This is a genomic window from Bartonella sp. AA78NXGY (assembly GCF_042197005.1).
Classification (GTDB): domain Bacteria; phylum Pseudomonadota; class Alphaproteobacteria; order Rhizobiales; family Rhizobiaceae; genus Bartonella.
Genome location: NZ_JBHIRI010000012.1, coordinates 1 through 57671, shown reverse-complemented (window position 1 = coordinate 57671; position 57671 = coordinate 1). Strand labels below are relative to the sequence as shown.

The following is a 57671-nucleotide window of genomic DNA, read 5'->3' as shown; positions in this document are numbered from 1 at the left end:
CGCGAAGTTCTTCTTCACTTAAAGCTTTGGTAACATCTTTGTCGTTGAGGAGTTCTTCTAAAAAATCTTTTCCTTGTTCCCAAACTTTCATCGCATTTCGTTGTACAATCCGATAAGAATCTTCACGACTAATCCCTGCTTGTGTGAGTGCTAAAAGAACCCGTTGTGAGTGAACAAGACCGCGGAATTTATTGAGATTTTTTTGCATATTTTCTGGATAGACAATGAGATTTTCAATGACAGATGTGAGGCGAGAAAGAGCAAAATCAAGTGTAATAGTCGCATCTGGAGCAATATAACGCTCAACAGATGAATGGGAAATATCACGTTCATGCCAAAGAGCTACATTTTCCATGGCTGGGAGTGCAAATGCACGTACCATACGGGCTAATCCAGTTAAATTTTCTGTTAAAACTGGATTACGTTTGTGAGGCATTGCCGATGAACCTTTTTGCCCAGGTGAGAAATGTTCCTCTGCTTCAAGAACTTCTGTTCGTTGTAAGTGGCGTATTTCTATTGCTAGCCTTTCAATAGAGGAAGCAATAACACCAAGTGTTGCAAAAAACATAGCATGACGATCTCTTGGTATTACTTGGGTGGAAACCGGTTCAGTACGCATCTTCAAGGCTTTTGCTACATGTTCTTCAACGCGTGGATCGATATTAGCAAAAGTTCCTACAGCTCCTGAAATCGCGCAAGTAGAAACTTCTTCTCGTGCAGCAAGAAGACGTTTGCGACAACGGGAAAATTCAGCGTATGCAAGAGCAAACTTGATTCCAAATGTTGTCGGTTCAGCATGAATGCCATGACTCCGCCCAATGGTGATTGTCTCTTTATGCTCAAAAGCACGTCTTTTTAATGCTTCAAGAAGTTGATCTATATCCTCTAGCAAAATATCACTCGCACGCATCAATTGAATGTTCAGCGTTGTATCGAGAACATCAGATGATGTCATGCCTTGGTGGATAAAACGTGCCTCTGGTCCAATGAATTCAGCTAGGTGGGTTAGAAATGCGATAACATCATGTTTGGTAATTGCTTCAATTTCATCAATGCGATTGACATCAAATTTAGCTGCTGCCCCTTTTTCCCAAATGACTTTGGTGGCTTCTTTCGGAATAATCCCTAAGTGAGCAAGGGCATCACAGGCATGGGCTTCAATTTCAAACCAAATACGATATTTTGTTTCGGGAGACCAAATTGTTACCATTGCAGGGCGGGAATAACGTGCGATCATCATTTTTTTCCTTGTTGTGAGAGGATTGCGGCTTGGCGCAATGCACTAATACGTGTTTTGTAAAGCTCTTTATTGCCATCTTTATAAATTGCAGAGCCTGCGACAAATACATTTGCACCAGCTTTTGCAGCTATCCCAATTGTATCAACGGTGATACCACCATCAACTTCAAGATCAATAGGGCGGTTTGCAATCATGCTTTTAACGCGCTTAATTTTATTTTTTATTTCTGGAATAAAACTTTGTCCACCAAAACCGGGATTGACCGTCATGATGAGAATGAGATCTAATTGATCAAGCAAATATTCCAGTACATGTTCAGGGGTGCTTGGATTGAGTGCGATTCCTGCTTTTTTCCCCATTTTTTTGATTGTTTGTAATGAACGATGAAGATGTGGACCTGCTTCAGCATGAATAGTTATAATATCTGAACCTGCTTTTGCAAAAGCTTCTAAATAAGGGTCTACTGGTGCGATCATCAGGTGGACATCAAATATTGCTTTTGTTAATGGGCGCAGAGCTTTGACGATTTCAGGACCAAAGGTGATGTTAGGAACAAAGTGCCCATCCATAATATCAAGATGAAGCCAATCTGCACCAGCATCAACAACATCTAACATTTCTTGTCCAAGTTTAGAAAAATCAGAAGCCAAGAGAGAAGGCGAAATGAGATGAGAATGGGGCATTAAAATCTCCTTAGATTGGCAGTTTTTATCATATCGCTGTGTATACACAAATATTTTTTGTGTTATGACGGAAAAGAAAAAATATGTATTATAGGTCTTTTTATGGAAAGATTGCTTGAAATTTTAAAGCTTTATAAGTGAAAGATATGTCGAATCATAAAACATATTTGATGCCTGAACTTCAACATAAACATACTATTGCGGTTTCTTCTCAAGAATATCGAGATGCCATGAGTCTTTTTGCAGGAGCTGTGCATATTGTGACAACAAATGGTATTAAGGGAAGACGTGGGGTGACTGTTTCGGCGTGTTGTTCTTTATCTGATGATCCTCCAACCCTTCTTGTTTGTCTCATGCGCCATAATTTAAAGAATCAGGTGTTTATGGAGAATGGAAATTTTTGTGTTAATAGCTTGGCAGGAAAACATCGCTCATTAGCGGATGTTTTTTCGAGGCGTTGCAATTCTACACAAAATGAGCGTTTTGATGTTGCTCAATGGGGAGCTTTGCAAACGGGGGCGCCTAGTCTTTCAGACGCTCTAGCGTCGTTTGATTGTCGTTTGATTTGTTGGCACGAACACGCAACCCATTGTGTTTTGATTGGTGAGGTTGTTGCAATCAACTGTAATAAAGAAAAAGATGCTTTGATGTATTTGAAACGTGAATATCACACTTTGCCTTTATAAAGATTTTATTTTTTTGCATTGATGAAATGATTTATTGTTGCTTCATTTAGATTTTAAACAATGTAGAGAGTAGGGGAGGGATGGCTCTGATATCTGATATTAGATTTCCTTCTTTTTAAAGTTTTTCAATAAGCGAAAAAAATGATTCTGGATGAGATTTGATCAAGAATTCAATCTACATAAAAAAGCGATCAAACCTAAACAGTGCATTTAGATATATTCGTCGATTGTTATGAAAAAACATTTTACTCTTGTGTTGATGGGTATTGCACAATATATAGACCGCACATAGCATATGTGGAGGTTTTTTATTGCATGAGCGAAGAGATTGATGGTCAATATCGCCCTAGTGAAGATGAGCCTTTTATGAATGAGCGGCAAAAGGCGTATTTTCGTGCTAAATTGGTTTCTTGGAAGAATGATATATTAAAAGAAGCTCGTGAGACTTTGGAAAATTTGCAGGAAGAGAATGTTGGTCAGCCCGATTTGACTGATCGGGCTTCTTGTGAAACTGATCGTACAATCGAATTACGTGCTCGTGATCGTCAGAGGAAACTTATTTCAAAAATAGATGCTGCTTTAGAGCGCATTGATAATGGGACATACGGTTTTTGTGAAGAAACCGGCGAACCCATTAGTATCAAGCGTCTTGAGGCTCGGCCGATAGCCGTTTTGTCATTGGAAGCGCAAGAACGTCACGAACGACGTGAAAGAGTTTATCGCGATGATTAAGGTTATTGAGATGATAAACAAACGAAATTCGTGGTGATGAAATTGTATATTTTTATTTTTGAGGGGTAGGAATGAATAAAGATGGTTCTTGCCGCCCCTCAATTTCGGCGGTGATGGCTGAATCTTTTACCGCTTGATTCGTAAAAGGAGAGGGACTTTTATCCGATACATCGTTTCTTTCTGGAGGGGCGGAATTTAGATGTGTGTGTGTTTCTCTTTTTTGTATTTTTGATGTACCAGTAATATCGGATTCTACAACCACATCTGTTAATCCGCCAATAAGGAGCAAATGTTCTTTATTATCGCAACGGACTAAAACAAGGCGGCGTGCTCGATCTATAGAAATTACTTCACATAATGCTAATCGTGATAGACTTTTTTTTCTATTAATGCTGTATCTTCCTGTACTTAAGCGACGTAAAAACACGATAATTACGGTAATAGCTGCGATTGTTATTATAAAAAGCAAAAAGCTTATCGTTATGTTTGCAGCAGATACACCTATCTGCTCTGATAACCAGATATACATAGATTTTCTCCCATTTTGGATGGAAATATTATTTTTTATTGAGATAAATTTATAAACATACCCTCAAAAGGTTCACTTATAATGTAAGAAATAAACTTTTGAATATTAAGCGAGCTTATCTTAGATAATATCATAGTATATACTTTATAACAACATAACAACGAATATAAAGGAAGTTTTGTGACATAAGAAATAGCTATAAGCTAAGGCAAAGAGAGATGGATAAAGATTTTGAGAATAATGAAAGATCAGCGTCTTCGTTTCATCGGAGAGTTGTGATTTTTGGTGTTGTTTTTGTATTAGGTTTTCTTTTCATTGTGGGTATTTTAGGTTTTTTTTATCCACAAAACTATTTGCAACAGGCGATATCAATATCTTTTTTGATTCTAGCAATGATCGGTGTTGCAACACTCGTTTTGTGTGGAATGGGAATTTTAAGATATCATGTGTGGTCGCATGAAGATTTTGATTTTAGCATCTTTAATAGGAGCGATGATGCAATTGTAATCTCTGATCTTTCTGGTTTTGTTTATTATTCTAATCAAAACTATCGAAAAATTCTGACCTATAAGCCTGAAGTGTCTTGTTATAGGGTTATTGCAGATCTGCCAGGAGCTGGTGCACTCTCGTACCGCTTAAAGGTTGCAGCCTGTAATAATCTTGCAGCGCAAGAGGAATTGAGAGTAGAACAACCAATTTTTACCGATTCTACACCAAAAAAATCTGTTTGGTATAATATTTCCGTTCAACCTATCACAAAACAGAAAAAAAAGCTTTTATTTTGGCGTATTACTGATATTTCGCACTTACAACAAACGCGAGAAGTTTTTTTCTCGAACCTTCAAGAGGCTATCAATCACTTGGATCAAGCTTCTATTGGTTTTGTATCCGTTAATAGACAAGGAACTATTCTTTATGCCAATGCGACTTTTGCCGAATGGTTTTCAATTGATTTAGCGAATTTCTCAATTGGTCAATATAATTTTGATTCGTTATTTGATAGCGTTGGCGCTAAGAGCTCATGGAGTGATATCTGTTTACAAACCAACAGATATCAAAGTTCAGGTTACTTTTTACCTTATAGGTTTTCGTTATGTTTAAATTCACACACGACTTGTGAGAAAATATTCCATTGTCTTATATCTGTTTCTTCTCTCTTAGAAGAGGAAGCCATTTATCGTGTTGTGATCATTCCACAACAAATACAAAAAGAAGAGGATGATCAATTAAAATTACCCAGCATATTAGGAGAATATTTTGATGCAAGTCCTTTTGCAATAGCCGTGGTGGATCATGCAGGGCAATTGGTTCATATGAATAATGCTTTTTCATCACTCACGGGATGCATGGATAAAACGATCAATTTTTATGATGTTATTTCTCGTCGTGATTGTGTGCAGTTAGAGCATGCCTTTCAGAAAATTGCGACAAATAAAAATTATTTTGTTTCTCTAGAAACTGTTTTAGAAAAAAATGAAGAACGCCATTTACGTCTCCATGTTATGTCTGTACCACCATATCATGGTGATGCATTGCAAGATTTGGTCATTCTCTCTGTCATTGAAACAACAGAACAAAAAACGCTTGAAGATAAAATGATGCAAAGTCAGAAGATGCAAGCTGTAGGACAATTGGCTGGCGGCATTGCTCATGATTTTAATAATGTTTTAACAGCAATTTTAATGTCATGTGATCTTCTTTTAAATACGCATCGTAGTTCTGATCCTGCTCATGCTGATCTGATCAATATTAAAAATAATGCTAATCGTGCAGCTGCTCTTGTCCAGCAATTATTAGCTTTTTCTAGAAAGCAAACACTTCGACCTGAAGAAGTTGATTTTACTGAATTTTTATCAGATATCCGCAATCTTATTTTACCACTTTTGGGGAATAATATTCAGTTAAAAATTATCCATGGAAGAGATTTGTGGAGCGTTGAAGTTGATCAAGCATCTTTTCAGCGTGTTATTATGAATTTGGTTATTAATGCGCGTGATGCCATGTTAGATGGAGGTATTGTTACGATTGCGACAAATAATATTACAAAGCAACAAAGTGCTGAATTTAATCATCTTGGATTAGCAATTGGCGAGTATGTGCAATTGACTATTTCAGATACAGGGGCTGGTATATCTGCTGCTATACAAGAAAAAATGTTTGAGCCATTTTTTACAACAAAAGAAGTTGGAAAAGGAACAGGACTTGGTTTATCAATGGTTTATGGAATTATCAAGCAGAGCGGTGGGTATATTTATTGTGAAAGTAAAGAAGGTGAAGGAGCAACATTTCATATTTTTCTTCCCCGTTATATCCCCAATATAAAAGGAGAAATTTCTCAAAAGATTGAAAAAGATGAAGAGAAAGATAAAAATATAGACTTAACAGGATCTGCGACTGTTTTATTAGTTGAAGATGAAGATGCGGTCAGAATGGGGGGGGTAAGAGCTCTTCAAATGAGAGGATATACGGTTTTAGAGGCAGCAAGTGGGGTGGAAGCACTCTCTATTCTTGAGGAACAAAAAGGAGAAGTTGATATTATTGTTTCCGATGTGGTGATGCCAGAAATGGATGGGCCAACTTTATTGAAGGAAGTCCGTAAAAACTATCCTGATATCAAATTTCTTTTCGTTTCTGGATATGCAAAAGATGCCTTTGCTAAAAATCTTCCAAAAGATGCTGTTTTTGGTTTTTTATCTAAGCCTTTTACACTCAAACAGTTAGCTGTAACAGTTAAAGAAACACTTTCGTCATAAACAAAAATTTATGCAATAGAAAATTGCGTATTTTAAGATTTTTTAGGCGAAATACGAGAGTATTTTGATAAATAGAGCTTATGATAATGTCATAGAATTGAATAAAGAAGAAAAATTTTAAAAATGAACTAAAATTCAAAAAATTACATATTTTGTGCAAAAATTTATGAAGAGATGGACTCTATTATGTCAATATTTCATAGAGATTTTCAATTGTAGATACTGAGCAAAAACTATGTGTAAAGCATTGAAATATGCTGATTAATAGATTGTTGATACACTCAAAAAGATAAAAGCTGTTGTTGCGTATCGACCATTTTGCTCTTCCCTTCAATAAATGCTTTTAAGGCTTCGGGATAGAGTTTATGCTCTGCTTTAAGAACTCTTTGTGCTAAGCACTCAGCAGTATCATGGGGATAGACTGGAACGGCTGCTTGGGCAAGGATTTTTCCTGCATCCATGTCTTCTGTAACAAGGTGAACAGTGCAACCCGTGATTTTTACACCTGCTTGTAAAGCTTTTTCATGTGTGTTTAAGCCTTTAAATGAAGGCAAAAGAGAAGGATGAATATTTAGAATTCGTCCTTCATAAAGTTTTACAAAACGTGGTGAGATAAGGCGCATATACCCTGCAAAGCAGAGAAAATCCGGTTTATATTGATTTAAAATTGTAAAAATATTTTCTTCATGCTCTTCTTTTGTTTTGTAAATTTTACGATCAACAATATGAATAGGTAAGTTATGGTTTTGCGCTTTTTCAATACCGTTGGCACGCGGATTATCGCAAATAACCGCGACGATTTCAGCAGGATATGCCGTTTGTTGGCTAGCTTGAGCAAGGGCGACCATATTGGATCCATTACCAGAAATGAAAACGACGATTTGTTTTTTCATAAATGCAGTACCCCTTTATAAAGTATTCCTTTATTTTGATCTTGGCATTTTGTTAAAATGCCAAGGGGAGTTACAGTCTCTCCTTTTCTTTCAAGAGCTTGTGTAATTGTTTCAGCTGCATGCTGTGCTACGATAATGATCATGCCAATACCACAATTAAATGTTCTTAACATTTCTGTTTCTTCTATTTTACCTTGTTTGGCAATCCATGAAAATACTGCTGGAACATTGATGGTAGAAAGATTAATTTCAGCGCAGAGAGAGGATGGAAGGACACGTGGAATATTTTCAGGAAAACCTCCACCCGTAATATGAGCAAGAGCTTTAATCCCTTCATATTTTCGCATGATGGGAAGAAGCGATTTTACATAAATGCGTGTTGGTGTAAGAAGTGCTATACCAAGGCTGCTTTCGGGGGAAAAAGGGGCAGGGTCATTCCATTTGAGATAATTTTGCTGGATGATTCGTCGAACAAGCGAAAAGCCATTGGAATGAATTCCAGAGGCGCTTAGACCTAATATAATATCACCTTCTGTCAAATCTTTTGAAGGGAGTAGCTTGCTACGTTCGCATGCTCCAACAGCAAAACCAGCTAGATCATAATCTCCCTCTGCATACATTCCTGGCATTTCTGCAGTTTCTCCTCCAATAAGGGCAGCACCGGCTTGTTTACATCCTTCTGCAATACCGGAAACAATCGCAGTTCCTTGTTCAGGGTCAAGCTTTCCAGTTGCAAAATAATCCAGAAAAAAGAGAGGTTCAGCCCCTTGTACGAGTAAATCATTGACACACATAGCTACAAGATCAATACCTACAGTGTTATGGTGACCTACTTCAATGGCAATTTTTAATTTTGTTCCCACACCATCATTGGCTGCTACTAGGATAGGATCCGTAAAGCCTGCTGCTTTTAAATCAAAAAGTCCACCAAAACCACCAATTTCTGCATCTGTTCCGGCTCGTTTTGTTGCGCGTATAAAGGGTTTAATTTTTTCTACCATGGCATTACCCATATCGATGTTTACACCGGCTTTTGCGTAGGTAAGACCAGCTTTGGATTTATCCCCAGCCTTGGATTTATTATTTGTAAGATCTTGATTGCTCATTGGAGCCTTCCTTTAATGGAAAATCAGGTTTTGATATTATGCAATGCCATGATAGAGTTCTCTCTGCAAGAGATATTGATAAGAAAATAAGCAACTTTTCTTGTACCTTATTTTGAAGTTGTTTATAATTTTTTGTGAAGAATTTTTTAGGATATTTTATGAGCAAGATATCAGATAATCACGGACAGTCCTCTTGGCAGCTTATGAGAAAGAAAGTGAGTGAGAATACATCTCGTGATCGTTATAAGACTTATGTGCCAGCGTATACTCAATTACCTTTGCCGAATAATATGAAAAGACAAATCTTTTTTTGGCTTGGTACGCTGATTTTTTTCATTCTTTTTATGTTTGTTTTTGGATCAATTTTGCTTCCTTTTGTGGCAGGGATTGTGTTGGCTTATTTTCTCAATCCCATTGTTCAATTACTTGAAAAATTTGGTATTCGTCGTGTGTTTGGGACTGTCCTTATCACCCTATTTATTGTTATTACCTTTGTTGCTGCTTTAATTATTTTGATTCCTGTTATTAGTTGGCAAATACAGCAATTTATGAGTGATGGTTTACCTGTTTACATTAATCGTATTCAAACCTTTTTTGTTGAGCATGATTTTGATTGGTTAAGGCGCTATTTTGGAAGTGATCCAAATGAATTACGGAATAATATTAAAGGATTTTTGGGAGAAGGTTCGGATTTTATTACGTCTCTTTTGAATTCACTTTTAAAGTCAGGAAAATCAATCGTTAATATCGTTAGCCTATTTGTTGTGGCACCTGTGGTGGCATTTTATATGTTATTAGATTGGCCACGTATGGTAACAGCAATCGATTCGTTAATACCGCGTGATCATCTTGAAACTGTTCGTAGTATTTTTCATGAAATGGATAGAGCTATTGCAGGCTTTGTTCGTGGACAAGGAACAGTTTGTCTCATATTGGGAGGCTATTATGCTATTGGTTTAACGATTGCAGGACTCAATTTTAGTCTTTTGATTGGTATGTTTATTGGTCTTATTAGCTTTGTTCCTTATATCGGCACAATGAGTGGCTTGGTCCTTTCTGTTGGTATTGCATGGGTCCAGTTTTATCCCAATAATTGGGGGGGAATCATCGTTGTGATGGCACTTTTTTTAATTGGTCAGTTTATTGAAGGTTATATCCTTCAACCCAAGCTTGTAGGTTCATCAGTGGGATTACATCCCGTATGGTTGATGTTTTCACTTTTTGCTTTTTCTTCACTCTTTGGTTTTACTGGTATGCTTGTTGCTATTCCTGCGGCAGCGGCTGTTGGCGTTTTAGTTCGTTTTGCTCTTCATACTTATCTGAGTTCTCAGATGTATTCGAGAAGCGGAAATTCGGAGCCGCTAAAATGAATGGGCGTGAAACGCAATTATCTTTAAATTTTCCTTATGATCCGATTTTTCAATTTGAGGATTTAGTGGTAACGGAAAGCAATCGTATGGCTTTTCAGCTTATTGATCACTGGCCCAATTGGAGCTTACCTATTGCAGTTTTGGTTGGTAAAGAAGGCTCTGGAAAAACGCACTTTTCTAATATATGGCTCCAAAAAGCAGATGCTTTCAGGATTCAGCACAATGAAATTGATCAGGCTATTACTATGGCTTCTTTAGGCAGATCATTTTTAATAGAGGATATTGATGCAGGTGAAATCAATGAGACAGAACTTTTTCATTTAATTAACAGTATTAAGCAAGCAAATCTTGATGCACGACAAGCTACTTTATTGATGACGGCACGAACACTTCCTTCCGCTTGGAATTTAATGTTAAATGATCTAAAAAGTCGTCTTAATTCGGTAATGTTCGTTGAAATTAATCAGCCTGATGATGCATTGTTAACAGCTGTTGCATTTAAGCTTTTTTCAGATAGGCAACTTATTGTACATCCAGATACGGTTTATTATCTTGTAAGTCGTTGTGAACGTTCTTTATTTTCATTGAAGCGTGTTATTGATTCTGTTGATCAGTTGGCATTACAAAGAAAAAGAAAAATAACACGTTCTGTTATTGCTGAAGTTTTGAATAGAAGAAATTCGTAAATACTCCTTATCATGGCTTACTTATTCTGTCCTTCTACTATCGTTTCAATACGTGGAAAGACAAGTCATTTAAATTTTCTCCTTTTTGGATATCTATATAAGAGTAAAAAATAATATTTTTTACTTTTGTCATGTGTTTATTTTAAATAGCTTTGAGATTTTATTGTATGATGTTGAATTCTTTCCATCTTCGCATTTGAAAATTTTTCTAAAAAGAGCGCTTTATTTTATTTATAATGAAATCTTTGTGCTTTGAAAAAATGTTTGTTGTTTATGGATTTGGATTGTAGAAGATTCTAGAATTTTTAATAAAAGAGTCCTTGGGAAGATAGAAAAAGAGAGGAAAAAGCTTAATACAGCTGAATTTTTTGGCTTATGTGCTCTTTGGAAAAGTTTTTCTATGATATTTAAGTCGTTTTTTTCTAAAATTGTATCTGTGGAATGCATTTTGATACAGTGAGAGCTTGCTTAAAAAAGGACAAAAATTATGAAGTCCTTATAGAGAAATTCATTCTTTTTTAATATAGATTGGATTTTCTACGGAGGTTATTTTCTACTACTTGTTAATAAATCTGTTATTGAGTAGGGAAAAAAATTTAAAAATGTGCTTTTTTGTAAAGAAATGCAACAAAATTAAAAAAAAGTGTGTTTTTCTCTTGCACTTCTGTTGTGAAAATTTTAGGAAATGTGCATCAAGTAAATGTAAATGGCGGAGCGTAGCGCAGCCTGGTAGCGCACCTGATTTGGGATCAGGGGGTCGTAGGTTCGAATCCTATCGCTCCGACCATATTTGATTGAGTATGTGAGAATGACCCAATTGGGTACGTGTGGTGAGAAACTATCATTCAAGCGTTGTGTAATCTGAAGGAAAAAGGCATGATCGCACGTATTTATAGTCCTGCTAAGACAGCTATGCAGTCAGGTAAGGCGAATACAGGTTTTTGGATTCTAGAGTATGAGCCGGTGAAAGCGAAAATGCTTGAACCTCTTATGGGGTACACGGCAACGTCTGATATGAATAATCAGGTAAGAATCCGATTTAATAGGAAGGAAGAAGCGATTGCTTTTGCGCGTAAGAATGCTATCTCTTACCGTGTAGAAAAGAAACATACGTCGATTCGACGTGCTATTTCTTATTCTGATAATTTTCGCAGTGATCGGCAGCATTCTTGGACACATTGAATTAAAGATGCTATTTTGAATTGAGAAAATAATCAGTTGGGTCCCGTAGCTCAGCTGGATAGAGCAACGGCCTTCTAAGCCGTGGGTCACAGGTTCGAATCCTGTCGGGATCACCATGTTTAAATGATATTTATAGGCTATAAAAAGTTAGAGGGTTTTCCTTTTATTCTATTAGCTTATTTTTCTGTATAATCCTGAATCTTTTTGATGTTTTTTGGTTTATTTTGTTGCTACACGTTTTCTGTTGACTGTTTTAGTATAAAATAATGCTGTTTTATCTTTTTTCAGTAATAATTGTTTTTGATTATTGAAACTTATAGCACATTGCATTTTCGTGCCGCGTGTTGCTACTACATTACATGCTTTAGGAAACAGATTGTAAAAATTATTTTTTAAGAGCTTCTTTTCATCTTTCTGAAAATGAATATTTTATTTCTTAGATTAGATTTAAGCATTGCTGCTAATGCTGGTGAAATTGCCAAAAAACATCTATTGTGATTTTTTTTATTTTTTATGAATAATATTATTACGTTTTTTAGCATGATCTTTGGTAAGATTGATTTTGATTAGATACAAGGCATGATGGATTCGATTTAGAACAGTTTATGAAACATTGAAGAATAAAAACGATATCTGTTTATGATGAGAATTTATAGATGGCACAAGAGGTGGAAAATATCTTCTTGTCTTGGAAGCTGTGATTCATAACAAATTACTTCTTTATAGTTTTTTCGTATAAAAAGATGTTATATCTGCCGTCCAGATAAGATATTGTTTTTTTTCAGTGAGAGACACTTGCGGACAATTTGATTTAACATGATTGTCACTGTTTCTCAGGTAGGGTTGTAGGTTTCATCAATGTTTAGGTTTTCTTAGTCTTATAGGTTTAAGAATATACACTGTATATTTATATGAATGAAGATAGGTTGTATCTTAGAGTTAAATTTTTAGATTTCATATTTACATTTTCAAATGTTTTTTCTTATTTCTTTATAGCTTGTACATCATGTGAGAAGTATTTTAATATTTTGGATAACAATCACATTAAAATGTTATGCAGATGAGCTCTGAAGATCTAAACTCACACGGTTCAAGGTGATCATTATATCAATAGGAATACAGTGTGAAGAGAATGCCATTTTACAGGCTTTGTTTTAAGAGATATCTCTTAAAGCTCACTTCGCGCTGGCGCTCGTGAATGGTACAATGATAAATCCATTGAGCTCCATCATCTTTACACTTATGAAGAAATAAGCTGACATTATCATACACTTTGCCTATTTGTCAGCCTCCGATGTTGCAATAGATCTCAGCACTTGAGGCATTTATCGGCATTTTTGTGCTTTTTTATACAATTTTTACTTAATATTAATTCCTCTTATGACGTGTAAGAGAGACGGTTTTGTTTAATTCAATATAAATAGGTTTGAAATGAGAAAACATTACGATATTCGGATTTCTCATTCAACATGGCAAACAATAAAACATGATTATAAATCAAATGTATTTTTAGAATGAAAAAAATTGCTTTTATCGTGTTTTTTACTCTTTTTAATATTTTATTATAATCTGTAATTGGTAAACTCAAAATACAGCTCTAAGGTTAAGTGTTTTATATCTATCGAAGTGACTGTGGTTATATCTAACTGTTTGGACAACAAGTTGTATACCAATAGACATGAAAGAATTAAGAAAAACAGGGGATAGATCAGGAAACAAACAATATTTTTTAGAACGGAAGCCTATGCTTGTGGAAAGAATTTTAAAATCAAACTTCTAATCTGTTGCAAAATGAGGCTGTTATTACGTTTGTGATACTTTTAGATGGCTTCCCCTAAGAGGCACTATCAGAACGTAAAAAATATTAGAAACACTCCGTAAAGTATGCCCTTTGTAGAGGCATATTGCAAAATCTTATTTCCGAATCTTTATTTACGCATCCCGTACCTTGGAAGAATACGATAATTCGATAATTTATTTATACTATAAAGTTGAATGGTGGGCGTGACAGGGATTGAACCTGTGACCCCTACGATGTCAACGTAGTGCTCTCCCGCTGAGCTACACGCCCATTCATTGATGTTGCATACACCATATAGAATGCCAAACGTCAATGCCTAATTTAATTTTCTCTTTCAACAGATGCAAATAACTTTAAAAAATACTTTTTAAGCAGCGATAAGGATCTTTTCAACTTCATTGACGAGTTCACGTAAGTGAAATGGTTTAGAGAGAACCTTTGCATCAGGAGGGGCATCACTATTTGAATTGAGTGCTACCGCTGCAAAACCTGTAATGAACATTACTCGTAAATCAGGGTCAATCTCAGTAGCACGTCGTGCGAGTTCGATTCCGTCCATCTCTGGCATCACAATATCAGTCAGGAGAAGGGAAAATGGTTCTTCTTGTAAACGTTCATATGCGCTAATACCATTATCGAAGTCGGCGACTTCGTAGCCTGCACGTTCTAGGGCTTTTACGAGAAAGCGACGCATATCGTTATCATCTTCTGCGAGCAGGATTCGTTTCATGATTATATTCCAATGGCTCCATTTGTCAGAGTTTTGCCGCATCAATTATACAATATAGAGTATTTATAAAAAAGATGGTAAAATGCTCATAATTGAAATGAATGGCAAAATGGTTAATTCTTATATTCTGATTCAAAATACAGCATATTCGTTGTGAGTTGGTTAAATTCGAAATATATGTGATTTTGAAAAAAGAAGGGGTTCTCTAAAACTACTAAGATGATTCTTTACTATCTTTTCTTTTAAAGTTACTGATTATTATCAGAATTCCATTAAAAAACTTATGAAAACCGTTATTGTAGGGTTTTCATATATCGAGAAATTAGAAGAATATTATGTTAATTTATTGTTTTTAAAAAGTTCTCCTAAGAAATAGAAATTTTATAGTTATTTGTTTTTATAGAGATTTGTAATAAATATTATAAATGCGCTTTATTTCCAGTTTTTTCCTTAAATAGATGAAAACTATTATTTTCCTAGAATAATATTAAATTATCACTTAATAACAGATCAAAAATAGTATTTTGATGCTTTATTTGTAAATATGTATCATGTTATATTAAGATAGATTTATTATTTTTATTTATATAAATAGTTTTTTTATTAATTTATTTTTTATGATGTAAAATAATATTGTTTAATGTAATGATATACTTTGTATATTAGTTTTTTAGTAGAATGCGTGGTGAATATTTAGGTTATGGCTTGCCTGTAAAGGCTAGAAAACAAATCATATGAGTGGTTGGAAAGAAAAATCTATTATATTTAAAAGTGTTTGTAGATCCAATGCTCGTAGAAACTTTCTTTTTTGATGGGGCGGAGCGAAAATTAAGGTTTAATGTTATTTTACAGATACATTATCGGGAATAAAGGCATCAAATGCAGCCCAAAATTGTTTTTTATAATCTTCGTTAATCATAATTGTATCCAGTTCAGCGCCTGTAATAGTAATACTTTCTGTTAGACGTGTGTGTTGGCATAATTGCCGCACTTCAATGTTGTTTGCAATATTGTTTTGATTGGCAAGAATAAAGAGTGTTGGGATTCGTAAATCTCCATGAAGTACATTTCTCTTCATAGAATCAATCGCATTAAATACTGAAGCCATCCATTGGGATGTTGGGGGCTTAATGGAAGGGAGCGGCACTTTATGTATGTGTCCCAATTGTATATTTTTTTGTTTTGTCTTGTTTAATTTTTTACTATCTTTCGCTGGTATAAAGCCAAGACCCATATCAGAAAGAAATTGTGTTAATTTATGTTGAAAACTATTCGTTTTATTGCCGAATGGAGCAAAAAGGGGAGAAACACAGAGCAATCTATTAAACTGATGATTAATGAGATCTAATCCGCTAAGTGCTATCAATCCACCTATGCCATAGGCGAGCATAGAGTAAGGTGGCGGACAATTAGGATAAACAATATTTTTAAGAAATTTATATAAGTCATTAATATCATTATTTATATCAAAACAATGATGTCGGCTTTGTTTTCTTATCTTGAAAGATGTTTTTTCTTGATCAAAGCAGTCAAATATTGCTGTATGAAAACCGCGTTTAGAAATTTCATTTATTAATAAAAAATATTTTTCTAAAGTATTTGCGTAGCTTTTGAGAATAACAATTGTTCCCTTAGATTTTTCCACCTCAGGATATGTTATAGCAAAACGAATTTCGTGATCTATTGCTATTTTAAGAGTATCATGATGGATATTAAGAGAAGTGGAACCCCAATCTATGGGATAAAGAGGTGTTTTCAATTGAAATCCTTTACAGTGTATTTGCCACTTAGTACTTTGACATTTATGTAATGAAGAAAGAGGATTAAAAAAGGGGTATATTGCTTTTTAGATAGTTTTTATCAATTTAGGTCCCAAAGAGTTGAAATAAAGAAAAACGATTACTAGATAATATAGTGCGGTTGCCATAATGGGGCCGCAGGTTCACAAGTAAGTTTGCCATATGGGAACTTTGTGAATTAGTTATAAATTATAGTCGCTCTAGAGGAGGGCAATATTATGCGTCAAGTAGATTTTTCACCATTTTATCGTTCCACAGTAGGTTTTGATCATCTTTTTAACTGGTTTGATTCTAGAACACAACCAGAGGAAGTTTCTTCTTATCCCCCTTATAATATCGAGCGTTTAACTGAAGATTCTTATAGAATTTCTATGGCTGTTGCTGGTTTTGCTCAAGATGAAATTGATATTGAAACGCATTGTAACCAGCTGATCGTTAAGGGAGACAGAAAGTCTAAAAATGATGATGAAGAGCGAGAATTCCTTTATCGAGGTATTGCTTCGCGTGCTTTTGAACGGCGGTTTCATTTGGCTGATCATGTTAAGGTTATTGGGGCAGAACTTGGAGATGGGCTTCTTCATATTCAGCTTAAAAGGGAAATGCCAGCTGAATTAAAACCCAAAAAGATAACCGTACAGATGTCACCATCCATTACAAAAAATGATAACAGCGACGTTATCGTGTAAAGAAAATTTAGAAAATATGAGATCGGATAATTATAAATTTTTCTGAAAAATAAAAAACGCGAGGCAAAAGGTCTCGCGTTTCGTATGTGTTTTCCTAAGAACGAAGCGCATTTTAATAAAAAAGCTTATCTCGAATTTATGATAAAATATCATTGCACATTATTCTACGTTGAAGAAAAAGTTCATGTGTGTGCAATTGAAATGCATAATGATTCACTTTTTAAGTAAGCTTATTTATAGCATTTTAAAAATGGTCGGAGCGGCGGGATTTGAACCCACGACCCCTTGACCCCCAGTCAAGTGCGCTACCAAGCTGCGCTACGCTCCGAGTTCGTGTAAAACGATTAAATGACTGTTTCTTTAAAGGCAAGAGAAAAAATAAACAGAATAAAATCTAAAATGCTCTTGCACTTAGAGCTTTTGAAAGTAAAAATTTTGGACATCAATATTTTGTTGTTAATTCAAGATAAATAACGAATTTGTAAAATTCTTTGTGATCATTAAATTTTTAGCTCTATAGTTAATAGATGTATGCATTTAATTACTTTTGAGATTGTGAGGAGGGGGGTAAGATTGGTGTAGAAGGTATGAATTGGAGCAAATGAGTGCTGAAGGTATATTTTTTTCTTACCTAATCGTTACTTTTCTAAAAAGATAAAGATTTTCAAAAGAAGAGGAGTGAATATATGGTTTTGAAAAGTTTTCGTTTTTTAGAGTTTTATAGACGAGGTATTTTCATTTTATATGGATAAAAAATTGTAAGTTCTGGATTGTATAATCACAAATCTCATTTTACGGGTATGTATTTTTATCCAAATAAACAAGATCAGAATGCTTTAATTTATGTTTTGTTGTTTTTTTTCTAAAATATCAGATAAAATATTATAGAGGAAAAACTTTCAAAGTGTCTATTGAACTAAGAAAAGAGTAAACTATGAGCCGTTTTTCGGTAATAAATTTGACGCAAGCAGCAGTGGATCGTGTTAAAGCGATTATGGATGCAAAAGATGCACAGGGTATTCTTGTTGGTATCAAAAAAGGTGGTTGTGCAGGGATGGAGTATACAATTACTCTTGTCAAAGAAAAGGGGATAGATGCGGATGTTGTTGAAGTGAATGGTGCCCGTGTTTTTGTAGCACATGATGCGGTATTATTTTTATTAGGGACGCAGATGGATTATGAAGTGACAACGCTGCGGTCTGGTTTTATCTTTAAAAATCCTAATCAAGTTTCAGCATGCGGGTGTGGAGAATCGGTGGAACTTCGTCCTGCTACGCAGGATCAATATAAAACAAATTGAGCTAAGCTAAATTATAATTTAGTAATTTTAGAGGGGCTTATTCTTTTAGGTAGAAGAAATCTACTATTTTTTATTGTTCATTTTTAGCTTGCTTCCAAAGTGCTTCCATTTCATTCAAGGATGCGTCAGTGAGTGTTTTAGATTGAGTGGATAGCTTTTCTTCAATATAGGCGAAACGATTTCGAAATTTTATATTCGTTTTTTTTAATGCTTTTTGTGAATCAATCGCTAAGTGGCGCGCGAGGTTAAGGAGTATAAAGTAGAGATCTCCAAACTCTGCTTCTATCTCTGAGTTTTGTTTATTTTTGATGGCTTCTTTGAGCTCTTCGAGTTCTTCTTCTATTTTTTCAAAAACTTTATCACTTTTTTGCCAATCAAAACCTACTTTAGCTGCTGCTTCTTGTAAAGCAAGTGCCTCTTGGTTTGCTGGCTGGATTTGTTTTACTTTTGCGAGTATGCTTGTGGAGGAATTGTTGTTTTTTTCTTCGCACATTCTTTTTTGTTCAACCTGTTCTCTTTTTTTTATATATTCCCACTCCTCTTTTATAAATCCTCGTTTTTTTTGCTCGGTATTTCCAAAAACATGAGGATGGCGTCGAATCATTTTTTCTGTGATTGCATAAACAACATCTTCAAAAGTAAAGCTGCCTTCTTCTTGTGCTATGGTAGCATGATAGACAACTTGTAAAAGAAGATCCCCAAGTTCTTCACAGAGATCCTTTCGATTCTTTCGTTCAATGGCATCGATGACTTCGTAAACTTCTTCGAGCATATAGGGTATGAGGGATTCAAAAGTTTGTTTTTTATGCCAGATACAACCATTATCAGAGTTTCGTAATGCAGTGATAATTGCAGTGAGATCTTTGATATCTTTTGAGGCTAACATTTTGCACTTCCTTTGTAAGCAATAGAGCTTATGTTAGATGTCCCAACGTCTATGTAACCACATCCATTGTCCAGGATATTCACGGACCCAAGATTCAACAATATCATTTAATTTTTGCGTAGAAGCAGCTATATCGATATCATTTTTTTCATCACGTGGAAGTTCTACATGTTCATATAACTCTAAACGATGACGTCCACTAGGCAAACGAATACAACGTGCTGGATAAATATCACAGTCATATTGTCGAGCAAGTTTTATAATTAAGGGGTTTGTTTTAAGAGGTCTGTTAAAAAATGTTCCCATGATACCGCGGCGAAATTTTTGATCAACGAGCATACCAACATTTTCACCTTCTTCTAATTTGGCTGCTAATGCCCATGCTGCTCCGGCCTTGGAGGGAACAAGGTGTCCCATAGAAGTTTGTCGTGCTTTAAGGATTCGTTTGGCAACATAGGGATTATTGGGTGGTCTAAATAATACCGTAACATTAAGATCAAAACTTTGTGCACAAATAGGCAGAAGTTCAAAATTTCCAGTATGTGCGGTGAAAAAAATATGTGGTTTTTTTTCATTTTTTAATCGCTCAAATATTTCAGTGCCTTTAACCTCAATGAAACCTGGCTCGTCTGCATGAGGATCAAAATCAAAAATTTTATCAAGAAAAATATATTCGGCTAGGAAACGTCCTATATTTTCCCACATTTCTATTGCAATCGCACGGAGTTCTTGCTCTGTTTTTTCTGGATATGCACTCCTAAGGTTTGCGAGTGTGATTTGATGACGATGTACAAGGGGACCAATTTTTTTTGCTAACCAAGCAAAAAAAGAAATTCCCATTTTGGCTGGAAAACATTTTAGAATAAATAAAGAACCAAAGAGTAGATATGCCCATAACAAGTAGGATATTTTTTTAGCTATAATTTTAATACGATATATGAGATTTTTAAGAGAAAGCTTCATCATGATTTAATCGATTTTAAGGATAATTTTACCAAAAACATCTCGGCTCTCCATTCGTTTTAGAGCTGTATCAATTTCATCCAGCCCAACAATTGTATCAATGACAGGGTGTACGGCTTTTTGTGCCATTTTTTGCATGGCATTTTTCATATTTTCCATACGGCAGCCAAATGAACCGAATATCTTAAGCTGTTGCTGGAATAATTGCATGAGATTTATTGGTGCTGAAACACCAGAGGTAGAACCGCAAATCACTAAGCGTGCTCCTTTTTTCATACATAACAGAGAACCGTTCCATGTATCGACACCAACATGCTCAAAAACAACGTCAACACCTTTTTTTTGGGTTAATTTACGCACTACACCTTCAAAACGATCTTTACGATAATTAATCACATGATCTGCCCCAAGAGAGTGCGCTTTTGCAATTTTTTCATCTGAACCTACAGTTGTGATAACTGTACAGCCCATGTGTTTTGCAAGTTGAATGGCTGCAGAACCAATACCTGAGCCACCAGCCTGTACTAGGATTGTTTCTCCTGCTTGTAGTTTTGCGTTATCGAAAAGCATATGTTCTACGGTACCAAAAGTAATTGGAGCAACTGCTGCTTGCAATTCATCACATTGGGGAGGTGATGGAACTAATAAACGTGCTGGCAAATTGACAAGCTCACACGCAAATCCATCAAGGTGAAAACCATAGACTCCCTTTACATTACTGCAAAGATTATCCCGTCCTTCATGACAAGCTTGGCATACTCCGCAGGTTTGTGCACCATAAATTGAGACAATCTGTCCAAGTTGGAGATGTTCAACGCCATCTCCTATTTGTATAACCTCACCAGAGGCTTCTGCACCAATGATGAGTGGCATTTTTCTTTTCGCAAAAGCCATGCCGCGCCATCCCCATACATCAATATGATTAAGAGCAACGGCTTTTATCCGCACAGTTACTTCACCTATACTAGGTGAAGATGGCGGGGAAATATTGGTGATTTCAAGCCGACGATCATCGAAGAGTTGCAGTGCACGCATTATCATCCCCCTTAAATATATTATTGGTTAGCGTTATAAAATTTTATTATTACAGGATTATCCTTTATATGCAGTGATAACAAGACTCATATTTTGACCACCAAATCCAAATGAGTTTGACAAAACCGCATTGACACAGGACTTACGGCTATGATGAGGAACAACATCTAAGGGGATAGTAGGGTCAGGATTATCATAATTTATTGTTGGTGGGAGTATTCCCGATTGAATGGTTAAAAGCGAAAAAACCGCTTCTATTGCACCAGCAGCAGTTAATGTATGCCCAATCATTGATTTATTAGAAGAGACAGGAATATGCTCTAAAAGATCACCGAATACTGTTGATAATGCAAGATATTCCATTTTCTCATTTTCAGGTGTTGAAGTTCCGTGGGCATTAATATAGTCAATTTCATTGATGGTTATTTTTGCATCGTTTAAAGCTTTGCGAACGGATTCAATTGCTGGTGATGCATCGGGTTTTGAACGTGTACGGTGAAAGTCATCGGCGGTTTCTCCACAGCCAGCTAAAATTCCTAAAACTGTAGCATTACGGTTTAATGCGCTTTGAAGAGATTCAAGAACAAGAGCGCCTGAGCCTTCTGCCATAACAAAACCATCTCGATCACGGCTAAAGGGTTTTGCTGCTTTTTCTGGAGGCTCATTCTGAGTTGAAAGAGCAGATAGTAACGAAAAACGGATGAGAGATTCTGCTGAAACTGATCCATCTGTCGCAATTATGAGAGCTCGATTTGTTTCTCCCCGTCTAATAGACTCAACACCTAATTGAATTGCTGTTGCACCAGATGCACAGGCAGTGGAAAGTGTAACAGGAAGTCCTTTTGTGCCAAATGTTTTTTGAAGTTTTTCTGCAATTGCACCAAATTGTGTGGCTTCAAAAAGCGTCTCATGGAGTTTATCCTTACAGACTTTAAGAAGATGTGCATAAGAAGGCTCATTATTGAATTCCTCCTCTTGATCAAGACTAAAACGTGCTTTCCATTCAAGTTCAACAGGAGGAGCAGCTAGAAAGAGTGGTCCATTAAATTTTTTTTTATCAATAGCAGCTTGTTCTAAAGCTTCTTCAGCAGAAAGATATGCAAGCTTCTCAGAGAGAGCTGAAGCACCAAGTGTACTTTCTTTAAGAAAATCAATTGTTCCAGCAATATATGTATTTAATCCCTCAACGGGAAAACGTGTTATTTTGTGGATACCACTTACACCACTTGTTAATTTTTGCCAATTTTCATGTTTCCCTTGTCCCAGTGATGTGACAATGCCTGCACCAGTTATTGCTACAAGTGGACGCCCAAAATGATCATGATATTTCACTATAGAAATTCCCCTTCAAACAGCTGTAAGACGCACAATACCTTCAGCTCTTTTTATACCAATAGTTGTAACAAATATTTCACGTACTTCTTTAGAAAAAGGTTTTTCATGAGGACTTAACGCTGGAAAACAATGTTTTTTTTCAATTGAAAGTGCTGCAAGAGCTAGAGCTAGAGGAAATTGTGCTTCCCGCATATAACCAAATAATGTTGTAATGCCACGGTAAGATAGATCAGCATTATCAAGAGCATTTTGTTCTGCTTTTGTTGCTTCGTGAGCTCCTGAGGCTGCTGAAATGGCTAAGGCAGATTTAGCGCCCGCAGTTTTTAACATTGTTGCAATTGAATCTCTAAGTGGAATTTTGGTTCTATCTGTTTGGTCTGTAATAATTTGGCTAATTTCAGCATAAGCACGTGCATTGCGTTTTTTGGCATGTTCTCCACTTTCAATAACTAGGAAGATCCCACCAGAACCTGCTATGACACCGCCGCCTGGATAGATTCCACGATCCCACACTGGGCTCCATCCATTATGGGTTAAAAGACCACCAAGCTCATGCGCCAACAACATATCATAACTTTGTGCATTATAGGAACTTCCTACAAGAGCATGGGTGCTTTGACCTGATTTAATACGAGCTACAGCAATTTGAAGTGCAGAAAGACCACTGCCTTCTTCTCCCATAAATGTACGAGATGATCCAGTGACTTTATGAACAATTGAAATGTTTCCTGCCAAAAGGTTTGAAAGTTGTGCCAAAAATAATGTTGGACGAAGTTCAGTTGAAAGAGCAACATTTAACATAGAAGTATGATCGGCAACTGCGCGAGCTTTAGAAAGAATCTGTGTATCAACAGTAATATCACGTTCTCCCCCACTTGCCGCTACGATCATATCCATTGTTGAAGTGAGTTGTTCATTATTTTTCATGCCGGCATCATCAAGAGCAAGACCAGCCGCATAGGTACCAAGACGCTGCCATGTTCCCATTTGCCGTTGATCACTTTTTTTAGGAATTTGTAAACTCCAATCAATTTCGGGCAATTTATGAACCGTGTAAGGTGAAAAAGTTGTATAATCTAGGTTTGGTGTACGGATTGGATCATTTAAGAGATTCCAATGTTGATCAGTTCCTGCCCCCAGAGAGCTTATGAGACCTATACCAGTGATGAATACAGATTGATCATGCATGGCGAAAAAACTACTCTGCTTGTTTTAAGGCAACGAGATCATCAATTTTTGCACAAAGGTTTTTAAGAACAAAGTATTCTTCTGTTGCAACGGTACCTTCGTTGACTTCTTGTGTCCATTGTTCTAGAGGGACTTTTATTCCGAAAGCTTTATCAATAGCGAAAACAATATCAAGAAAATCAAGACTGTCGATTCCTAAATCGTCAATTGTATGACTCTCAGGTGTAATTGTATTGCGATCAATTTCACTGATTTCTGCAATGATATCAGCAACTTTATCAAACGTGGAAGGCAATGTACGGATTCCTTATTATAGAGTTAGTAAATTCAAAATACATTTAATATTGTTCTTCTAGCCTTTTTTCTCTTTAAAAAAAAGACTTAATCCAGAATATAGCTGTCTTTATCTATAGAGAAAAGAGGTTTACAGTACATGAAATACTATATCTCAATATTTAAAAAACTTTGAAATTTTATTGCGCATTTATTTTACAAGACTATTTTTTCTATTGGCAGCAAGGACAGCAAGGGCTGTTATATTAACAACTCCCCGAGAAGTTACTGAAGGCGTTAAGATATGGGCGGGACGTGCTGCCCCGATTAGAATAGGACCAACATGGAGTGCATTTGTGAGGCTTTTAACAGTGTTGAGCGTGATATTGGCTGAATCAAGTGTTGGAAAGACAAGCAAATTAGCTTCACTTTTAAGACGAGAATTAGGAAAAACACGATCACGAAAAACTTTGGAAAGGGCAGCATCAGCATGCATTTCACCATCTGCTTCTAAATCAGGGTGTAATTTGGCAAGAATTTCTGTTGCACGTCGCATTTTACGCGCACTTTCTGTGTTTTTAGAACCAAAGTTTGAGTGTGATAATAAGGCTGCTTTTGGTGTTATTCCAAATGCTTCAACTTCTTGAGCTGCCAACACAGTCATTTCAGCGATTTCTTCTGCAGAAGGATTTTCATTGACGTAAGTATCTGTGAGGAAAAGAGTACGTTGTTGAGAGATAAGCAAACTCATAGCAGAAAAACGGTGAACATGAGGATCAAGACCGATAATTTGTTCAATCAATTCAAGTTGACGTTCAAAGCGTCCTTCTAAGCCGCAAATCATTGCATCTGCTTCTTCACGCATAACGGCAAGGGCAGCAATAGCCGTTGTTGATGTTCTCACTACTGTTTTTGCCATTTCAGGCGTAACACCACGCCTTCCTGTATAATGAAAAAATAAATTAACATAATCACGAAAACGTGGATCATCTTCAGGGTTTGTTAATTCAAAATCTATACCAGGACGAATTCTTAAACCAAAGCGTTTCAATCTTGCTTCTACGACATGTGGACGGCCGATAAGGAGGGGCGTTGCTGTTTGTTCTTCAATGACAACTTGTGCCGCACGAAGGACGCGTTCATCTTCACCATTGGCATAGATGACGCGTTTACGTTTTGCTGTTTTTGCTGCAGCAAAAACAGGTTTCATTGTTAAACCAGAAAGAAAGACAAATCGATTGAGGATATCATAGTAGGCCTCCATATCTTCAATGGGACGAATGGCGACACCAGTTGTCATTGCTGCTTTAGCAACAGCGGGGGCAATACGCAGTATTAAACGCGGATCAAAAGGAGAGGGGATTAGATAGTCTGGTCCAAAATTGGGTGGTTCTTTTGAGTATGCACGTGCTACAACATCTGAAGTTTCTTCACGTGCAAGGGCAGCAATCGCATGAACAGCGGCCATTTTCATTTCTTCATTAATTGCACTAGCACCTACGTCTAATGCACCACGGAAGATATAGGGAAAACAAAGGACATTATTAACTTGATTGGGATAATCAGAGCGTCCTGTGCAGATCATTGCATCTGGTCGTATAGAGCGTGCTTCTTCAGGCATAATTTCTGGTACTGGATTAGCCAGTGCTAAAATGAGTGGATTTTGAGCCATTCTTTTAAGATATTCAGGCTTTAAAACACCACCTGCAGATAGGCCTAGAAAAATATCCGCATCATCAATAATATCAGATAAAGTTCGTGCGTCCGTTTTTTGTGCGTAATTGATTTTCCAACGATCCATAAGGGTCTTGCGACCTTCATAAACAACTCCCTCTAAGTCACTAAGCCAAATATTTTCAACTTTTGCCCCAAGACGAACCAAAAGATTAAGGCAAGCGAGGGCAGCAGCACCTGCACCTGAGGTAACTATTTTTGCATTTTCAATTTTTTTTCCTGAAAGATTTAAGGCATTTAATACAGCCGCAGAAACAATAATGGCAGTTCCATGTTGGTCATCATGAAAAACTGGAATTTTCATTTTAGCACGAAGCTTTTCTTCGATGTCAAAACATTCAGGAGCCTTAATGTCTTCAAGATTAATACCACCAAATGTAGGTTCTAAAGTCGATACCGTTTGTACCATTTGTTCTATATCGGATGCATCAATTTCAATATCAAAGACATCAATATTCGCAAATTTTTTGAATAAAACGGCTTTACCTTCCATAACTGGCTTTGAAGCAAGAGGACCAATATTTCCTAAACCAAGAACAGCAGTTCCATTGGATATAACAGCGACTAAATTAGAACGGGAGGTATATTGAGCAGCAAGATTAGGATCTTCATGAATTGCAAGACATGGTGCAGCAACACCTGGAGAATAAGCAAGAGCTAAATCACGTTGATTATCAAGAGGTTTTGTTGCTTGTATTTCCAATTTTCCAGGTTTAGGGTACTGGTGATAAAAAAGTGCGGCACTGTCAAGTTCAGCTTTTGGTGAACTGAAATCACTATTTCGTTCTCTAGACATTTTTATGATATCCAAGTTAGCGTATGTGTATATGAGATGTTCCATCTACGATAAGGTTTTGTCCACTAATAAATCCTCATTTCTCTGAATATCAAAATGCATGAGTATGAGAAAATTCTTCTGGATCGTAAAACCAGTTTGATGATTCTTTTTGTTTGTGTGCATGAATAATTTCATTGATAGCAGCACGATTAGTTTTTTCTTTCCTTAATAAAACGCGTAAAAATTGATTAGTCTACAAACGAATAAAATATTACTAATAATTACATTACCAAGCCATTATTTTTTTTGCAATGCTTACAACTTAAGGAAAGAAAAGAAGAGTGTTTTCTATTAACTTCATCTTCTTTATTTAAATTTCTATAGGGAGGTAGAAGAAATTTTAAATAACAATTTGCAATTTATAAATTATTTTTGCAGCTATTTAAAAGGAAATTGGAACTTTAAAAATAGGAGTTGTTTTGTTTATTATTCAATTGAACTCTTAATAATGCAAACTTTATAATTTATAATGAATCATCTCGTATGTTGAATGAGAAATTTGAATACAATAAGATTCTTTTAGCTCAAACTCATCTAATATAATAAAAAATATTTACTTACATAATTCAAACGAGAGTAATATGTGGATAAAAAACATTAAAAAAAATAAATAGAAGTGTTTCTATGAGCTATTTTAATACAAAAGCATGAATTTTTTTCACAATTAATAAAAATAATTATTACCGATTTTGTACCTTTATGAAACTATGAAAAATAAAGGAGTTAAGAAAAAGATAAGGAAATAGAAAACATGCTTTATCATTCTTAGAATGATACGTTGTTTGATAAGCCATTACGCTTCTTTAGGGTTATTGCTTAGGATATCAAAGAAAACCGCATGCCAATTATCCCAACCTTTGAAGTACAAAGCTACAGTTGAAAAAAAAGCATTCTATGATGAGCCATTAAAACAACTGGAGAGAGAAAGTGGAAAAAATATCTTTTTCCACTTTCTTATTTGTTATTGGATTCGACCACTTGCATGAGCAAGCATAGTATAAACTTTTCCGGTATCTGATATCAAGTACTTGCGAACTGAGTTGGAAGAGCCAGAACTGCGCGATATATCACGTAAGAGCTTTTCGAAATCTGTAACATATTGATTCACTGAACGTTTAAACCCAAAATCGCTCATATATTTTTTCTTAATCATTTCAAATATTTTTTGTCCATTTAAGGTATAAAGGCGTTCTGTTACGATGTTTTTTTGTCCACGTTGATAATGATCCCATAGCTCAACAATGGCATTGTGATTAATAGCTTGCACTATACCAGAAGCTAATGAATTAAGAGAGCAGTTTGCAGGAGATGGTTTTGTTTGCACTGATGTTAAAACATCATCACTAGGGGGAGCATCATAAAATGTTTCTTCACGTGAAGCTCTTTCTAAGAGATTTGATACCCATTTATTTGGTCTTTTTTTGCTTTGATCTTGTTGCAAAATAGGCTTAGGTGGCACAATCTTTTTAACAGACTCAGTGGAACTGTCACTTTTTTGATTAAACATTGATGATGTAGGAAATGCTGACATTAGCTGTTTTTGTGCGCTCTTTTGATCATTTTGTATAACACTGACTAAATCTTGTAACGCTGTAATCTGTTCATTCAAAGCTGTGCGAATTGTTTGCGTTGTTTCTTTTGTTTTTTCTGGAAGTTTTTTTACATTTTCATTGATATCATTATTAATCTTTGAAAGCTCTAAACGAACTTCATCAGCGGAGCGACGTATATCTTCTGCTGCTTCTGAAAAACGCGTTGATGCTTCACTAACAAGCTTATTAAGTGATTGTTGGAATGAATTTGTGGAGTTACGCGCATTCTTATCAGAGCGTTCAAGTGCTAAGTTGAAGATTTTTTCATAATGCCCAATCATTTGATTAATTTCATGAGACTTTGAAACAAGAGCATCGCTTAATACAGAAAGCGTATTATGTTTTTCTTCAAGTGTTGCACTAAGTGAATTTTCAGACTGTTCAAGAACATGAATAGTTTGGGAAAGTGTCTTTGCATGTTCACCAAAACTGCTCGTTATATGATTAATTTGTTCAAAGGTACTCTTTGAAAGTCCTTGCAGAATTTCAACATTAGTATTGAGCGCTTGATTTGAAGCTGACAAACGCTCTGCTACTTGGTCCGTGTTGCGGAAAAAATTATTCGTACTCTCATTAAACTGCCCATCAATATTTTGAACAACCGATAATAAAACATTACTATTTTCGTGAAAATTGTAAATTGATTGATTCAACTGTGTTAAGATGGATGAGACATTATTAACAAGCTCTTCCTTCATAATCGTTATTGTTTGAAGTGTTTCAGAGTTAGCTTTGGTTAAGCTATTCACTAAAGATTCATTATGTGCATAAATTCTTTGTTCAGCATCTTGTGTGGAAAGAGAGAGTTGTTCACCGATATGCTGTGTTAAAGAATCAATTGATTCTGTCGTATTTTGCGCTGCTTGATTTAAGTGATTTGTAAGCTCTGTTATTTTTCCAACATGTTGTGAAATTTGTGTTGTTGTTTGATTTCCAGCATCTTCCAGACGGCTCGTTACATCAGAGAGCTGATATCCTAAATTATTTTTAAGATTTTGCATAGAGTGATGAAGAACATCACAGCGTTCATTAAGAACTTGTTCTATTGCTGTTGTTGATGTGTGAATAGTTTCATTCAATAATGCTTGTGCATTATGGCTGGCTGTTGCGAAAGCTTCGACAGTATGCGCTGTTTGTTCAGACAGAACTGACAGAACTTTTTCACTGGTATCATAAACAGTTTTTTTGACATTTGATACAATGCGATTGCCTGATTCTGAGAGAATATTTTCTGCTTGTGCAGTAACATTTGTAACAGATGAAAGAATTTGTTCACTCGTAGAAGAAAGAATATCAGAAGCTTTTATAATCTTATTATGCAGGTTATCTGTCACTGTATTAACAGAGTCTTCTAAGGTTACACGCATATTGTCAACACTGCTTTCCAGCGCTTGTTGAATTATCTGACTTTGCTCATTATTAATCATGAGAGACGTTTTTAATGTGTCAGAACGTTCCTCAATAACAGATGTTTGCATATCAATGGCTTCACAGATTTGGCTAAATTTTTCAGATAATGTTTCCTCTAGCGTTGTTGTCCGTTCAAAAATTTTGTGTGCACGATCTTCTAGATCTGTATCGAATGATTCCATACGTGTTTCAAGGGTTTCAAAGAAAACACCACTCGATTGAGAGAGAGTATTCTTTAAAATTTCGGCATGGCTTTCAAGGTTTTTGATATGATCTTGAACCGTTTCAGTAATGTTTTTATTATTGGCGACAATTGCACTCTCAACTAAATCTATTTGTTGTTTCAATGCAACATCGACACGTATATCACTTTTTGCAATGAGATTATGGATTGTTTCCATGCGTTGTTCAAGTGTGCGTGCTTGATCGGCAAGAACTTCATTGAGAGAAAAACTATTAATCGCTAAAGAATCGCGCAGAGCATCGGCACGGATATCAATATTTCTCGCTTGTGCTTCTAAAGCATCTTGGGTTGTATTACAACTTTGTACAATGACATCTTGTAACTTTTCAGTGCATTGAATGATGTTTGTAATATGATTTTCAGCTTGTTTATCAACGACTTGAACATTATCAGCCAAAACTTTTTCAATATGAGAAGTATTTTGGGACAAAACATCAATTTGATTTCTTAATGTATCCGCAATTTTATTTTTCTCGTTATCGAGCATGTCTGCCATAAGAGCTCGTTGATCAGAAAGTTGTACTTTAAAATCTTGTGAACGTTCTTGTATGATATCAACAATGGCATTGTCGACATATTGAATTTCTTCTCTCAGACTTTCTTTACTTTTATCAATTGCAGAAAGAATAGCTTCACGTCCATTTGTAAATGCATGGGTAATGTCTGCTGTTTTTTCTTGGAGGTTCTCATTTATTTTCAAGACATGAGCTTCCAAGAAGTTACCAAGTTTTTCAGCATTATCCTCTAAAGCCTGACTGCGTTCTATAAAGGAATCAATGATGGAATCACTATGTTCTTTAAGAGAAAGATCAACAGTTGCTAAACGTTGTTCAAAGGCTCCAATTGCTTGCGAGGTTACGTTATCAAATTTAGAAGAGAGTTTATGTGCTTGGTCGTCGAGCTTTAAGATCTTCTCATCAAAATTCTGTAGAGATTGATTATTACGATCAATAAGAGCTTTATCTAAGGCTTTAAACTTTTCATCAACAGCGTGCAAAGTTTGATCTGTTACTGCTTGTATATGTGTTGCAATTTTAGCAACATGTACTTCTGCTTTTTCAGCTGTTTCATTAAAAGTTTTTTCTATTTGTTTTTCATTATGATCAAATCGTTTTGCAAAGCCATCGAAGTTTTTTCCTAATTCATGAAAAAATTCCGTGTTTTTCTGCTGAATTTGTGTTGTTGTTTTGTTAAATTTTTCAACAAGCTGATTTGTTACGCCATCACCAGCATAGGAAAGTTTTTCAACGAGGTCTTCGCCTTGTTTTTGTAAAGTTTGAGAAAGGGTTTGTGCAAGCTTTTCAACATTGGTTACAATGTTAGAGGTAACCAAACCAAATTCATCACTCAGTTGTTCTTGGGTTCCTTTAATTGTTGATTGTACGCGATCTGCATGATTCAAAATGGCTATACGTTCGTTACTTAATTCTTTGATTAATGTGTGAATGCGTGATTCATTCTCAGCATAGGCTTGTTCTAGATTGTGAACTTCACCTTGTATGATTGCTTCAAGTTCAACAGCACGTCCGAGAGTACGTTCAATACCTTCGTTCATTGCCGCTACTTCTTCACGAATGGTTTGCCCTATAGCAATAGCTTGTTTTTCAGATAGATGTTGTGGTTCACTAAGGCGCTGTGCAGCATTGGTCATAAGAAGCGCAATATTATGCAAGTCGTTTGAACGTTTTGTTAATTGAGCAACGCCCCAAGATATAAGGATAGGAATTGCTGTTCCGGCTGCTACAGCAAGTCCTGTTGGGGAGGTAACAAAAGTGCTGATATTGGATAAGGAGCTGAGTCCGGTAGGTGCGAGCTTATGCGCAATAAAAGCTCCTCCCGTTGCCCATAAAGCACTAAGCGCTGTTGTGTACCAGTAGACTCGAGAGGAAGAACGCTGCTTGAATGGTCCAAAATTTACAGGGGTTGTTATATCATCATTTGCGGGAAGAAGTTTTGTAGGCAATAATGTATTATGAACAGTTCCACCTGAAATATCAGGTGAAGGTTTTGGAGCAAAAAGCTGTTCAACAACGGATTTATCAATAACAGCTTCATCATGAATATTAGAAACAAAAGTTGACGTACCGTTTTCAGCAAAAAATTCTTCTTCTGCCATTGCAATTTTTTGAATCAGATCATCGACATTAACAACATTTTCAGAATTATTGGATGATATCGTTTCAAATCCTGTGTCATCGAAATCAAAGTTCATAGCTTTTGTGAGGGCTTCTTCAACTTCGACTTCAAATGTTTGCAATTTTGTTCTGCGTGCCATACTCGCCTCGTACTCTTACAGCCGGAAAAGGGATACGTCCTCTTCCACATAATTTCTACATACTAGCTGTTAATTATTTAGAAAGGAATATGCTTAGGGAAAAATTTTAAAAACTTATCAAGATAAAGTTAACGCGGTTTCTTGTACCCTGTTTAAAAATGTTATAAAATATAGTAAAAACAATTTATTATTTAAATCTAACTAAAACAAAAATACTGTTTACAACTTGTGTTTATAGAAAGCTTTATAAGCCGGCAGTCTTTGAAATAAGGACAATTTAATAGCGGTTATATATACAGTAAGGTGCGAATGCCTTTCTTTAATATCGATAATCGTTAATAAATGTTGTTGTCCGCTTACTTTTATTGATTCTAAACGAAGCAGATTCATCATCACATATAGTCCGTAATACTTAGGATGTATAAAAGTATGCCTTTGAATTGTAAGCTCATAAAAAAGTAAACGTGGAAAAATTTTTAATTTAATATAGCTTTTCGTAAGTTGTACTTTATTATTGTCTTAAAGAGCCGTTTTTTCTCTAATTTCAGTTGTTTGTTGCTGAATTTTTAAGCTTCTACGTTGACAATTGGATATTTTTCAGTCGATATGCATGCACGAATATTTTTATGCAATCTAGATAAAGGTGTAAGAATAATGGCAGAGCGATCACAACACCTGCAAGATGTGTTTTTAAATACGGTGCGTAAGCAAAAAATTTCCCTTACAATTTTTCTTGTCAATGGCGTTAAACTCACGGGTATTGTAACTTCATTTGATAATTTTTGTGTTCTTTTGCGCCGAGATGGACACGCGCAATTGGTTTATAAGCATGCTATTTCTACGATTATGCCTGGACAGCCTGTACAGATGTTTGAGGGTGAAAGTCCTGAGTAAACATATCATTTTAAGATAGACCTCTTATCCCATTTAAAAGTACTTAGATTGCTATGATAAATGAAAATGAGAGATTAGGAGGGGTATTTTCGCAGAATACAGAACAGGTGCGCGCACTTGTTCTGATACCGATTTTTCAAGAAAATAGAAGTGAAAGCTCTTTGAGAGAGTGTTCTATATCTTCTCGTGTTAAAGAATCATTGGGGTTAGCGCGTGCTATAAGGTTAGAAGTTGTTAATTATGAAACGATTAATATTGCAACGCCTCGCTCTGCGACTCTCTTTGGAAAAGGTAAAGTAGATGCGTTAACCTGTTATATAGATGAATATTCTATTGAGCTTGCGATTGTAGATCACTTTTTAACGCCAGTACAGCAGCGTAATTTAGAAAAATTATGGAATTGCAAAGTTATCGATAGAACGGCTTTGATTCTTGAAATTTTTGGGGATCGTGCACGAACAAAAGAAGGAGTTTTGCAAGTAGAGTTAGCGCGTTTGTCCTATCAAAAAGGGAGGCTTGTGCGGAGTTGGACGCACTTGGAAAGGCAACGGGGGGGGCGTGGCTTCCTAGGTGGACCTGGTGAGACGCAAATTGAAGCAGATAGGCGTCTTTTACAAGAGAAAATTATTCGTATTCGCCGCGAATTGCAAACGGTTATTAAAACACGTGCACTTCATAGAGCAAAAAGGAAAAAAACATCTTATCCTGTTGTAGCAATGGTAGGATATACGAATACAGGAAAGTCAACTCTTTTTAACCGTTTAAGTGGTGCAGATGTTTTAGCAAAGAATATGTTATTTGCAACGCTTGATCCGACTTTGCGCAAAGTTGTGCTTCCCCATGGAAAAACTGTTCTTTTGTCTGATACTGTAGGGTTTATTTCTAACTTGCCAACGAATTTGATTGCAGCTTTTAGAGCAACCCTTGAAGAAGTGGTTGAAGCAGATCTCATTCTTCATGTAAGAGATATGTCAGATCTTGATCATCGAGCACATGCCCAAGATGTTTTAGAAGTGCTTTCAAGTCTTGATATCGATATTGATGATATGGAGCATATCATAGAAGTTTGGAATAAGATTGATATGTTAGATGAGCAAGCATTGAATGTTTTACAAACAAGCGCAAAGACGCGATTAAATCCTGCTCTCATGGTATCAGCACTTAAGGGGGATGGACTCGATCAATTATTAAGAGCCATTGAAAAGCGAATTTTTGGAGAGGTGCAAAGCATTGAATATCTTTTACAACCTCATGAAATGTCGCTTATTGATTGGTTTTATGAAAACTCTGCGGAAATAGTGCAAGAAGGGCATGATGATGGGTCTATTACCATTAGAGCGGTTGTTACTTCTGAAGCAAAAAAACAACTAGAGAGCCTCAAAAAAAATATGAATTAAGTTCTTTAAAGCTATTGTTGAACATTTGTGCTTAAATTTTATATTTTTATTATCTCAAAATAATATGACAGCAAGTTAAGAGGATAGTTACTACTTTCTCTTAATAAAACAATATGAAGAAGTATTTTGCTGGTTAAAATAAAGATGAGTCTTACATGTAATAAAAGACTATTCGTACGTACCGTATGGCGAAGCATTTTGATTGTTTTGCTATTACAAATGCTATGTGTATCTTTGATTTGGTTGTATTATTTTGTCCAGCCCCGTGGTTACCAAGCAACTTTAACATTTTCATTATCTGATTCTGTAGGAAAGCCATTACCAATTAAAAAGCAAGACAATGTTATCGCCTTTTTGTTTTCACAGCCTATGTTCTTCAATGATTCGAATTTTTCTTTAAGTGCTTCTTATAAGAAAAAAAATCATGAAAATATCCGTTTATCGCGTCATGGTGATTTTATCGATCTTACTTTTGAAGCCGAGACACTTGAAGCAGCTCAACGTGGGTTGGAAACTTGGTTTTCCGCATTTTCACAAGCAATCATAAAACAGAAACAATTCTTGTTAAATGATAAATTAGAAGACAAACAATATGATAATATTGCAATCCTTAATATCGTGCAGGAATTTCGTAAATCTATTGATTCTTTTATTCAGCGTGGTGTAAAACAAACAGAGCTTTATGATCTTTCGATGCAATTAACGCAAGCAACTTTAAAGCGTATTCATTTAACAAGTTTGAATTCAACGATTAACATGATGCGTGAAAATGGGCAGTCTTTACTGTCTTTATCGTTTATTGCAGGCAATTCAGCAATTGCTGCTCTGGAATCTAAACGTGATCTCTTGGAAACACAAAGAGCACATATGGCTGCACAATTAGGGTGGACACATCCTCAAATTAAAGCGATGACTGCAGAATTAGAGACAGTTTCTCATCAATTAAAAAATAAAATTTTACAAATCGTTTATCAAGTTCATTCAGATGAGGTTATTGCAACGGAATTAGAAAAACAGCTCAAAAAAAGAATGAACTTTTTTGTAAAAGATCAATCCCAATCTTTGAATGAAATATTTAACGAGTTTGAAAATAAAATAAAAGCAGCAGTCGATGCCCAAAATGAAGCGATGAGCAAGTCTGCTCAACGAAGAGAAAAAATTATTGATTCATATCGGAGATTGAGTGATGATCCTCTTCTCTTACAAAATACAAATATCCACGTGGTCACGCCAACAACGTTAGCACCAATTTCTTTTATGGCTCTTTATGGAAAAAATATTCTTGTGAGTGCATTGGTCAGCTTCCTTACTCTTTTGCTAGGAATATTGTTATTCTATCCGTGCTTTAAAAGGAAAAAAGACCAAATCTCAGAAGAGGATTTGAGATCAAAAGAAAATGATCTTAAGAAGAATGAGAGTATTTTAGTCTCTCAAGAAATGAAAAATTTTGAAGCTTTTATTACGATAGAGGGATTATCTGATGTTTTGAAATGGCGTGCTTCAACCATTATTTCAATCATTGGACCAGAAGCTGCACGGACAGCGGCAAAGCTTTCACTTCATCTCACAAAAGAGAACAAAACAATTTTGTTGGTCGATATTTCTGGTCAACAAATAGAGAAAGTCATTGGCCCACATCGCGGACTGAGTGATATTTTAACGGGCAATGCCAAGTTGCATGATGTTATTTACCGTGATTATGATACGGGGGTTGATATTCTTCCTCAGGGGTTAACAAGTGCTATTTCAGCACAAGATTTTTCAAATGATATTTTTCATATATTACAAGAATTTAAAAAAGAATATGATTTTATCATCCTAGAGATGGCAAGCGAACCCAAATATGGGGTTGAGCAATTTGCAGAGCTAACAGACTATTATATTTGTAATACTGTTCTTAATGAACAAGAATGGATGATGCGTATGGTAGACAGCTTTCCAAAGACTGTTTATCGTGTTGTTGCATCATAAGCTTCGTAAAAAAGAAATATGTATCGCATGTTATAGTGGTACGCTTGTTTTTTGCTAAAGTTGTAGTACATACTAAAATAGACAAAGAGTTAATGTTTAAATTTTAAAATGCATTTTAGTTGGAGAGAAGCGTGGGGCAATCAGAGATGGCCGTAAAGAGATTAAACAATGGCATTTTAACGCCTGTGCAAAAGGAAAATAGAAAACATATACAGGTGTGGCTTTACTCTATTTTATTGCTTTGTTTGGCAATTGTCTTAGTAGGTGGCGCTACTCGTTTGACGGGATCAGGATTATCTATAACGGAATGGAAGCCAATACACGGCGTTATTCCACCGATTGGTGAGGATCAATGGCAAGAGGAATTTTTAAAATATCAACAAATAGCACAATATAAGCTGCTTAATCCTGATATGACCTTAAGTGCTTTTAAGGTCATTTTTTGGTGGGAATGGGCGCATCGTGTTCTTGGGCGTCTTGTTGGTCTTGTCGCTTTATTGGGGCTCATTTGGTTTTGGGCGACTAAGCGTGTTGAAAAAAATATCTTACTCCCGCTTATTGTTGTACCTATTCTTATCGCCTTTCAAGGCTTTATTGGTTGGTGGATGGTTGCTTCAGGGATTGGGCAAAGTAATTTAACAAGTGTGAGCCAATATCGTTTGGCATTTCATCTTATAACGGCATGCTTTGTTATTGTTTTTGTTACTTATTTATCTCGAGGGCTTGCAGAATATTCAGAAAAGCCAGCAAATAAAAAGGTGCAATATTTTGCGGCATGGCTTGTTATTCTCGTCTTGATAGAGATTTATTTCGGAGCTTTGGTTGCAGGGCTTCATGCTGGAAAAGTCTATAATACATGGCCGCTTATGGATGGGCAGATTATTCCTGATGGATTGTTGCAGCATCGTCCTGTTTGGCTCAATTTATTCGAAAATTCCTTAATGGTTCAATTTATTCATCGGTTTTTTGCTTATTTTTTATTGATTGCCTCGGCTATTCATGCTTTCTATGTACAAAAAAATGTTCCACATTCAACTCATTCTCGTCGTGCATTTCTTATTTGTGTTATGATTATTATCCAAGCAGTCTTGGGTATCTTAACAGTGTTACATGAGGTTCCGATAAGTTTAGGGCTCATTCATCAAAGTATGGCATTAGTCGTGTTGTGTTTTGTTGTTGCACATTGGCGAGCAACAAAAGGGGCTTATCGCGTTGTTGAATAAAAGTTTGTGGGTAGGGAGGTTTAGTCGCTTGAAAGCATTAAATCGAGGTTTTGGATAGCTGCAGCTGATGCGCCTTTTCCTAAATTATCGAATATGGCGCTGAGATTAAAAATACCTTCACGATCATTTCCAAATACGAACAGTTTCATACCATCTTTATTGGCTAAACACTCTGGATTAAGTCTTTGAAGTGAAGCAGTTTCTTCTTGTGATGCAACTAAAATGGTATTTTGTCCATCGTAATGGTTTGCAAGAATTTCGCGCAAATCAGAACAGTTTGCTGATTTTGTGAATAAATGGCGATGCAGAGGAAGATTCACAATCATTCCTTGGGGAAAACGACCCACACTTGGTATAAAAACTGGGGTTTGATTGATTTGTCCATAGATCTTGATTTCTGGCACATGTTTGTGTTCAAGATTAAGACCATAGATAAAATAATTGCCCTGAATATTTTGTTGAGATTGATTTTCCATTTGTAAAATCAACTGTTTTCCACCACCGGTATAGCCGGAGATTGCATTAATCGAGATGGGATAATCGGCGTCTAGCAGTCCTGCTTCACGGAGTGGGCGAATCAAACTAATGGCACCGGTAGGATAGCATCCGGGATTGGTTATATAATGTGCTGCTTGGATGCGCTTTCTTTGTCCTGCTGTCATTTCAGGAAAACCGTAAACCCAGTCTGGTGCAACACGGTGGGCTGTCGAGCTATCAATAATCCTAATGTTTTTATTTTTTTGAAGCCAATGAACCGTTTCGCGTGCAGCATCATCTGGAAGACACAAAATAGCAATATCGGCTTGATTAAGATAGTCTTGTCGCAGATGAACATTATGGCGATCTTTATGAGCAAGAGAGAGTAGTTTTAAATCTGTACGCCTTTCTAAGCGTTTTTGTATTTGTAGTCCGGTTGTACCATGTTCACCATCAATAAAAACTTTGGTTAGCATTTTTATTTGCCTTCGTATTAACTTTGCCTATTATATTCAGCTTTTCACATTATAAATTATTTTAAATCATTAAATTATTGAATTTCTTTAGATTATAGATATTTTTTGTAAAAGGTGTAAACAAATAAGAGTGTAAAAAAAGAAATGTAATCTCATTTTTTACTATTCTCGAGAGGAAAGTTTTTCGCTGTTTTTATAACAAAGAATAAGATAAATATTTGCCTCATTATTTTTGAGTGTAAGTAGTTTAAAATGTTTGGTTTGCATGGTTTGCTGTGTTATCGTTCTTTGACTTTATTTTTTTATGTTAGGAATGTGTTTTATGACTCAGCAAGAAAATGACGCACAAAAGCGCTTTTTTAATGATAATTTACAAACTGTTGATGGTGCAATTTTTGACGCAATTAGAGGGGAGTTTGAGCGTCAACAACATGAAATTGAGCTGATTGCTTCAGAGAATATTGTTTCAAGAGCGGTCCTTGAAGCGCAAGGGTCTGTTTTAACCAATAAGTATGCAGAAGGTTATCCAAGAAAGCGCTACTATGGTGGGTGTCAATTTGTTGATGTCGTTGAAGATTTAGCTATTGAAAGGGCAAAACAGCTTTTCGGTGCTGCGTTTGCGAATGTACAGCCTAATTCTGGTAGCCAAATGAATCAAGCTGTCTTTTTAGCTTTACTTCAGCCTGGTGACACATTTATGGGGTTGGATTTAAATGCTGGAGGTCACCTTACGCATGGTTCACCTGTTAATATGTCAGGAAAATGGTTTGATGTTGTTTCCTATGGTGTGCGTCAAGAAGATCAGATTATTGATATGGATGAGGTTGAGCAGCTTGCAAAAGAACGTAAGCCAAAACTTATTATAGCAGGGGGCTCATCTTATCCACGGCTATGGGATTGGGAAAGATTCCGTGAAATTGCAGATGAAATCGGTGCTCATTTACTCGTTGATATGTCTCATATTGCTGGTCTTGTTGCTGGTGGCGTGCATCCTTCACCTGTTCCACATGCGCATATTGTAACAACAACAACACATAAATCGCTTCGAGGTCCCCGGGGTGGTTTAATATTGACAAATGATGAGGCTTTATCCAGAAAAATTAATTCTGCAATTTTTCCTGGTCTTCAAGGTGGTCCTTTAATGCATGTGATTGCCGCAAAGGCTGTTGCGTTTGAGGAGGCTTTGCGTCCCTCTTTCAAGAGTTACAGTGCCAATGTTGTCGCTAATGCGAAAACTTTAGCAAAAACATTACAGGGTAATGGTTTTAATATTGTTTCTGGTGGTACAGATAATCATTTGTTGTTGGTTGATTTACGTTCTAAAAATCTAACAGGTAAACGTGCTGAATTGGCTTTGGGACGCGCTCATATTACCTGCAATAAAAATGGCATTCCTTTTGATTCTGAAACGCCATCTATAACATCGGGAATTCGTTTGGGATCACCTGCTGCCACGACGCGTGGTTTTTTAGAAAAAGAGTTTATTCAAGTTGGTCATCTGATTTCAGAAGTTCTTGATGGTCTTCGGAGTGCAAAAAGTGATGAAGATAATCATGCCGTTGAAATGGCTGTTGAGAAAAAGGTAAAAGATATAACGAATCAATTTCCTCTTTACTCTTATCTTACCACTCGTTAAGGATACAAAGGATGCGCTGTCCTTACTGCCAATATGAGGATACACAGGTCAAAGACTCTCGTCCAGCAGAAGAGGGGGCAGTGATTCGCCGCCGCCGTGTGTGTTCCGTTTGTGGTGGTCGTTTTACAACTTTTGAACGTGTTCAGTTGCGTGAGCTCTTGGTTGCTAAAAAAAGTGGACGATGTGAACCCTTCGATCGTGATAAGTTAATGCGATCAGTTGATGTGGCTGTACGTAAGCGCAATATTGATCCTGATCATATTGAACGAGCAATTTCTGGCATTGTACGCCAGCTTGAAAGTTTGGGAGAACCAGAGATTTCTTCAGAAAAAATTGGGCATCTTGTGATGGAAGCATTGAAAAGAATTGATGATATTGCTTATATTCGTTTTGCTTCTGTGTATCGAGATTTTCGTAATGCAAGCGATTTTCACGATGTTATAGATGAATTGTCAAAGGGTATCGCGGATACAGAATCTCGTTTTGATGAATAAAAAAGTGCAAGATGAACGGTTTATGGCTGCAGCTATTCGTTTAGCAGAACGTCATGTCGGTCTTACAGGTGAGAATCCTTCCGTTGGTACGTTAATTGTGCGAAACGATAATGGTGCTGTGGGGGCTTTTATTGTTGGCTATGGCGTAACAGCTATTCATGGGAGTCCTCATGCGGAAGTGCAAGCTTTACACATGGCAGGTTCTTTGGCTCAAGGAGCGACTGCTTATGTTACTTTAGAACCTTGTGCGCATTATGGAAAAACTTCGCCGTGTGTGAATGCGCTTATTGATTCAGGTGTTTCTCGAGTTGTTATTGCGCTGACTGATTGTGACAAGCGTGTTGATGGTCATGGTATTGCTCTTTTGCGAGCGGCGGGTATTGAAGTGGTTGAGGGCATTTTAGCTGAAGAGGCTTTTGAATCCTTATGGACGCATTGGTGCATAAGGAAGATACAACGCTGTGCGGTCACTTTTAAAATGGCAATTTCTGCCGATAATGGTGTTGGAAAAAGAGAGAAGGGCAGCGTAAAAATTAGTGGAACACTTTCTCATGCCCATACGCATATTCTACGTGCTCAAAATAATGCTATCCTCGTTGGTATTGGTACTATATTAGCAGATGATCCACAACTCAATTGCCGCTTGCCAGGGATGGAGATGCGCTCACCAATTCGTATTATTTTGGATGCAGATTTATCTATCCCCCTTGATGCAAAAGTTGTCCAAACAGCCATAAAAATTCCTACATGGGTTATTTGTGATGTGGATATTTCAAAGAAAAGCAAAAAAAATGCATTGGAGCAATATGGTGTGTCTGTTTATTCGGTCGAGATGAACAATGGTTGTGTAGAACCCTTTGCTCTTTTACAGATGCTTTATAAACATGGGATTAATAGTGTTTTATTGGAAGGGGGTGTCAAGACAGGGGAAAAATTTTTGAATGCTGGTTGTGTTGATCATTTGATATGTTTTCATACCCCCATTGTTTTAGGCAAAAATCGTATTGAAGCCCCTCATTTTGGAAATTATCTCTCGCAGTTTCATGAGATTGAGACAAGAATGTTTGGAAATGACCGTTTTTATAAGTGGAGACGTAAGACATTATGTTCACAGGAATTATAACGGATATTGGTTGTGTTGAAGATGTTCAACCTTTAAAGCAGGGGATGCGTTTAAAGATTTCTACCCGCTATGCTATAGAAAGCTTAGCAATTGGGGCGTCAATTGCTTGTTCAGGAATTTGTCTGACAATTGTAGAGCGAGGATTAAAGCAAGAAGATTCCAATTGGTTTGTTGTCGAGGCGTGGGAAGAAACATTACGTTTAACGAATCTTGCACAATGGATAAAAGGAACTTTTGTTAATTTGGAACGTTCGCTTCGATTGGGTGATGAAATGGGAGGACATTTAGTTTCTGGTCATATTGATGGTTTGGCTGAAATCATTGATCAAAAAAATGAAGGGGATGCAATTCGCTTTTATTTAAAAGTTTCAAGACAATTTATGCCTTTCATTGTTAATAAGGGATCTATTGCACTTAATGGGACATCTTTGACTGTTAATGGTGTTGAGGATTGTGTTTTTGATGTTCTTATTATTCGCCATACACTTGAAATGACAACGTGGGGACAAGCTAAAATTGGAGATCGGGTCAATTTGGAAATTGATCAACTTGCTCGTTATGCTGCAAAACTTTTTACTTTAAAAAGAGAAGATGAATAAGCCAACACTCTATTGATCGTTTTCAGAATTTTATGCTTTATAACTTTGATTTTTTTGATTCGTTTTTTGTGGAATTCCATTATGATGAAAGAGATAGGTAAAAAGCCTCACGTATTGATTGTTGAGGCACGTTTTTATGAGGGGATTTCTGATGCACTTTTGAGAGGTGCAGTGAATACTTTGCAAAAAGCTGAAGCAAGTTATGATGTTGTAACGGTTCCTGGAGCATTAGAAATACCAAGTGCAATAGCTTTTGCTGAACAAAACAAGATATCGTATGATGGTTATGTTGCTCTTGGTTGTGTTATTCGGGGTGAAACATATCACTTTGAAATTGTTGCTAATGATTCTTGTCGTGCATTGATGGATTTAACTGTTCATCAGCACTTGGCTATTGGAAATGGTATTTTGACTGTTGAAAACGAAGAACAAGCATGGGTGCGTGCAAAACTAGATGACAAAAATAAAGGTGGTTTTGCGGCTGAAGCTGCTTTATGTATGATCGCTCTAAAAAAGAGATTTGGAGATAATCGTTAAATATGGCTGATATAAAAAGCAGACATTTTCCGCGTTCAGCCAATAAACGTGGAGCAGCAAGACTCGCTGCAGTTCAAGCACTCTATCAAATGGATATCGTGGGTTCGGGGGTGATGGAAACGGCAGCTGAGTATGAGGCTTATCGTTTGGGAAAAGATATTGATGGAGACCAATATCTTGAAGCTGATTTTCAATGGTTTTTGGCTATTATAACGGGTGTTGTAAAAGATCAAAAGCAGCTTGATCCGCTGCTTCATCAACAGCTTTCTGCAGAGTGGTCTCTTTCACGTCTTGATTCTATATTGCGAGCAATTTTACGAGCAGGTTTATGGGAGTTGATCAACCGTAAAGATGTTCCCGTTGCAGTTGTCATGAATGAATATGTTGACATAGCAAAGGCGTTTTTTGAAGGTGATGAGCCAAAACTTGTTAATGCAGTTCTCGACAGTATGGCAAAAAAAGTCCGCCTCTAAGAGGTACAAATCCCTATTATAGATCTGATATTATCAGACCTATAATATTGAAACGGTATGCAGACTATATAATTTAGTTATGGGGTGGCAAATTCACAGGGCCTTTTATAATTTGAATTAAGAAAGGATGTTCTTTCGTTACAGTTGGCGTTGTTTGTGTAATAAAATCAAACACTTGACCGTCTTGTAATCCGTAATTTGCAACTTTTGCAACCTGATTATTTTTACTGAAGTAAATGGCTAAAACTTTGCGATCAATAATCTTTGTTTTCATAAACTGCATCCCACGATAACGTGTCTGTGAGATGTAATAAAAAACTTCATTATCATATTTTGTTTTTAATGAAGGGGTTCCTAAAGTTAAAAGAACTTGCTCTTGACTTGAGCCAATAGAGATAGAACTTAGAGCATTTTTATCAAGAACATAGCCCTCTCTATAAATTTGGCTCGAACCTGAAGAATCAAGAAGGCTACACCCAGCAAGCATTCCTATGCTTGCTGTTGATAGACCAATCAATAATTTACGTTTGATTAAGGCTATTATGTGAGGCATTTGAAACAATGGTATCTCCTTTTTATACTGAGATGTAGGACAAGAAGGCAACCTCAAGTTTTTTCTAATTTTAACTTAATCTACCGTAGCTTACACTGAGTTTCCCTGTTATAAAGCAAATTATGCCATATAGAATTTCTTTAGAAAAGAAAAAAATGCATAAATACTTGAGATAAATAAAAACATATTGCTTTACGCGTTTTTATGTTTGGGAGTTGTCAATGAATGTTCAAAATGTTCCTCAAATGACATTTGCTTTGGCTTATCCAATATCTGTACGTTCTCTACCTGCTAAAGGTATAAGGGTTCATTTTTGTGCAAACAAAAAAGAATGTACACATTTAGCCCAGAACCATGATTTAATTGAAGTAAAATCTTGTGAGGGAAAATTCCATATTTTCCCGTGGAAAAAACGCGGAGTGCGTATAAAAGGTCTGTTGCAAGCGCGTATACTACAGTTATGTGTTGTTACATTGGAACCATTAGAAAATATCCTTTGTGAAAATATTGAGGTTGTTTTTGTTCCTGAAGATTCAAATTTGATGAAGCCCCAAATATCAGAGGATACAGGGGAATTGTTTTTAGATGTGGGGGGGCTTGATACTCCTGAAGTGTTTTATGATGATAAAATTGATATTGGCGCAATCATGGAAGAGTTTTTTGAGTTGTCTATTAATCATTATCCACGTAAAGAAGGGATAAAGATGAATATGGATGAAAATTTAGAAGAAGCAGAGCGAAAATTCTCTCCATTTTCTGTTTTGAAAAATTGGAAGTGATTGTAGAAACATACAAAAAATATCTATTGTATGCTAAACGGTATTTTCTGCGGAGCGATTTTCGCAAGATGTGCTGTGTGAGTATTCAGGAGCCAAAAATCATAATATGTATTTAAAGATGTAAATGAAAAGATGTGGGATATGCAAGCGTGATTAGAATTTCTGTGGATGTCATGGGCGGTGATTACGGTCCAGAAGCAGCTATTGCAGGAGCAGCAATTGTACAAAAATATTTATCAAATATTTATTTTCTATTTTATGGAGTAGAGGAGGCTGTTCGTCCGGTTTTAAAAAAATATCCCTGTTTGGATTCTGTATCGCGCTTTTGCCCTACAGAAAGTTATACACGCATGGATGAAAAGCCAAGCCAAGCACTTCGTAATGGACGTGGTAAATCATCAATGTGGTACGCCATTGAAGCGGTAAAAAATGGTGAAGCTGATGCTTGCATTTCTGCTGGTAATACGGGTGCACTCATGGCCATGTCTTATTTTTGTTTGAAAATGCTTGCAGAGGCTGAACGTCCTGGTATTGCGGGTATCTGGCCAACACTGCGCAGTGAGAGTATTGTTTTAGATATTGGAGCAACAATTGGTGCCTCTGCTAGTCAGTTGGTTGATTTGGCGGTTATGGGAGCAGGTATGTTTCGCGCTTTATATCACACTGAAAGACCAAGTGTTGGGCTTTTAAATGTGGGGGTGGAAGAGGTTAAAGGACTTTATGAAATAAAAAAAGCAGGAATGATATTGCGTGAAGTGCAATTAGAAGGATTGGAATATAAAGGATTTGTTGAGGGCAATGACATTGGAAAAGGAACAGTCGATGTTGTTGTAACAGAGGGGTTTTCTGGTAATATTGCTTTAAAAACCGCAGAAGGAACCGCGCGACAGATAGGAGAGATTTTAAACTCTGCAATGCGCAGTTCTTTTTTAACATCTCTTGGTTATTTTTTATCGCGGGGTGCTTTTCGTATACTGAAACATAAAATGGATCCTGATAGGGTGAATGGAGGAGTGCTTTTAGGTTTGAATGGTGTTGTTATAAAAAGTCATGGCAGTGCTAATGCTAATGGCTTTGCTTCTGCTATCCGCGTTGGTTATGAGATGGTTAACAACGGACTTTTACAAAAAATAACGGCTGATTTACGGCGATTTCATGAAAATAAAGAAACACTTTTTGACCAAGAAGATGAAGCAGTGATGAATGGAGAGTCCTTATGATAAGCTCTTATAATAGAAATGAAAAATTTGAAGAAAAGGTAAGAGCTGAATGATTCGGTCAATTATACGTGGTGTAGGAAGTGCTTTGCCGAAAAGAAGTTTATCAAATGAAGAGATTGCAAAGTTTGTTGAAACGTCAGATTCATGGATTGTTCAGCGTACAGGAATACGCCAACGTTATATTGCCAGTGAAAATGAAACAACTGTTTCTTTAGGAGTTGAGGCTGCGCAAGCAGCACTTACAAATGCTGGTTTAACAATAAAAGACATCGATTGTATTATTTTAGCAACGTCCACCCCGAATCGTACTTTTCCTGCTTCTGCTGTTGAAATTCAGCATGCTTTGGGAATGAGCCATGGATTTGCTTTTGATATTCAAGCTGTTTGCTCTGGTTTTATTTTTGCTTTAACAACAGGAGATTCTTATTTACGGTGTGGGGGAGCTAAAAGAATTTTAGTTATTGGATCCGATACATTTTCTCGAATTTTAGATTGGGAAGATCGTACGACATGTGTATTGTTTGGTGATGGTGCTGGTGCTGTTATTTTGGAAGCACTAGAAACTGAGGGGGGTATTGCTTTTGAGCGTGGTATATTGTCTGCGAAATTGCGTTCTAATGGTGCTTATATAGATAAGCTATATGTTGATGGTGGACCTTCAACAACACAAACGACAGGCTATTTGCGTATGGAAGGACGAGAAGTTTTTAAATATGCTGTTGGTATGATAACGGATGTGGTTGATGATTGTTTTGCAGCTGCAGGTATGGATTCTTCACAACTAGATTGGTTTGTACCTCATCAGGCTAATAAGCGCATTATTGAAGCATCTGCTAAAAAGCTGGGAATTTCACTAGATAAAGTTGTGATTACCGTTGATCAACATGGTAATACGTCTGCTGCATCAGTTCCGTTGGCTTTAACAACAGCTGTTTGCGATGGAAAAATAAAAGAAGGAGATCTTATCATGTTAGAAGCCATGGGAGGTGGATTTACATGGGGAGCAATTCTTATTCGTTGGTAAATTATGGCTACTTGACCATATTTCAAGAAAACGTATAAGTCATTTTGTAATTTTTAATATTTTAATAGGTGGTTATAATGACAAGTAAGACAGTAACGCGTGCAGATTTAGCGAGCGTAGTTTGTAAAAGAGTGGGCTTGTCACATACTGAATCAGCAGCTTTAGTCGAATTGGTTTTGGATGAGATTTGCAACTCACTTGTAAGAGGTGAAGCGGTTAAATTATCTTCTTTTGCAACTTTTCAGGTTCGCAGTAAAAATGAACGTGTTGGACGCAATCCAAAAACAGGTGTTGAAGCACCGATTCCGCCGCGACGTGTTGTGACGTTTAAGGCTGCCAATGTCCTTAAACAGAGAATTTTAGATTCGCATCGTGCAAAACAGAAAAAATGATATCTCATAAATAAATGCCATGGTATGTTTGGTATTTGTTAAAGAAATGTATAAAATAAGGGTCTTTATTTTTTAGAAAAAGACTGGTGAGTAAGGTATCAATGATGGTCTTATTTTTGACTAATCTTGTTGAGAAATTGAGACAGAATGAGTCATTGTGAAGTAATTTATTTTGTTTTAAATAAGGTGTTACAAAATGGATAAAAGCTCTGATGCTTTTCGCACAATTAGCGAAGTAGCGGAGTTATTGGAGCTTCCGCAGCATGTCTTAAGATTTTGGGAAACACGTTTTAGGCAGATTAAACCAATGAAACGTGGGGGAGGAAGGCGCTATTATCGTCCGGTCGATGTTGATTTGCTCAATGGTATTAAGCAGTTACTATATGATCAGGGTTATACGATAAAAGGTGTGCAACGCCTTTTGAAAGAAAATGGTGTTGCTTTTGTGACTGCATTGGGTAATGGTGATCTTGATGCTATGAATGTGGTCATAGAGAAGAAACATGCAGGACAAACTTCTGAAAATGCTAGCAATAAGCCTAAGAAATCTTCTTTTGGGCTTTTGAGTTTCATGAGGAATGAGGGAGAAACATCTGTCGGTTCTGTGAATCTTTACAAAGATAAAACTGATAAAGCATTGTTACAAGAAATTCTGTTTGAACTCATTGAATGTAAGCGTGTTCTTGATAGAGCACGATAATAATATTTTTTTATTTTATATGTGTTTCGTAGATATTTAGATGTTTTATGGATGTGCCCAGAATTTTATACGTTCAGCGAGTAGTCATATATCGTATGTGTATATTTAACGAGTTTTTTATAAGAGTTTTTCATTTGGTAAAACATGAAGAAGAGAAAGAATAAACGCTGAGTTTTGCCATTTTTTTTGATTTGGCTTTATAAAAATTAAGGCAATATCTCATCAGTGTAGATTGCGGGATGTAGGATGCCATTAGCTTACCAATTCATGTGCTTGTTTTAAAGAGATGTTTCTTAAGGCTTCTTAATCTTATTTTACCATAATGCCTCGTGAATGATTAATGGTAAACTCGTTGAGTACCGCTATTTTTATACTTATGAAGGTTCAAGTCGGCATCATCATTATAATTATAGCCTGTTCTCAATGACTGCAACAATTCTTAGCACTTTAGGCGATTCATTGTAGGCATTTTAAAAGTCCTTTCTCAATAATTTTTATCCACGCACTCATTCCGCTTGTTTCGTGCAAGCAAATGATTTTGATAGATTCAACATAAACATATTAAAAATAAGAGAAGCCTATGATATTCGAAACCTTATTTAATATGAATAACGATATATTATCATTATAAATCAATATCTTGTCCTTTTTATAAGGGCTTATCTTACGAATAAGAAATATCATTGTTCAGCTAATTTTACATATTTTTTATTAATAAATATAATCTTGTTTTCAGTTTTCTTGCTTGATGTTTCTATAATTATTGTAATGATCTATCCATGATAATAGCAGAATTTTTTCATTATAAAGGTAAAAGATTAATGTTATTATTAATATTCAATTGTCTATGATTTTTGCATTTAAACAGCTCATAGCTTATATTCAACTTTTTCACCAATCCACCTTGTAGAGAAAGAGCACGTTATTCTTTCTGGTGACAGGTCATTGTGCATGAAACAAAAACACACTACAATATCAAATTATTTCATTTTGTACAAAAACTGAAAATTTATAGTAAAAAATTAACGTATTACCATCTTCCGTGATATTATGCATTTATTACACGTTGCAAATCTGGAGGTGTTGCTTCATTTGAGAGTTGTTTAATCACATCTTCTACAGATAAAAGGGTTTGATTTGTACTTCCTAAGCGGCGCATATTTACGCTGTTTGTTTCAGCTTCACGTTTGCCACATACCAAAATTACGGGGACTTTTTGTAAAGAATGTTCTCGTATTTTATAGTTAATTTTTTCATTGCGGAGATCTATTGTTGCGGAAAGCCCAACAGCTTTAAGTTTTGCTGTTATTTTTTGGGCATATTCATTTGCTTCGGATGTAATTGTTGCAACAACAATTTGTTCAGGAGCAAGCCAAAGTGGCATATGTCCAGCAAAATTTTCAATTAATATACCAAGAAAACGCTCCATTGATCCAAAAATAGCACGGTGGATCATAACAGGTTGACGTTTTTCTGAATCTTTATCAATATAGAATGCACCAAAACGTTCAGGGAGATTAAAGTCTATTTGTGTTGTTCCACATTGCCATTCACGACCGATAGCATCCTTTAATGTATATTCAAATTTTGGACCATAAAATGCTCCTTCACCTGGAAGGATGCTTGTTTTGATTTGTCCTGCAAATTTTGTTTCAATCGTTTTAAGGACAGATTCCATGATACTTTCTGCATGATCCCATAATGCATCAGATCCAACTCGTTTTTCTGGACGGGTTGAAAGCTTAAGACTAATTTCTTTAAAACCAAAATCGGCATAAGTTGATAAAATAAGATCATTAATACTGAGACATTCATCGGCTAATTGTTCATCAGTACAAAAAATATGCGCATCATCTTGTGTAAAACCACGCACACGCATAAGACCATGTAAAGAGCCTGAAGGCTCATAACGATGAACAAGTCCAAATTCAGCAAGTCTAATAGGCAAATCACGATAAGATTTTAAACCATGTTTAAAAATTTGCACATGACCAGGGCAGTTCATTGGTTTAAGGGCATAAACATTCCCATGATCTGAATCTTCTTCTGCTGAAATTACTTTGAACATATTCTCCTTATACCAACCCCAATGGCCAGATATTTCCCAGAGTGACCTATCGAGAACTTGTGGTGCATTAACTTCAGCATATTGATGATCATCAAGGCGTCTACGCATATAGCTGATCAAATTTTGGAACATTTTCCAACCTTTTTTGTGCCAAAAAATCATTCCTGGCCCTTCTTCTTGAAAGTGAAATAAGTCCATTTCACGTCCCAAGCGGCGATGATCACGTTTTTCAGCTTCTTCTAGCATATGGAGGTAGGCTTTTAAGTCATTTTCATTTGCAAATGCTGTTCCATAAATTCTCGTGAGCATTGGATTATTGGCATCGCCACGCCAATAAGCTCCTGCAACTTTCATTAATTTGAAAGCATTCCCAATTTGCCCTGTAGATTGCATGTGCGGTCCGCGACAAAGATCAAACCACTCCCCTTGATAATAGATTTTTAAATCTTGATTTTCAGGAATGCTATCAATAAGTTCAACTTTATAAAATTCCTTTTTCTCAGAAAAAACTTTTCTTGCTTTTTCACGAGACCAAATTTCTTTTCTAAAAGGTTTATTGCGTTGGATAATTTCACGCATTTTCTTTTCAATGACGGTGAGATCATCTAATGTGAAAGGTTGTTGGCGTGCAAAATCATAATAGAATCCATTTTCAATGACAGGACCTATTGTTACTTGCGTTTCAGGAAAGAGCTCTTGCACTGCTTCAGCAAGGACATGGGCGCAATCATGCCTTATGAGCTCAAGAGCGCGTGAATCTTCTCGGGTAATAATCTCTACTTGACCAGATTGTCCCAATGGATCCGATAAGTCTCGCGTGATACTATCAAGACTATAGGCGACTGCTTTTTTTGCAAGTGATTTAGAAATAGATTCTGCTAATTCCAAGCCTGTCATTTCGGCGGGGTAATTACGTTTTGAACCATCGGGAAAAAAAAGAGAAATAGAGCAAGACATAAAAACACCCTTTTAATCCAATTCCGCTAACGATTGCGGATGGTTTCGTGAAAATTGAGTAAAAAGCTTATAGACTAATTTTTTATCAATACATGTGAAAAAAGAAAAGGATTATTTGTTGTGTTTGTCAGAAATTTTCCAGTAACGCCAAGGTTTATAAAAACAGCAAGAATTTCCAAGCGATGGAGGGACTGGATCAAAGCCATCTGTTCCAAAGGGCCCACAACGCATGATACGAAAGAGTCCCATCCATGCACCAGCCCAAAGCCCATGGCGTGCAATCGCTTCATATGTATATTCTGAACAAGTCGGAGCATGGCGGCACTGATTACCTATAAGGCTCGAAAGTGTTATTTGATAGAAACGTATTAAGAAAATACCCAATAATCGTCCGGGTGTTTTTTGCCAAGTGCCTGTGTAATTCCGAGTCAACTTTTTTTGTCTAGATTGTGATTTGAACATTTATTTTTCTTCAATTTTTTGAATGCAGTCTATCATTGCATCAAAGGGTAATAGTGTTGCTGCATGGCGCACTTTATAGTCTTTAATGGGCTGTAAGCAAGAAAAATCCTCAAATGGAGCTTGAGGAGAAGGACCATTTTGCGTTAGCATTTGGTAGATAACTTCACGCAATATTTTAAGATCTTGAGTTGTTTGTCCGATGATATGAGATGCTAAAAGTGAAGCTGAAGCTTGCCCTAGCACACATGCATGTATTTCGTGAGCAAAATCGGTAATAATACCATTTTCCACTTTTAAATCTACAGTGATTGTCGAACCACAAAGGTGTGCATGTTTTCTTGATGTTGCATCAGGATTATTAAGACGCCCAATTTTGCCTATATGTGCAGCATATTTAAGTATTTTATCATTATAGATAGTATCAATCATGCGCTATTGCCTGAAATTTTGAAAGTCGTGATTGTTTAAACTTTTAATTCGCTTATATAGAGATTATACAAAATGAGATAGGTATGGAGCAAATGCTTTGTATAGAGTAAGCTTGGAGTTTTTGAATGCGTAATGTTGTTAAAGAAGACACAAATTTATCTGAAGAAAAGCGTCCGAGTATTGAAAAGGTGGAAGAAGCGATTCGTACATTACTCTTATGGATAGGGGAAAATCCAAATAGAGAAGGGCTTTTAGATACTCCAAAACGTATAGCCAAGGCATATCGCGAGCTTTTTAATGGTTATAGTCAATCGGTTAAAGAAACCTTAGGTACAGTTTTTGAAGAGGTTTCAGGATACAATGAAGCCGTAATCGTAAAGAATATACCTTTTTATTCACACTGTGAGCATCACATGATCCCAATTATTGGGAAAGCACACATAGCATATCTTCCTAATGCAAAAATTGTTGGTCTTTCAAAAATTGTACGTGTTGTAGATATTTTTTCTCGTCGTTTACAAACTCAAGAAGCTATGACAGCGCAAGTGGCTCACGCGTTAAAAACGTATCTGAAGCCTCATGGTATAGCAGTATTGATTGAGGCTGAGCACATGTGTATGGCTATGAGAGGAATCCAAAAACAGGGCTCTACAACAATTACAAAAAACTTTCATGGTTATTATGAAAAAGATCAAGCGGCACAAGAACATTTTATGATGATGGTTCAAAGGTCATAGTAAAGCCCATATTTCTCGTAATCTCTATTAAGTTATAAAACATCCGGATAAAATAAATTATGAGAAAAAGAAAATTGGCTTGTACCTTTCTTTATGATTTGTTAAAGGCTAAAAACCAAGGTTTTTTCTTTCCACGTGCGGTCGTGGCGGAATTGGTAGACGCGCAGCGTTGAGGTCGCTGTGGGGCAACCCGTGGAAGTTCGAGTCTTCTCGACCGCACCAGTTCGCAGTAAGTCTCTCCATAGTGAGATGAAGTTATGTTAGAGAGAGGGGATTTATAGGCATTATAGAAAAATCTTTTTGTATGTTATTTGTTAGTGTGTTGCCAATAATGTTTCGTTTTTTATTACTTTATCTATGCATTTGAAATGTTATATTTTTATAAGGTGGGGTGAAGTTGCAGTGAGAAGTATAATGATTCTGAGATATTTAACACTTCTTATTTGTATTTCTTTATTATCAGCGTGTAGTGATTCACGTGCTGTACTTTGGCATGGGGTGCATGCAACACCTTCTATGACTGCCGTAGAAAGGGAAGTTGAAGGGAAACCAGTTTCTCCAAAAGCCATCGTTCCAGTGTATGTTGCAACGAGTCGTATGATGCAAAATAATTACGCTCAACCTTATGGTGCAGAGCGATCAAATAAAGTTCATTATAATCGTGTTGACGTAGGAATTCCTCAGCAACATGTAAAGGGAGTTGTTGAAATAAATGCCTATAAACCTACGCATGATAAGTATTTTGCAGCAGTAGCATTGCAAAAATACGATAATAAAGAACAGTTTAAACAGCAATTAAATGCTGCTTTAGCAAAAAAGCCAAAAGGAAAAAGAGAAATTTTTCTTTTTATCCATGGGTATAATAATAATTTTGCAGATGGTACATTTCGTACAGCACAGTTTACACACGATTATTCTTTAAATGTTGTCGCTGTGCATTATTCTTGGCCTTCGGCCGGATCAGTTCCTCTTTATATTTATGATCGTGACAGTGCTAATTTTGCCCGTGACGGATTGATAGAGCTTTTAACACTTATTAGTGAAACCAATGCTGATCAAATTTCGGTTATTGCACATTCTATGGGCAATTTTGTTATAATGGAAGCATTTAGAACGTTAGCGTTACAGGGAAAATATAGGCCTATTCGTCGTATTACAAGTTTATTAATGGCTGCACCAGATATTGATGTTGATGTATTTGAGCGACAACTTAATGATATAAAAAAACTCCCGCAGCCAACCGCTATTTTAGTATCCAGAGCGGATAAAGCTCTTGCGGTTTCAGGACGTCTTACGGGTGGACATCATCGTGTGGGCGATGGCTCAGATATTGAAATGTTGCGTAAAAATGGAATAGCTGTTCTTGATTTCTCTCATGTGGATGGGGGAGCACACAATGTCTTTGCATCTTCGCCAACGTTGATGGCTCTTTCTCGAGAAGGTTCTTTGGCTTCCACAATTATGCAAGGTACAGAATTGTCACCTAGTCAAGCCCTTCTTGCTGATGGTAGTAGTGTATTGGAAAAAACAACACATCTTATCCTTTATACACCTGTACGTTTTCTCTCTCCACGGATTCCACGTTGATCGTGAAAAGAGAGAAGGGGCTCCATCGAATAATGTATTGGAGGTAATATTTTTTAGCACTTTCTTTAGAATGGTCTTGTAAAATGAAAAATAAATAGCGGGATGAATGTAAAAAACAGTCATTAGGTGAGTTTGTGATGATTGCACGTAAACGCTATGTTAATACGCCTACAGTTGTTGATTATTTGTCTCATTCCGCAATTAAGTTATTAGACATTCATGCTATGCTTGTGAAGGTGAGAAAAGGTGATATGGGGGAAAAACCAAATTTATTGCGTCAAATTGATTCTACAAAAAAACAGTTAGATGAGATAAGCCATGCTCTTATTTTAGAATATCGTAAACGCCAAGAAAATGAGCGTTTTTTAAAACAAATTCTGCTATCCATTTCTGATCAACTTTTTGCACTTAATAATGGTTTTAAGGAAACAGGACGTCTTTTTTTTCAAGAAGTTAGAATACTTCAATCTCAGATGCAATGTTTATATGAGGGAAAGGAGAGGCTGCATTTGTTAAATAGCCAAGAATCTTTTTGTTCTCCGTCAAAGATTGATGAAGTCATTAAACAGTTACAAAAAGCACGAGAAAAGCTTATTCTTGAAAGCCCACATCTCTTTGAAAAAAGCACAAAAGCTAAACAATAAAAGTTTTTTAGTTGAGCAGATAGATAATTTGAATTTTACAGCAAAAACGCTGTTAGATAGAAGGCTATAACCTTTTTAAAGAAAAGAATTTGCTTTAATAAATAAAACACATGCCTTATATCTTTGCTAAAGTTAAGGCTGATGAATTAGGTGGCTTTATTGAAAAAAATGTTCGTGGAAAGAATTTTACAAAAAACTTTCTGATTCTTTTAATAATAGCCCGCCGGATAATTTTACCAATATCATGAAGTTGTTAATATATTCATTAGGCAAATAAAAAGCAAGTAAAATAAAATAGTTATGTCTAATATAAGGGAATAGGTGAATCTTGATTCTATTGAGTTTTTTGCCTCTATCCCTCATCTTTTTGAAGCTTTTTTATCGCCTCTATAGCTAACCTTTTGCGATCTGCACTCTTTGTGTAAAGAGATGCCATAGCATCATTTGTCCAGCCAAAAATTGCTTTGAGTTGTGGTACTATTGCACCAGAGTTAGCTGCGCGTGTTGCTGCTAATTTTTTTAAGCCATGTGCTGATTTTTTTATTTCTGCTACGTTACAAGCCTCTCGAAAAAGGTTGCCAAAACTTTCTTTAACTAGTTTTTTACCTTCTTTACCACAAATGAATGTTTCTTCTCCAATAGGATCAGTTTCAAGCGTTTTGGCTAATTCCGGTAAAATAGGTAGAAAGACATCTGTTTGGAATTTACTTTTCTCTGTTTTGAGATGAATAATATTGTCTTTGACATCTTTCCAGCCAATGCGAACCGCATCACCACGACGTAAGCCCGTATACAGAAGAATATCAATCCAAACGCGTTCATGGGTACCATGGGACCATCTTTGATAATATTTCTCAACATCTTCTTTTGTCCAAACAGGAAAGCCGCTTTTATTTTTAAGAGGAGGTTTTTTGACGCCTAAAGTTGGATTATTTTCCAAAAGACCTTGATCAATTGCCCAATTAAAAAGACCATTAAGGGACTTCAGAAAGTTTCTAGCCATTGCTGGTGTATCTTTACGCCGTTCAACACCGGCTATAATATGTTTCTTTTCAATTGCTTGGTATGGAATATTTCCTATGGAGTCGCATATCCTCATAAGAATGTATTCTTTTTGTTTTTTTGTAGCTTTAGTGTAGCTATGCCAATTAGAGCTGTTAAAGTATTGTTTAAGCAGCCATGCAAATGAACCTTCAACAAGTTTACCGGTTTTTGATTTAGGAAGTATAAGCCCTTGTAACTCGACAAGTGCGCTTTTGTTGTTATCAACAAACTCTTGCGTTCCATAGGTACCGCGTATTCTAATGCGTTTACCGTGACCAATACGTACATACCATACAATTTTGCCATGTTGAGTAATTTGTTTGATAGCCATAAAAGCGTTTATAGGCTCTGTAATTCAAATGAGTGATTAAAGATCATACGCAACATTTACATTCCTTTTGATAAGTTTTATATCTCTCATAAAGCACTTGCAATATGATACGTTTTGTATATATGCACTGATTACTCCATTGTGGATGATTCATTTTAATCAATAAGAATCGCTATTTGAAAGCCGCGTCATATCACTTGGCGCGGCTTTTTTTTATTTTACTCTCTCTTTTATGATATGTTTATAGCAATGCGTTTTATATGCGTTTATACACCATAAAAAAGGCACGCCCCCCATATCTATTTTTATTCTGTTTTATCAGTTATATTGACAACATTATCGTTTTCATAAACCTTACATTTTTTTGGAACGACACTTACTTTACTTTGACTGTTTAATTTTGCATTGCCATAGGCTTTACCCCAGACCTTGGCATGATAGGAAACCTTGGCATTGCCATAAACCCACGCATTATCATACACCCAGAAATTGCCATCATGGGATAAGTTACTTTCCTTTTCGATATAGCCTCCCAGATCACCTACTTTGACATCATCAAAGTCTTTTAAAGCTTTAATGCGATAAAGGTTTGTAACTTTCTTAGTAATTCTATCTTTAATTTGTTTGATTTCATTTGTTAATTGGTATTTTTTGCACATAAAGATACCCTCACAATCTAATATGATAAACGTTTGCTAAAATTTGGAAGAGGAGCGCCCCCGCCACGCCTGTACTTTCATTTACACCGCTTTATTGATTAGACCCAGACAATCTCTAATTCACCATAAGGAGAGAGACGTTCAGTATAGGTTTTTATTTTAGTAGACCTGCCGACATTTTCACGAATAACAGCAATGCCATGAATATTGGCATTTTCATAAACCCTAGCATTGCCATAAACCCTAGCATTTTCATAAACGTGACCATTTTAAAACACAAGAGCCTCATCATAGTCCCAGCAATTGCCCTCATGAGAGAAGTTATCTTCCTTTTCAATAAAGCCGCCTAAGGTACCTGTTTTGATATCAGCAAAATCTTTTAATGCTTTAATAATGAATTCAATTAAATCCATTTAGAATAAATAGCGAGTATCAGAAGAGGTAAAGTCATTCAAAAGCGGATAAATTTTTTTCAAAAGGTTTTTTAAATGCTGCTTATCCACAGCCCATGACATGGGATAAGATCAGCAAAATAGTGAAATCTGCTATTCGTTTTATGAAAAAAAGACAAATGCACTATGTGCTTTAAAATATCAGAATGAGTATTTTGAAGAATTTTATTGCGAATTTTGCTTATAGGTTTTGAAGGTTTCTCAAACCCCTCAAAACTCATAGATGAGGCGTCTTTTGAAGGTTCACTCTATGAATGCAAGGGGATATGGTTGAGCAAATTTATCCTTTATATTTATGGGGATATTAATGTATTAACCATTGACGGGCTAAACAGTTTTGTTTAGAGGTTTTTCCATAGAAATGTGGGGGAGAGATCTTCAGCA

The 57671-nt window shown here is 36.2% G+C and carries 47 protein-coding genes, 5 tRNA genes and 2 pseudogenes (1 of these 54 running past the window's edge); 29 read left to right on the top strand and 25 right to left on the bottom strand.

Features of this window, described 5'->3' with window-relative positions; translation table 11 throughout:
* Both purB and rpe read right to left on the bottom strand, forming a co-directional pair.
* Positions 1-1237, bottom strand: the 5' portion of a protein-coding gene (purB, locus tag ACFINL_RS07510; RefSeq protein WP_375611588.1) for an adenylosuccinate lyase. It extends 71 nt beyond the left edge of the window; 1237 of the gene's 1308 nt are visible here — the first part of the coding sequence; the start codon lies at positions 1235-1237; its stop codon lies off the left edge, out of view.
* A complete protein-coding gene (rpe, locus tag ACFINL_RS07505; protein WP_375651273.1) occupies positions 1237-1923 on the bottom strand; it encodes a ribulose-phosphate 3-epimerase in 687 nt (228 codons plus the stop codon). The genes purB and rpe overlap by 1 nt, the downstream gene beginning before the upstream one ends.
* 146 nt (positions 1924-2069) lie before the next feature.
* Here rpe and ACFINL_RS07500 point away from each other — a divergent pair, with 146 nt between their 5' ends.
* Both ACFINL_RS07500 and dksA read left to right on the top strand, forming a co-directional pair.
* Positions 2070-2609 carry a flavin reductase gene (locus tag ACFINL_RS07500; protein ID WP_375611549.1) on the top strand — a complete coding sequence of 180 codons (540 nt, stop codon included), beginning with the start codon at positions 2070-2072 and terminating at the stop codon, positions 2607-2609.
* Between the two features lie 315 nt (positions 2610-2924).
* Positions 2925-3341, top strand: coding sequence for an RNA polymerase-binding protein DksA (gene dksA / locus ACFINL_RS07495; protein WP_015856486.1), 417 nt, complete (start codon positions 2925-2927; stop codon positions 3339-3341).
* Between the two features lie 52 nt (positions 3342-3393).
* Here the strand turns inward: dksA and ACFINL_RS07490 are convergent, their stop codons facing one another.
* Entirely contained in the window at positions 3394-3870 is a 477-nt protein-coding gene (locus tag ACFINL_RS07490) for a hypothetical protein (protein ID WP_375611550.1), read from the bottom strand.
* A gap of 218 nt (positions 3871-4088) precedes the next feature.
* Here ACFINL_RS07490 and ACFINL_RS07485 point away from each other — a divergent pair, with 218 nt between their 5' ends.
* Positions 4089-6623, top strand: coding sequence for a response regulator (locus ACFINL_RS07485; RefSeq protein ID WP_375651271.1), 2535 nt, complete (start codon positions 4089-4091; stop codon positions 6621-6623).
* Between the two features lie 281 nt (positions 6624-6904).
* On the opposite strand, the gene purN is transcribed toward ACFINL_RS07485, so the two are convergent.
* Both purN and purM read right to left on the bottom strand, forming a co-directional pair.
* On the bottom strand, positions 6905-7516 hold the full coding sequence (gene purN, locus ACFINL_RS07480) for a phosphoribosylglycinamide formyltransferase (RefSeq protein ID WP_375613082.1): 612 nt from the start codon (positions 7514-7516) through the stop codon (positions 6905-6907).
* Positions 7513-8622: a phosphoribosylformylglycinamidine cyclo-ligase gene (purM, locus tag ACFINL_RS07475; RefSeq protein WP_375651269.1), complete on the bottom strand. Its 1110-nt coding sequence runs from the start codon at positions 8620-8622 to the stop codon at positions 7513-7515. The genes purN and purM overlap by 4 nt, the downstream gene beginning before the upstream one ends.
* 158 nt (positions 8623-8780) lie before the next feature.
* Here purM and ACFINL_RS07470 point away from each other — a divergent pair, with 158 nt between their 5' ends.
* The 5 genes from ACFINL_RS07470 to ACFINL_RS07450 all read left to right on the top strand — a co-directional run bounded on the left by ACFINL_RS07470 (position 8781) and on the right by ACFINL_RS07450 (position 11976).
* Positions 8781-9992, top strand: a complete 1212-nt coding sequence (locus ACFINL_RS07470) for an AI-2E family transporter (protein ID WP_375613080.1) — start codon at positions 8781-8783, stop codon at positions 9990-9992.
* Positions 9989-10678 carry a DnaA regulatory inactivator HdaA gene (gene hdaA / locus ACFINL_RS07465; RefSeq protein WP_375651267.1) on the top strand — a complete coding sequence of 230 codons (690 nt, stop codon included), beginning with the start codon at positions 9989-9991 and terminating at the stop codon, positions 10676-10678. Before ACFINL_RS07470 ends, hdaA begins: the two co-directional genes overlap by 4 nt.
* Before the next feature lie 710 nt (positions 10679-11388).
* Positions 11389-11465, top strand: a tRNA-Pro gene (locus ACFINL_RS07460).
* 89 nt (positions 11466-11554) lie between these two features.
* A complete protein-coding gene (locus ACFINL_RS07455; RefSeq protein ID WP_375613078.1) occupies positions 11555-11860 on the top strand; it encodes an ETC complex I subunit in 306 nt (101 codons plus the stop codon).
* 39 nt (positions 11861-11899) lie between these two features.
* Positions 11900-11976: transfer RNA gene (locus ACFINL_RS07450), tRNA-Arg, on the top strand.
* A gap of 1880 nt (positions 11977-13856) precedes the next feature.
* Here the strand turns inward: ACFINL_RS07450 and ACFINL_RS07445 are convergent.
* From ACFINL_RS07445 to ACFINL_RS07435, 3 genes are all read right to left on the bottom strand, one after another.
* A tRNA-Val gene (locus ACFINL_RS07445) sits at positions 13857-13931 on the bottom strand.
* A gap of 97 nt (positions 13932-14028) precedes the next feature.
* Complete coding sequence (gene cpdR, locus ACFINL_RS07440; protein WP_005773448.1) at positions 14029-14391, bottom strand: cell cycle two-component system response regulator CpdR; 363 nt, start codon at positions 14389-14391, stop codon at positions 14029-14031.
* Positions 14392-15232: 841 nt separating this feature from the next.
* Entirely contained in the window at positions 15233-16150 is a 918-nt protein-coding gene (locus tag ACFINL_RS07435; RefSeq protein WP_375611557.1) for a serine aminopeptidase domain-containing protein, read from the bottom strand.
* Positions 16151-16408: 258 nt separating this feature from the next.
* On the opposite strand from ACFINL_RS07435, the gene ACFINL_RS07430 reads away from it, so the two are divergent.
* Positions 16409-16876, top strand: a complete 468-nt coding sequence (locus tag ACFINL_RS07430) for an Hsp20 family protein (protein WP_375651265.1) — start codon at positions 16409-16411, stop codon at positions 16874-16876.
* A 251-nt stretch (positions 16877-17127) separates the two neighbouring features.
* Here the strand turns inward: ACFINL_RS07430 and ACFINL_RS07425 are convergent.
* A tRNA-Pro gene (locus ACFINL_RS07425) sits at positions 17128-17204 on the bottom strand.
* A gap of 606 nt (positions 17205-17810) precedes the next feature.
* On the opposite strand from ACFINL_RS07425, the gene ACFINL_RS07420 reads away from it, so the two are divergent.
* Positions 17811-18176: an iron-sulfur cluster assembly accessory protein gene (locus ACFINL_RS07420; protein ID WP_273791397.1), complete on the top strand. Its 366-nt coding sequence runs from the start codon at positions 17811-17813 to the stop codon at positions 18174-18176.
* Positions 18177-18246: 70 nt separating this feature from the next.
* Here ACFINL_RS07420 and mazG read toward each other — a convergent pair whose 3' ends face one another.
* From mazG to ACFINL_RS07380, 8 genes are all read right to left on the bottom strand, one after another.
* Positions 18247-19062: a nucleoside triphosphate pyrophosphohydrolase gene (gene mazG / locus ACFINL_RS07415; RefSeq protein ID WP_375611559.1), complete on the bottom strand. Its 816-nt coding sequence runs from the start codon at positions 19060-19062 to the stop codon at positions 18247-18249.
* A gap of 33 nt (positions 19063-19095) precedes the next feature.
* Positions 19096-20025: a lipid A biosynthesis lauroyl acyltransferase gene (locus ACFINL_RS07410; RefSeq protein ID WP_375611589.1), complete on the bottom strand. Its 930-nt coding sequence runs from the start codon at positions 20023-20025 to the stop codon at positions 19096-19098.
* Positions 20026-20031: 6 nt separating this feature from the next.
* The gene (locus ACFINL_RS07405; protein WP_375651263.1) at positions 20032-21060 is read right to left on the bottom strand and encodes a zinc-binding dehydrogenase; all 1029 of its coding nucleotides are present in this window, start codon (positions 21058-21060) and stop codon (positions 20032-20034) included.
* Between the two features lie 57 nt (positions 21061-21117).
* Positions 21118-22392, bottom strand: coding sequence for a beta-ketoacyl-ACP synthase (locus ACFINL_RS07400; RefSeq protein WP_375611561.1), 1275 nt, complete (start codon positions 22390-22392; stop codon positions 21118-21120).
* A gap of 15 nt (positions 22393-22407) precedes the next feature.
* Positions 22408-23583 (bottom strand): beta-ketoacyl-ACP synthase, encoded by a 1176-nt coding sequence (locus ACFINL_RS07395; RefSeq protein ID WP_375651261.1) that lies wholly within the window; start codon positions 23581-23583, stop codon positions 22408-22410.
* Between the two features lie 10 nt (positions 23584-23593).
* The gene (locus tag ACFINL_RS07390; RefSeq protein ID WP_005773457.1) at positions 23594-23878 is read right to left on the bottom strand and encodes an acyl carrier protein; all 285 of its coding nucleotides are present in this window, start codon (positions 23876-23878) and stop codon (positions 23594-23596) included.
* 189 nt (positions 23879-24067) lie between these two features.
* Positions 24068-26386 carry an NADP-dependent malic enzyme gene (locus ACFINL_RS07385; RefSeq protein WP_375611563.1) on the bottom strand — a complete coding sequence of 773 codons (2319 nt, stop codon included), beginning with the start codon at positions 26384-26386 and terminating at the stop codon, positions 24068-24070.
* A 1003-nt stretch (positions 26387-27389) separates the two neighbouring features.
* Positions 27390-31949 (bottom strand): hypothetical protein, encoded by a 4560-nt coding sequence (locus ACFINL_RS07380; protein WP_375651259.1) that lies wholly within the window; start codon positions 31947-31949, stop codon positions 27390-27392.
* Between the two features lie 654 nt (positions 31950-32603).
* Between ACFINL_RS07380 and hfq the strand changes: the two genes are divergently transcribed.
* The 4 genes from hfq to ACFINL_RS07360 all read left to right on the top strand — a co-directional run bounded on the left by hfq (position 32604) and on the right by ACFINL_RS07360 (position 37434).
* Entirely contained in the window at positions 32604-32843 is a 240-nt protein-coding gene (gene hfq / locus ACFINL_RS07375) for an RNA chaperone Hfq (protein WP_005773461.1), read from the top strand.
* Positions 32844-32896: 53 nt separating this feature from the next.
* Positions 32897-34240: a GTPase HflX gene (gene hflX, locus ACFINL_RS07370; RefSeq protein ID WP_375611565.1), complete on the top strand. Its 1344-nt coding sequence runs from the start codon at positions 32897-32899 to the stop codon at positions 34238-34240.
* Between the two features lie 144 nt (positions 34241-34384).
* Positions 34385-36211 carry a hypothetical protein gene (locus ACFINL_RS07365; protein ID WP_375651257.1) on the top strand — a complete coding sequence of 609 codons (1827 nt, stop codon included), beginning with the start codon at positions 34385-34387 and terminating at the stop codon, positions 36209-36211.
* A 146-nt stretch (positions 36212-36357) separates the two neighbouring features.
* The gene (locus ACFINL_RS07360) at positions 36358-37434 is read left to right on the top strand and encodes a COX15/CtaA family protein (protein ID WP_375651255.1); all 1077 of its coding nucleotides are present in this window, start codon (positions 36358-36360) and stop codon (positions 37432-37434) included.
* 20 nt (positions 37435-37454) lie between these two features.
* Here the strand turns inward: ACFINL_RS07360 and argC are convergent, their stop codons facing one another.
* Positions 37455-38387, bottom strand: coding sequence for an N-acetyl-gamma-glutamyl-phosphate reductase (argC, locus tag ACFINL_RS07355; RefSeq protein ID WP_375651253.1), 933 nt, complete (start codon positions 38385-38387; stop codon positions 37455-37457).
* Positions 38388-38709: 322 nt separating this feature from the next.
* Here argC and glyA point away from each other — a divergent pair, with 322 nt between their 5' ends.
* From glyA to nusB, 6 genes are all read left to right on the top strand, one after another.
* Positions 38710-40023 (top strand): serine hydroxymethyltransferase, encoded by a 1314-nt coding sequence (gene glyA, locus ACFINL_RS07350; protein WP_375611569.1) that lies wholly within the window; start codon positions 38710-38712, stop codon positions 40021-40023.
* 11 nt (positions 40024-40034) lie between these two features.
* Complete coding sequence (nrdR, locus tag ACFINL_RS07345) at positions 40035-40517, top strand: transcriptional regulator NrdR (RefSeq protein ID WP_375611570.1); 483 nt, start codon at positions 40035-40037, stop codon at positions 40515-40517.
* Positions 40510-41640, top strand: coding sequence for a bifunctional diaminohydroxyphosphoribosylaminopyrimidine deaminase/5-amino-6-(5-phosphoribosylamino)uracil reductase RibD (gene ribD / locus ACFINL_RS07340; RefSeq protein WP_375611590.1), 1131 nt, complete (start codon positions 40510-40512; stop codon positions 41638-41640). The genes nrdR and ribD overlap by 8 nt, the downstream gene beginning before the upstream one ends.
* The gene (locus tag ACFINL_RS07335; protein WP_375611571.1) at positions 41622-42239 is read left to right on the top strand and encodes a riboflavin synthase; all 618 of its coding nucleotides are present in this window, start codon (positions 41622-41624) and stop codon (positions 42237-42239) included. The genes ribD and ACFINL_RS07335 overlap by 19 nt, the downstream gene beginning before the upstream one ends.
* Positions 42240-42320: 81 nt before the next feature.
* A complete protein-coding gene (locus ACFINL_RS07330) occupies positions 42321-42776 on the top strand; it encodes a 6,7-dimethyl-8-ribityllumazine synthase (protein ID WP_375611572.1) in 456 nt (151 codons plus the stop codon).
* 2 nt (positions 42777-42778) lie between these two features.
* Positions 42779-43249: a transcription antitermination factor NusB gene (gene nusB, locus ACFINL_RS07325; protein ID WP_015856452.1), complete on the top strand. Its 471-nt coding sequence runs from the start codon at positions 42779-42781 to the stop codon at positions 43247-43249.
* 73 nt (positions 43250-43322) lie between these two features.
* Here nusB and ACFINL_RS07320 read toward each other — a convergent pair whose 3' ends face one another.
* The gene (locus ACFINL_RS07320; protein WP_375651283.1) at positions 43323-43802 is read right to left on the bottom strand and encodes an outer membrane protein assembly factor BamE; all 480 of its coding nucleotides are present in this window, start codon (positions 43800-43802) and stop codon (positions 43323-43325) included.
* A gap of 221 nt (positions 43803-44023) precedes the next feature.
* Between ACFINL_RS07320 and ACFINL_RS07315 the strand changes: the two genes are divergently transcribed.
* The 5 genes from ACFINL_RS07315 (at position 44024) to ACFINL_RS07295 (ending at position 47917) form a co-directional block, all read left to right on the top strand.
* The gene (locus ACFINL_RS07315; RefSeq protein WP_375651251.1) at positions 44024-44581 is read left to right on the top strand and encodes a DUF177 domain-containing protein; all 558 of its coding nucleotides are present in this window, start codon (positions 44024-44026) and stop codon (positions 44579-44581) included.
* Positions 44582-44730: 149 nt separating this feature from the next.
* Complete coding sequence (plsX, locus tag ACFINL_RS07310) at positions 44731-45801, top strand: phosphate acyltransferase PlsX (protein WP_375651249.1); 1071 nt, start codon at positions 44731-44733, stop codon at positions 45799-45801.
* 49 nt (positions 45802-45850) lie between these two features.
* Positions 45851-46825 carry a beta-ketoacyl-ACP synthase III gene (locus ACFINL_RS07305; protein ID WP_375611575.1) on the top strand — a complete coding sequence of 325 codons (975 nt, stop codon included), beginning with the start codon at positions 45851-45853 and terminating at the stop codon, positions 46823-46825.
* Positions 46826-46902: 77 nt separating this feature from the next.
* Positions 46903-47217, top strand: a complete 315-nt coding sequence (locus ACFINL_RS07300) for an integration host factor subunit alpha (protein WP_273791377.1) — start codon at positions 46903-46905, stop codon at positions 47215-47217.
* A 196-nt stretch (positions 47218-47413) separates the two neighbouring features.
* The gene (locus tag ACFINL_RS07295) at positions 47414-47917 is read left to right on the top strand and encodes a MerR family transcriptional regulator (protein ID WP_375607116.1); all 504 of its coding nucleotides are present in this window, start codon (positions 47414-47416) and stop codon (positions 47915-47917) included.
* A 1048-nt stretch (positions 47918-48965) separates the two neighbouring features.
* On the opposite strand, the gene thrS is transcribed toward ACFINL_RS07295, so the two are convergent.
* From thrS to ACFINL_RS07280, 3 genes are all read right to left on the bottom strand, one after another.
* A complete protein-coding gene (gene thrS / locus ACFINL_RS07290; RefSeq protein ID WP_375613056.1) occupies positions 48966-50942 on the bottom strand; it encodes a threonine--tRNA ligase in 1977 nt (658 codons plus the stop codon).
* Between the two features lie 111 nt (positions 50943-51053).
* Complete coding sequence (gene yidD / locus ACFINL_RS07285) at positions 51054-51404, bottom strand: membrane protein insertion efficiency factor YidD (protein WP_375607118.1); 351 nt, start codon at positions 51402-51404, stop codon at positions 51054-51056.
* Positions 51405-51833 (bottom strand): iron-sulfur cluster assembly scaffold protein, encoded by a 429-nt coding sequence (locus tag ACFINL_RS07280; RefSeq protein ID WP_375621296.1) that lies wholly within the window; start codon positions 51831-51833, stop codon positions 51405-51407.
* Positions 51834-51958: 125 nt separating this feature from the next.
* On the opposite strand from ACFINL_RS07280, the gene folE reads away from it, so the two are divergent.
* From folE to ACFINL_RS07260, 4 genes are all read left to right on the top strand, one after another.
* Positions 51959-52570, top strand: a complete 612-nt coding sequence (gene folE, locus ACFINL_RS07275; RefSeq protein ID WP_375651247.1) for a GTP cyclohydrolase I FolE — start codon at positions 51959-51961, stop codon at positions 52568-52570.
* Between the two features lie 137 nt (positions 52571-52707).
* Positions 52708-52792, top strand: a tRNA-Leu gene (locus tag ACFINL_RS07270).
* A 192-nt stretch (positions 52793-52984) separates the two neighbouring features.
* Positions 52985-54157: an alpha/beta hydrolase gene (locus tag ACFINL_RS07265; protein WP_375607121.1), complete on the top strand. Its 1173-nt coding sequence runs from the start codon at positions 52985-52987 to the stop codon at positions 54155-54157.
* 137 nt (positions 54158-54294) lie between these two features.
* The gene (locus ACFINL_RS07260; protein ID WP_015856440.1) at positions 54295-54801 is read left to right on the top strand and encodes a hypothetical protein; all 507 of its coding nucleotides are present in this window, start codon (positions 54295-54297) and stop codon (positions 54799-54801) included.
* Positions 54802-55153: 352 nt separating this feature from the next.
* Here the strand turns inward: ACFINL_RS07260 and ACFINL_RS07255 are convergent, their stop codons facing one another.
* From ACFINL_RS07255 to ACFINL_RS07245, 3 genes and pseudogenes are all read right to left on the bottom strand, one after another.
* Entirely contained in the window at positions 55154-56176 is a 1023-nt protein-coding gene (locus tag ACFINL_RS07255) for a tyrosine-type recombinase/integrase (RefSeq protein ID WP_375651245.1), read from the bottom strand.
* A gap of 326 nt (positions 56177-56502) precedes the next feature.
* Positions 56503-56835, bottom strand: a pseudogene (locus ACFINL_RS07250) (hypothetical protein); the annotation flags it as partial.
* A 98-nt stretch (positions 56836-56933) separates the two neighbouring features.
* Positions 56934-57248, bottom strand: a pseudogene (locus ACFINL_RS07245) (hypothetical protein).
* Positions 57249-57671 lie beyond the last annotated feature (423 nt).

Bases quoted from the DNA above. Each gene is read 5' to 3' on its own strand.
- ACFINL_RS07485 (WP_375651271.1), top strand. From the start codon at position 4,089: ATGGATAAAGATTTTGAGAATAATGAAAGATCAGCGTCTTCGTTTCAT.
- ACFINL_RS07330 (WP_375611572.1), top strand. From the start codon at position 42,321: ATGATGAAAGAGATAGGTAAAAAGCCTCACGTATTGATTGTTGAGGCA.
- ACFINL_RS07300 (WP_273791377.1), top strand. From the start codon at position 46,903: ATGACAAGTAAGACAGTAACGCGTGCAGATTTAGCGAGCGTAGTTTGT.
- folE (WP_375651247.1), top strand. From the start codon at position 51,959: ATGCGTAATGTTGTTAAAGAAGACACAAATTTATCTGAAGAAAAGCGT.
- ACFINL_RS07280 (WP_375621296.1), bottom strand. From the start codon at position 51,833: ATGATTGATACTATCTATAATGATAAAATACTTAAATATGCTGCACAT.
- hflX (WP_375611565.1), top strand. From the start codon at position 32,897: ATGATAAATGAAAATGAGAGATTAGGAGGGGTATTTTCGCAGAATACA.
- hfq (WP_005773461.1), top strand. From the start codon at position 32,604: ATGGCAGAGCGATCACAACACCTGCAAGATGTGTTTTTAAATACGGTG.
- thrS (WP_375613056.1), bottom strand. From the start codon at position 50,942: ATGTCTTGCTCTATTTCTCTTTTTTTTCCCGATGGTTCAAAACGTAAT.
- ACFINL_RS07470 (WP_375613080.1), top strand. From the start codon at position 8,781: ATGAGCAAGATATCAGATAATCACGGACAGTCCTCTTGGCAGCTTATG.
- nusB (WP_015856452.1), top strand. From the start codon at position 42,779: ATGGCTGATATAAAAAGCAGACATTTTCCGCGTTCAGCCAATAAACGT.
- cpdR (WP_005773448.1), bottom strand. From the start codon at position 14,391: ATGAAACGAATCCTGCTCGCAGAAGATGATAACGATATGCGTCGCTTT.
- ACFINL_RS07455 (WP_375613078.1), top strand. From the start codon at position 11,555: ATGATCGCACGTATTTATAGTCCTGCTAAGACAGCTATGCAGTCAGGT.
- purN (WP_375613082.1), bottom strand. From the start codon at position 7,516: ATGAAAAAACAAATCGTCGTTTTCATTTCTGGTAATGGATCCAATATG.
- purM (WP_375651269.1), bottom strand. From the start codon at position 8,622: ATGAGCAATCAAGATCTTACAAATAATAAATCCAAGGCTGGGGATAAA.
- ACFINL_RS07395 (WP_375651261.1), bottom strand. From the start codon at position 23,583: ATGCATGATCAATCTGTATTCATCACTGGTATAGGTCTCATAAGCTCT.
- ACFINL_RS07260 (WP_015856440.1), top strand. From the start codon at position 54,295: ATGATTGCACGTAAACGCTATGTTAATACGCCTACAGTTGTTGATTAT.
- ACFINL_RS07365 (WP_375651257.1), top strand. From the start codon at position 34,385: ATGAGTCTTACATGTAATAAAAGACTATTCGTACGTACCGTATGGCGA.
- nrdR (WP_375611570.1), top strand. From the start codon at position 40,035: ATGCGCTGTCCTTACTGCCAATATGAGGATACACAGGTCAAAGACTCT.
- ACFINL_RS07320 (WP_375651283.1), bottom strand. From the start codon at position 43,802: ATGCCTCACATAATAGCCTTAATCAAACGTAAATTATTGATTGGTCTA.
- ACFINL_RS07360 (WP_375651255.1), top strand. From the start codon at position 36,358: ATGGCCGTAAAGAGATTAAACAATGGCATTTTAACGCCTGTGCAAAAG.
- rpe (WP_375651273.1), bottom strand. From the start codon at position 1,923: ATGCCCCATTCTCATCTCATTTCGCCTTCTCTCTTGGCTTCTGATTTT.
- ACFINL_RS07335 (WP_375611571.1), top strand. From the start codon at position 41,622: ATGTTCACAGGAATTATAACGGATATTGGTTGTGTTGAAGATGTTCAA.
- ACFINL_RS07265 (WP_375607121.1), top strand. From the start codon at position 52,985: ATGATTCTGAGATATTTAACACTTCTTATTTGTATTTCTTTATTATCA.
- ACFINL_RS07305 (WP_375611575.1), top strand. From the start codon at position 45,851: ATGATTCGGTCAATTATACGTGGTGTAGGAAGTGCTTTGCCGAAAAGA.
- ACFINL_RS07315 (WP_375651251.1), top strand. From the start codon at position 44,024: ATGAATGTTCAAAATGTTCCTCAAATGACATTTGCTTTGGCTTATCCA.
- dksA (WP_015856486.1), top strand. From the start codon at position 2,925: ATGAGCGAAGAGATTGATGGTCAATATCGCCCTAGTGAAGATGAGCCT.
- mazG (WP_375611559.1), bottom strand. From the start codon at position 19,062: ATGTTAGCCTCAAAAGATATCAAAGATCTCACTGCAATTATCACTGCA.
- ACFINL_RS07405 (WP_375651263.1), bottom strand. From the start codon at position 21,060: ATGCGTGCACTGCAACTCTTCGATGATCGTCGGCTTGAAATCACCAAT.
- glyA (WP_375611569.1), top strand. From the start codon at position 38,710: ATGACTCAGCAAGAAAATGACGCACAAAAGCGCTTTTTTAATGATAAT.
- ACFINL_RS07420 (WP_273791397.1), top strand. From the start codon at position 17,811: ATGAGCCGTTTTTCGGTAATAAATTTGACGCAAGCAGCAGTGGATCGT.
- ACFINL_RS07255 (WP_375651245.1), bottom strand. From the start codon at position 56,176: ATGGCTATCAAACAAATTACTCAACATGGCAAAATTGTATGGTATGTA.
- ACFINL_RS07430 (WP_375651265.1), top strand. From the start codon at position 16,409: ATGCGTCAAGTAGATTTTTCACCATTTTATCGTTCCACAGTAGGTTTT.
- ACFINL_RS07380 (WP_375651259.1), bottom strand. From the start codon at position 31,949: ATGGCACGCAGAACAAAATTGCAAACATTTGAAGTCGAAGTTGAAGAA.
- hdaA (WP_375651267.1), top strand. From the start codon at position 9,989: ATGAATGGGCGTGAAACGCAATTATCTTTAAATTTTCCTTATGATCCG.
- yidD (WP_375607118.1), bottom strand. From the start codon at position 51,404: ATGTTCAAATCACAATCTAGACAAAAAAAGTTGACTCGGAATTACACA.
- ACFINL_RS07410 (WP_375611589.1), bottom strand. From the start codon at position 20,025: ATGAAGCTTTCTCTTAAAAATCTCATATATCGTATTAAAATTATAGCT.
- ribD (WP_375611590.1), top strand. From the start codon at position 40,510: ATGAATAAAAAAGTGCAAGATGAACGGTTTATGGCTGCAGCTATTCGT.
- argC (WP_375651253.1), bottom strand. From the start codon at position 38,387: ATGCTAACCAAAGTTTTTATTGATGGTGAACATGGTACAACCGGACTA.
- ACFINL_RS07500 (WP_375611549.1), top strand. From the start codon at position 2,070: ATGTCGAATCATAAAACATATTTGATGCCTGAACTTCAACATAAACAT.
- ACFINL_RS07385 (WP_375611563.1), bottom strand. From the start codon at position 26,386: ATGTCTAGAGAACGAAATAGTGATTTCAGTTCACCAAAAGCTGAACTT.
- ACFINL_RS07295 (WP_375607116.1), top strand. From the start codon at position 47,414: ATGGATAAAAGCTCTGATGCTTTTCGCACAATTAGCGAAGTAGCGGAG.
- ACFINL_RS07490 (WP_375611550.1), bottom strand. From the start codon at position 3,870: ATGTATATCTGGTTATCAGAGCAGATAGGTGTATCTGCTGCAAACATA.